This is a genomic window from Pseudomonas sp. V98_8 (assembly GCF_029967975.1).
GTDB classification, from domain to species: domain Bacteria; phylum Pseudomonadota; class Gammaproteobacteria; order Pseudomonadales; family Pseudomonadaceae; genus Aquipseudomonas; species Aquipseudomonas umsongensis.
In genome coordinates this window covers 1-57,671 of sequence record NZ_JASCAE010000028.1, presented here as the reverse complement: position 1 = coordinate 57,671, position 57,671 = coordinate 1, and the positions used below count along the sequence as shown (strand labels likewise).

At 59.9% G+C, this 57,671-nt stretch carries 47 protein-coding genes (1 of these 47 running past the window's edge); 10 read left to right on the top strand and 37 right to left on the bottom strand.

What is annotated here, in order from left to right:
- The 5 genes from dnaX to QLG10_RS08140 form a co-directional block, all read left to right on the top strand.
- Positions 1–717, top strand: partial view of a DNA polymerase III subunit gamma/tau gene (gene dnaX, locus QLG10_RS08160; protein WP_282486702.1) — the end only. It extends 1,344 nt beyond the left edge of the window; only the last 717 of its 2,061 coding nucleotides appear in the window; the start codon falls outside the window, past its left edge; its stop codon occupies positions 715–717.
- A 66-nt stretch (positions 718–783) separates the two neighbouring features.
- The gene (locus QLG10_RS08155) at positions 784–1,122 is read left to right on the top strand and encodes a YbaB/EbfC family nucleoid-associated protein (RefSeq protein WP_007933349.1); all 339 of its coding nucleotides are present in this window, start codon (positions 784–786) and stop codon (positions 1,120–1,122) included.
- A gap of 275 nt (positions 1,123–1,397) precedes the next feature.
- Positions 1,398–2,435, top strand: coding sequence for an NADP-dependent oxidoreductase (locus QLG10_RS08150; protein WP_110746450.1), 1,038 nt, complete (start codon positions 1,398–1,400; stop codon positions 2,433–2,435).
- Between the two features lie 75 nt (positions 2,436–2,510).
- Complete coding sequence (recR, locus tag QLG10_RS08145) at positions 2,511–3,113, top strand: recombination mediator RecR (protein WP_020800658.1); 603 nt, start codon at positions 2,511–2,513, stop codon at positions 3,111–3,113.
- Positions 3,114–3,295: 182 nt separating this feature from the next.
- Positions 3,296–4,444, top strand: a complete 1,149-nt coding sequence (locus QLG10_RS08140; RefSeq protein WP_282486700.1) for an acyl-CoA dehydrogenase family protein — start codon at positions 3,296–3,298, stop codon at positions 4,442–4,444.
- 120 nt (positions 4,445–4,564) lie between these two features.
- On the opposite strand, the gene QLG10_RS08135 is transcribed toward QLG10_RS08140, so the two are convergent.
- The 17 genes from QLG10_RS08135 to ccoN (QLG10_RS08055) form a co-directional block, all read right to left on the bottom strand.
- Positions 4,565–5,113 (bottom strand): adenine phosphoribosyltransferase, encoded by a 549-nt coding sequence (locus tag QLG10_RS08135; RefSeq protein WP_008057870.1) that lies wholly within the window; start codon positions 5,111–5,113, stop codon positions 4,565–4,567.
- A gap of 77 nt (positions 5,114–5,190) precedes the next feature.
- The gene (gene fnr, locus QLG10_RS08130; RefSeq protein ID WP_020800660.1) at positions 5,191–5,925 is read right to left on the bottom strand and encodes a fumarate/nitrate reduction transcriptional regulator Fnr; all 735 of its coding nucleotides are present in this window, start codon (positions 5,923–5,925) and stop codon (positions 5,191–5,193) included.
- A 92-nt stretch (positions 5,926–6,017) separates the two neighbouring features.
- Positions 6,018–7,400 (bottom strand): oxygen-independent coproporphyrinogen III oxidase, encoded by a 1,383-nt coding sequence (gene hemN, locus QLG10_RS08125; RefSeq protein WP_179054779.1) that lies wholly within the window; start codon positions 7,398–7,400, stop codon positions 6,018–6,020.
- A gap of 177 nt (positions 7,401–7,577) precedes the next feature.
- Positions 7,578–8,261, bottom strand: a complete 684-nt coding sequence (locus QLG10_RS08120) for a sulfite exporter TauE/SafE family protein (RefSeq protein ID WP_110746454.1) — start codon at positions 8,259–8,261, stop codon at positions 7,578–7,580.
- Positions 8,254–8,472: a cbb3-type cytochrome oxidase assembly protein CcoS gene (gene ccoS / locus QLG10_RS08115; RefSeq protein ID WP_188264402.1), complete on the bottom strand. Its 219-nt coding sequence runs from the start codon at positions 8,470–8,472 to the stop codon at positions 8,254–8,256. The genes QLG10_RS08120 and ccoS overlap by 8 nt, the downstream gene beginning before the upstream one ends.
- Positions 8,473–8,494: 22 nt before the next feature.
- Entirely contained in the window at positions 8,495–10,948 is a 2,454-nt protein-coding gene (locus tag QLG10_RS08110; RefSeq protein WP_282486695.1) for a heavy metal translocating P-type ATPase, read from the bottom strand.
- A gap of 134 nt (positions 10,949–11,082) precedes the next feature.
- The gene (locus QLG10_RS08105) at positions 11,083–11,622 is read right to left on the bottom strand and encodes a FixH family protein (protein ID WP_282486693.1); all 540 of its coding nucleotides are present in this window, start codon (positions 11,620–11,622) and stop codon (positions 11,083–11,085) included.
- Between the two features lie 11 nt (positions 11,623–11,633).
- Positions 11,634–13,049, bottom strand: a complete 1,416-nt coding sequence (ccoG, locus tag QLG10_RS08100; RefSeq protein WP_110746461.1) for a cytochrome c oxidase accessory protein CcoG — start codon at positions 13,047–13,049, stop codon at positions 11,634–11,636.
- Positions 13,050–13,322: 273 nt separating this feature from the next.
- Positions 13,323–13,544 carry a hypothetical protein gene (locus tag QLG10_RS08095; RefSeq protein ID WP_110746463.1) on the bottom strand — a complete coding sequence of 74 codons (222 nt, stop codon included), beginning with the start codon at positions 13,542–13,544 and terminating at the stop codon, positions 13,323–13,325.
- Positions 13,545–13,748: 204 nt separating this feature from the next.
- On the bottom strand, positions 13,749–14,732 hold the full coding sequence (gene ccoP, locus QLG10_RS08090; protein ID WP_110746465.1) for a cytochrome-c oxidase, cbb3-type subunit III: 984 nt from the start codon (positions 14,730–14,732) through the stop codon (positions 13,749–13,751).
- Entirely contained in the window at positions 14,729–14,914 is a 186-nt protein-coding gene (locus tag QLG10_RS08085; RefSeq protein ID WP_003175465.1) for a CcoQ/FixQ family Cbb3-type cytochrome c oxidase assembly chaperone, read from the bottom strand. The genes ccoP (QLG10_RS08090) and QLG10_RS08085 overlap by 4 nt, the downstream gene beginning before the upstream one ends.
- Positions 14,915–14,919: 5 nt before the next feature.
- Entirely contained in the window at positions 14,920–15,528 is a 609-nt protein-coding gene (ccoO, locus tag QLG10_RS08080; protein ID WP_008057891.1) for a cytochrome-c oxidase, cbb3-type subunit II, read from the bottom strand.
- The gene (gene ccoN, locus QLG10_RS08075; RefSeq protein ID WP_020800668.1) at positions 15,528–16,970 is read right to left on the bottom strand and encodes a cytochrome-c oxidase, cbb3-type subunit I; all 1,443 of its coding nucleotides are present in this window, start codon (positions 16,968–16,970) and stop codon (positions 15,528–15,530) included. The genes ccoO (QLG10_RS08080) and ccoN (QLG10_RS08075) overlap by 1 nt, the downstream gene beginning before the upstream one ends.
- 487 nt (positions 16,971–17,457) lie before the next feature.
- A complete protein-coding gene (gene ccoP / locus QLG10_RS08070) occupies positions 17,458–18,414 on the bottom strand; it encodes a cytochrome-c oxidase, cbb3-type subunit III (protein WP_188264397.1) in 957 nt (318 codons plus the stop codon).
- The gene (locus QLG10_RS08065; RefSeq protein WP_020800671.1) at positions 18,411–18,608 is read right to left on the bottom strand and encodes a CcoQ/FixQ family Cbb3-type cytochrome c oxidase assembly chaperone; all 198 of its coding nucleotides are present in this window, start codon (positions 18,606–18,608) and stop codon (positions 18,411–18,413) included. The genes ccoP (QLG10_RS08070) and QLG10_RS08065 overlap by 4 nt, the downstream gene beginning before the upstream one ends.
- Positions 18,609–18,611: 3 nt before the next feature.
- Complete coding sequence (gene ccoO, locus QLG10_RS08060) at positions 18,612–19,220, bottom strand: cytochrome-c oxidase, cbb3-type subunit II (RefSeq protein WP_033042279.1); 609 nt, start codon at positions 19,218–19,220, stop codon at positions 18,612–18,614.
- A 10-nt stretch (positions 19,221–19,230) separates the two neighbouring features.
- Positions 19,231–20,655 (bottom strand): cytochrome-c oxidase, cbb3-type subunit I, encoded by a 1,425-nt coding sequence (gene ccoN / locus QLG10_RS08055; protein WP_110746468.1) that lies wholly within the window; start codon positions 20,653–20,655, stop codon positions 19,231–19,233.
- Positions 20,656–20,741: 86 nt separating this feature from the next.
- Between ccoN (QLG10_RS08055) and QLG10_RS08050 the strand changes: the two genes are divergently transcribed.
- Positions 20,742–21,419 carry an alpha/beta fold hydrolase gene (locus QLG10_RS08050; protein WP_282486675.1) on the top strand — a complete coding sequence of 226 codons (678 nt, stop codon included), beginning with the start codon at positions 20,742–20,744 and terminating at the stop codon, positions 21,417–21,419.
- A gap of 24 nt (positions 21,420–21,443) precedes the next feature.
- On the opposite strand, the gene QLG10_RS08045 is transcribed toward QLG10_RS08050, so the two are convergent.
- The 3 genes from QLG10_RS08045 to QLG10_RS08035 all read right to left on the bottom strand — a co-directional run bounded on the left by QLG10_RS08045 (position 21,444) and on the right by QLG10_RS08035 (position 23,829).
- Entirely contained in the window at positions 21,444–21,869 is a 426-nt protein-coding gene (locus tag QLG10_RS08045) for a type II toxin-antitoxin system YafO family toxin (protein WP_248677893.1), read from the bottom strand.
- 6 nt (positions 21,870–21,875) lie between these two features.
- The gene (locus tag QLG10_RS08040; protein WP_177411524.1) at positions 21,876–22,019 is read right to left on the bottom strand and encodes a hypothetical protein; all 144 of its coding nucleotides are present in this window, start codon (positions 22,017–22,019) and stop codon (positions 21,876–21,878) included.
- 244 nt (positions 22,020–22,263) lie between these two features.
- Entirely contained in the window at positions 22,264–23,829 is a 1,566-nt protein-coding gene (locus QLG10_RS08035; RefSeq protein ID WP_179054730.1) for a PAS domain-containing methyl-accepting chemotaxis protein, read from the bottom strand.
- A 385-nt stretch (positions 23,830–24,214) separates the two neighbouring features.
- Between QLG10_RS08035 and QLG10_RS08030 the strand changes: the two genes are divergently transcribed.
- Positions 24,215–31,771, top strand: coding sequence for a type I polyketide synthase (locus QLG10_RS08030; RefSeq protein ID WP_282486671.1), 7,557 nt, complete (start codon positions 24,215–24,217; stop codon positions 31,769–31,771).
- 2 nt (positions 31,772–31,773) lie between these two features.
- Positions 31,774–33,123, top strand: coding sequence for an aminotransferase class I/II-fold pyridoxal phosphate-dependent enzyme (locus QLG10_RS08025; protein ID WP_188264391.1), 1,350 nt, complete (start codon positions 31,774–31,776; stop codon positions 33,121–33,123).
- 434 nt (positions 33,124–33,557) lie between these two features.
- Here the strand turns inward: QLG10_RS08025 and QLG10_RS08020 are convergent, their stop codons facing one another.
- From QLG10_RS08020 to QLG10_RS07995, 6 genes are read right to left on the bottom strand one after another with little or no spacing between them, the layout of a single operon-like run.
- Positions 33,558–35,051, bottom strand: coding sequence for a capsule biosynthesis protein (locus QLG10_RS08020; protein WP_282486668.1), 1,494 nt, complete (start codon positions 35,049–35,051; stop codon positions 33,558–33,560).
- Complete coding sequence (locus QLG10_RS08015; protein WP_282486666.1) at positions 35,048–35,659, bottom strand: GNAT family N-acetyltransferase; 612 nt, start codon at positions 35,657–35,659, stop codon at positions 35,048–35,050. The genes QLG10_RS08020 and QLG10_RS08015 overlap by 4 nt, the downstream gene beginning before the upstream one ends.
- Positions 35,649–37,157 carry an LTA synthase family protein gene (locus QLG10_RS08010; protein WP_282486664.1) on the bottom strand — a complete coding sequence of 503 codons (1,509 nt, stop codon included), beginning with the start codon at positions 37,155–37,157 and terminating at the stop codon, positions 35,649–35,651. The genes QLG10_RS08015 and QLG10_RS08010 overlap by 11 nt, the downstream gene beginning before the upstream one ends.
- 4 nt (positions 37,158–37,161) lie before the next feature.
- Complete coding sequence (locus tag QLG10_RS08005) at positions 37,162–37,938, bottom strand: SDR family NAD(P)-dependent oxidoreductase (RefSeq protein ID WP_282486662.1); 777 nt, start codon at positions 37,936–37,938, stop codon at positions 37,162–37,164.
- Entirely contained in the window at positions 37,935–39,161 is a 1,227-nt protein-coding gene (locus QLG10_RS08000; protein ID WP_349016952.1) for a capsular biosynthesis protein, read from the bottom strand. The genes QLG10_RS08005 and QLG10_RS08000 overlap by 4 nt, the downstream gene beginning before the upstream one ends.
- A gap of 32 nt (positions 39,162–39,193) precedes the next feature.
- On the bottom strand, positions 39,194–41,224 hold the full coding sequence (locus QLG10_RS07995; protein WP_282486659.1) for a capsular polysaccharide biosynthesis protein: 2,031 nt from the start codon (positions 41,222–41,224) through the stop codon (positions 39,194–39,196).
- A gap of 976 nt (positions 41,225–42,200) precedes the next feature.
- Here QLG10_RS07995 and QLG10_RS07990 point away from each other — a divergent pair.
- The gene (locus QLG10_RS07990; protein WP_282486658.1) at positions 42,201–42,449 is read left to right on the top strand and encodes a DUF6124 family protein; all 249 of its coding nucleotides are present in this window, start codon (positions 42,201–42,203) and stop codon (positions 42,447–42,449) included.
- Positions 42,450–42,567: 118 nt separating this feature from the next.
- Here QLG10_RS07990 and QLG10_RS07985 read toward each other — a convergent pair whose 3' ends face one another.
- Positions 42,568–43,725: a phosphotransferase gene (locus tag QLG10_RS07985; protein WP_282486656.1), complete on the bottom strand. Its 1,158-nt coding sequence runs from the start codon at positions 43,723–43,725 to the stop codon at positions 42,568–42,570.
- A 126-nt stretch (positions 43,726–43,851) separates the two neighbouring features.
- On the opposite strand from QLG10_RS07985, the gene QLG10_RS07980 reads away from it, so the two are divergent.
- The gene (locus tag QLG10_RS07980; RefSeq protein WP_282486654.1) at positions 43,852–44,784 is read left to right on the top strand and encodes a KpsF/GutQ family sugar-phosphate isomerase; all 933 of its coding nucleotides are present in this window, start codon (positions 43,852–43,854) and stop codon (positions 44,782–44,784) included.
- A 207-nt stretch (positions 44,785–44,991) separates the two neighbouring features.
- Here QLG10_RS07980 and kdsB read toward each other — a convergent pair whose 3' ends face one another.
- From kdsB to QLG10_RS07930, 10 genes are all read right to left on the bottom strand, one after another.
- Positions 44,992–46,278, bottom strand: coding sequence for a 3-deoxy-manno-octulosonate cytidylyltransferase (gene kdsB / locus QLG10_RS07975; RefSeq protein ID WP_282486652.1), 1,287 nt, complete (start codon positions 46,276–46,278; stop codon positions 44,992–44,994).
- Between the two features lie 31 nt (positions 46,279–46,309).
- Positions 46,310–47,152, bottom strand: a complete 843-nt coding sequence (gene kdsA / locus QLG10_RS07970; RefSeq protein WP_282486650.1) for a 3-deoxy-8-phosphooctulonate synthase — start codon at positions 47,150–47,152, stop codon at positions 46,310–46,312.
- 70 nt (positions 47,153–47,222) lie between these two features.
- On the bottom strand, positions 47,223–50,492 hold the full coding sequence (locus tag QLG10_RS07965) for a glycosyltransferase family 29 protein (protein WP_282486648.1): 3,270 nt from the start codon (positions 50,490–50,492) through the stop codon (positions 47,223–47,225).
- Positions 50,493–50,509: 17 nt separating this feature from the next.
- Complete coding sequence (locus QLG10_RS07960; protein WP_282486646.1) at positions 50,510–51,691, bottom strand: tetratricopeptide repeat protein; 1,182 nt, start codon at positions 51,689–51,691, stop codon at positions 50,510–50,512.
- A gap of 87 nt (positions 51,692–51,778) precedes the next feature.
- A complete protein-coding gene (locus tag QLG10_RS07955; protein WP_282486644.1) occupies positions 51,779–52,870 on the bottom strand; it encodes a polysaccharide biosynthesis/export family protein in 1,092 nt (363 codons plus the stop codon).
- A complete protein-coding gene (locus tag QLG10_RS07950; RefSeq protein WP_282486642.1) occupies positions 52,863–53,969 on the bottom strand; it encodes an ABC transporter permease in 1,107 nt (368 codons plus the stop codon). Before QLG10_RS07950 ends, QLG10_RS07955 begins: the two co-directional genes overlap by 8 nt.
- Positions 53,970–54,015: 46 nt before the next feature.
- A complete protein-coding gene (locus tag QLG10_RS07945; protein ID WP_282486640.1) occupies positions 54,016–54,669 on the bottom strand; it encodes an ABC transporter ATP-binding protein in 654 nt (217 codons plus the stop codon).
- Positions 54,670–54,682: 13 nt separating this feature from the next.
- Positions 54,683–55,477 (bottom strand): ABC transporter permease, encoded by a 795-nt coding sequence (locus tag QLG10_RS07940; protein ID WP_282486638.1) that lies wholly within the window; start codon positions 55,475–55,477, stop codon positions 54,683–54,685.
- A 240-nt stretch (positions 55,478–55,717) separates the two neighbouring features.
- The gene (locus tag QLG10_RS07935; protein WP_282486636.1) at positions 55,718–56,509 is read right to left on the bottom strand and encodes a CPBP family intramembrane glutamic endopeptidase; all 792 of its coding nucleotides are present in this window, start codon (positions 56,507–56,509) and stop codon (positions 55,718–55,720) included.
- A 609-nt stretch (positions 56,510–57,118) separates the two neighbouring features.
- Positions 57,119–57,382, bottom strand: a complete 264-nt coding sequence (locus QLG10_RS07930; RefSeq protein ID WP_282486634.1) for a hypothetical protein — start codon at positions 57,380–57,382, stop codon at positions 57,119–57,121.
- Positions 57,383–57,671 lie beyond the last annotated feature (289 nt).

Below are 57,671 nucleotides of genomic sequence, written 5' to 3'. Positions count from 1 at the left end.
CAACAGCCAGCCGTCGAGCCGGTGTTGGAAACCGCCAGCGAGCAGCCCGAGTTGCCGCCCATGCCGTTGCCGACCCCGGACAGCGTGGTGCCGGACGCGCCGGAGTGGGCCGCCGCGCCCATTCCGGAACCGACGGTGGCGCAAGTCGATGCCGCTACCCCTGGCATGGACCTGGATGACGAGCCGCCGCTGGACGAAGACTATATCGAGCCAGACATGGACTCGGCCTACAGCTACCTCGACGAACTGGCCAGCGAACACACCGCCGAGCCTGCCGCGGAGCCCGAGCCCGAGCCCGCCGCAGCGCCCGCCACGGGCCTGGCCCTGCAATGGCTGGAGCTGTTCCCGAACCTGCCGATTTCCGGCATGACTGGCAGCATCGCCGCCAACTGCACGCTGGTCGCGGTCGATGGCGACAACTGGTTGTTGCACCTGGACCCGGCCCACAGCGCCTTGTTCAACGCCACTCAACAACGTCGTCTCAACGAAGCGTTGAACCAGTACCACGGGCGGACCCTGACCCTGACCATGGAGCTGATCAAGCCCGAGCAGGAAACCCCGGCCCAGGCGGCGTCCCGTCGGCGTGCCGACCGCCAGCGCGAGGCCGAGGAGTCGATCCACGGTGATCCGTTCATCCAGCAAATGATGCAGCAGTTCGGTGCGGTGATCCGTAACGATACTATTGAACCTGTCGAGGCCCTGGCCAGTCAGGGCTAATAACTGAAGGCGCTCGCCCGCACGGGTTGGGCGTCGTTTAATCCAAGTACTTTTGAGGTGATTCCCATGATGAAAGGTGGCATGGCCGGCCTGATGAAGCAGGCGCAGCAGATGCAGGAAAAAATGGCCAAGATGCAGGAAGAGCTGGCCAACGCCGAAGTCACCGGTAAAGCCGGTGGCGACATGGTCACCGTGGTGATGACCGGTCGTCACGACGTCAAGCGCGTGACCATCGACCCAAGCCTGGTCGAAGGCCTGAGCGAAGATGACAAGGAAATGCTCGAAGCGGTGTTCGCCGCGGCCGTCAACGACGCCGTGCGCAAGATCGAAGCCAACAGCCAGGACAAAATGGGCAGCATGACCGCTGGCATGCAACTGCCACCGGGCATGAAACTGCCATTCTGATTCGCCTTCGGGCGCTGGATGAGCTACAAAAAATGCCAGGCATCGCGCCTGGCATTTTTGTTTCTGGTCACACTGATCGTTCCCACGCGCAGCAAAGGAATGCCTAAAGGGACGCTCCGCGTTCCAGCTTCAGAAAGGGACGCGGAGCGTCCCGGGCTGCATTCCTTTGCTGCGCGTGGGAACGATCATGTGCCAGGAATAAACATCGAACGCCATACCGCCACCAAGGTCTGCTCCCTATACCCCCGAATTCATCGATCACAGGAGACGCTGACATGTCCGACCCCATGACCCTCAACCAACGTATCGTCCTGGCCTCGCGCCCTGTCGGCGCACCGACGCCGGAGAACTTCCGGATGGAGCGGGTCGCGCTACCCGACCTGGCCGAGGGGCAGGTGCTGCTCAAGACCCTCTATCTGTCGCTGGACCCCTACATGCGCGGGCGCATGAGTGACGCGCCGTCTTATGCCGCGCCGGTGGAAATCGGCGAAGTGATGACCGGTGGTGCTGTCAGCCGGGTTGAGCGTTCTCTGCATCCCAAGTTCCACGAAGGCGACCTGGTGGTCGGCGCCACGGGATGGCAAAGCCACAGCATCAATGACGGTCGCAGCATCATTCCAGTGCCCTCGGGCCTGCCCAGCCCCTCCATGGCCCTGGGTGTGCTGGGCATGCCGGGCATGACCGCCTACATGGGCTTGATGGACATCGGCCAGCCCAAGGAAGGCGAGACCCTGGTGGTCGCGGCGGCCTCTGGCGCCGTCGGTTCGGTGGTGGGCCAGGTGGCGAAGATCAAGGGCCTGCGCGTGGTCGGCGTGGCGGGCGGGGCGGAAAAATGTCGTTATGTCATCGAGGAATTGGGCTTCGATGCCTGCATCGACCACAAGAGCCCGGATTTCGTCGACGAGCTTGCCCAGGCGTGCCCCAAGGGTATCGACATCTATTATGAGAATGTCGGTGGCAAGGTGTTCGACGCCGTGTTGCCGTTGCTCAACCCCAAGGCGCGGATTCCGCTCTGTGGCCTGATTGCTTCCTACAACGCGAGCGAAGCGCCGAGCGGCCCGGATCGCCTGCCGCTATTGCAGCGCACGCTGTTGACCAAGCGTGTGCGAATCCAGGGCTTTATCGTGTTCGACGACTACGGTGACCGTCAGCCGGAGTTCATCAGCGCGATGGCGCCGTGGGTACGTGATGGCAAGGTGAAGTTTCGCGAAGACGTGGTCGATGGCCTGGAGCAGGCGCCCGAGGCGTTCATCGGGCTGCTGGAGGGGCGCAACTTTGGCAAGCTGGTGGTGCGGGTCGCGCCCAACGAGTAAATGATGCTGTGAATTGACGCTCAACAGAGGCGCGGGTATAAACCGCGTCTCGTTGTTTTCGTCGGACTTTTCCCCATGAGCTTCAGCCCTTTGATTCGCCAACTGATCGACGCCCTGCGAGTTTTGCCAGGTGTGGGTCAGAAAACCGCCCAGCGCATGGCGCTGCAGTTGCTCGAGCGTGATCGCAGTGGCGGCTCGCGCCTGGCACTGGCCCTGAACCAGGCCATGGATGGGGTCGGTCACTGCCGTCAGTGCCGCACACTGACCGAAGACGACCTTTGCCCACAATGCGCCGATACCCGCCGTGACGACACCTTGCTGTGCGTTGTGGAAGGGCCGATGGATGTCTATGCCGTGGAGCAGACCGGTTACCGTGGCCGCTACTTCGTGCTCAAGGGGCATCTTTCGCCGCTGGACGGGCTGGGGCCGGAGGCCATCGGCATCCCGCAATTGATGGCGCGGATCGAAGAGGCGGGCACCTTTACCGAAGTCATCCTCGCCACCAACCCGACCGTGGAAGGCGAGGCGACTGCGCACTACATCGCCCAATTGCTCAGCAGCAAAGGCCTGATCGCTTCGCGCATCGCCCATGGCGTGCCGCTGGGCGGCGAGCTGGAGTTGGTGGATGGCGGGACGCTGGCGCATTCGTTTGCGGGGCGTAAGCCGATTTCCCTCTAAGTTGTGTGGTGGTTTTACTGACGCCTTCGCGAGCAGGCTCGCTCCCACAGGGGCTGCGCTGAGCCTGTAGGAGCCGGCTTGCTGGCGATCCAGGCGACTTGGTCGAACTGATTCACTCATTCCTGTTGAAAACCAAGCAAGCGCTCGGTTAACTTCGCTGAACCCTTCAGTGGAGCTCGCCCATGCCTGCCTTTGAGGAATACTTCGACCCCAGCCACCAAATGGTCCGCGACAGCGTCAGGCGTTTCGTCCAGCGCGAGATTCTTCCGGACATTGACCAATGGGAGGAAGCCGAAAGCTTTCCCCGCGAGCTCTACCTCAAGGCCGGTGCGGCGGGGATTCTCGGCATTGGCTACCCGCAAAGCCTGGGCGGCAGTCACGAAGGGGATGTATTCGCCAAGATCGCCGCCAGCGAAGAGCTGATGCGCTGTGGCTCGGGTGGCCTGGTGGCGGGGCTGGGCTCCCTGGACATCGGCCTGCCGCCGATCGTCAAGTGGGCCAGGCCTTGCGTGCGTGATCGGGTGGTTCCGCAGGTGTTGTCCGGCGAGAAAATCAGCGCCCTGGCCGTCACCGAGCCCGGCGGCGGTTCCGACGTCGCCAACCTGCAAACCCGCGCGGTGCATGAGGGCGACTTCTACCGGGTCAACGGCAGTAAAACCTTCATCACCAGCGGCGTACGGGCGGACTACTACACCGTCGCGGTGCGCACCGGTGAACCGGGTTTCGCCGGCATCAGCCTGTTGTTGATCGAGAAGGGCACCCCGGGTTTCACCGTGGGTCGGCAATTGAAGAAAATGGGCTGGTGGGCGTCGGACACGGCCGAATTGTTCTTCGACGATTGCCCCGTGCCTGTAGGCAATCTGATCGGCGGTGAAAACAGGGGTTTCGCCTGCATCATGGGCAATTTCCAGAACGAACGCCTCGCCCTGGCCTTGATGGCCAACATGACCGCGCAGCTTGCCCTGGAGGAGAGCCTTGAGTGGGCGCGTGAGCGTGAAGCCTTTGGCAAGCCGATCGGCAAGTTCCAGGTGATCAAGCATCGCCTGGCGGAGATGGCCACGGCCCTCGAAGTCTCACGGGAGTTCACCTACCGGCAGGCGGCGAAAATGGCGGCGGGCAAGAGCGTGATCAAGGAAATTTCCATGGCCAAGAACTTTGCCACGGACACGGCGGACCGAATTACCCACGATGCCGTGCAGATACTGGGTGGCCTGGGTTACATGCGCGAGAGTCTGGTGGAGCGGTTGTACCGGGATAACCGGATTCTGTCGATTGGCGGCGGGACGCGGGAAGTGATGAACGAGATCATCAGCAAGCAGATGGGGCTTTGAGTTTTGCTGTGCCGCATCCGACGCCTTCGCGAGCAAGCCCGCTCCCACATTGGTTTTGTGCACGCCGCAGATTCAATGTGGGAGCGGGCTTGCTCGCGAAGAGGTCCTGGCAGGCGATAATTATTTATCGGAAAGGGCAAACTGCGTCAGGCAAAACGTCGGAATCCCCATGTCTTCCAAACGCTGCGACCCACCCAACTCCGGCAAGTCGATAATCGCCGCCGCTTCATGCACCCGGGCGCCCATGCGGCGAATCAGGTTTGCCGCCGCAATCAGGGTACCGCCGGTAGCGATCAGGTCATCGAACATCACCACCGAATCGCCTTCGCACAGGCTGTCGGCGTGCACTTCAAGAAACGCTTCGCCGTACTCGGTCGCATAGCCTTCTGCCAGGACGTCGGCCGGTAACTTGCCTTGCTTGCGAAACAGCACCAGCGGCTTGTTCAACTGATAGGCCAGCACTGAGCCGATCAGGAAACCCCGGGCATCCATGGCGCCAATGTGGGTGAAGTCCGCCTCGACATAACGGTGGGCGAAGCTGTCCATCACCAGGCGCAGGGCCGTGGGCGACTGGAAGAGCGGGGTGATGTCGCGAAAGATCACACCGGGCTTCGGAAAGTCGATCACGGGGCGGATGAGGGATTTGATGTCGAAGGAGTCGAAGACCATCGAAGGAGTCCTGGCAGGCTGCAAACGACACAGTATAACGGCGGCTGAACCGTTTCGCTCAGCCGCGACCCACCGAATCAGCCTTCGAGGGAGCCACCGGCCAGGGCGCACAGCTGGATTGGGTCGAGGATGCGGATCTCCTTGCCCTCGGCGGCGATCAGTTCGTTCTGCTGGAAGCGCGTGAACACCCGCGACACGGTTTCCACCGCCAGGCCCAGGTAATTGCCGATTTCGTTGCGCGACATGCTCAAGCGGAACTGATTGGCCGAGAAGCCCCGGGCACGGAAGCGTGCCGACAGATTGACAAGGAAGGTGGCGATGCGCTCGTCGGCGGTCTTTTTCGACAGCAGTAACATCATTTGCTGGTCGTCACGGATCTCGCGGCTCATCACGCGCATCAGCTGGCGGCGCAACTGTGGCAGTTGCAGGGCCAGTTCGTCGAGACGTTCGAAAGGGATTTCACACACCGAGGTGGTTTCCAGCGCTTGCGCCGACACCGGGTGTTTTTCGGTGTCCATGCCCGACAGCCCGACCAGTTCGCTCGGCAAATGGAAGCCAGTGAGCTGTTCTTCGCCGGCATCGCTCAGGTTGAAGGTTTTCAGGGCGCCGGAGCGCACGGCGTAAACCGAGTCGAACTGGTCGCCCTGGCGGAACAGAAACTCACCCTTTTTCAGCGGGCGGCCTCGTTTGACGATTTCGTCCAGCGCATCCATATCTTCCAGATTCAGAGAAAGTGGCAAACACAGCGGGGCCAGGCTGCAATCCTTGCAGTGGGCCTGAGTGTGAGCGCGCAGTTTTACTGGCTCGGACATTTCTTCAATCCTTGTGGGAAAACACACATAAGACGTAAGGGTAACCCACTGCAGGACATTGAAGCCAGCGCACGGCGGATTTGTCGCAGGGTCTAGATCACTCGGGAGAACCGTTGGCGATTGTGTTGTTCCAGGTAGGCGTCAAATACCATGCACACCGAGCGAACCAGCAAGCGACCTGCCGGCAGTACAGTGATGCGTTCGCTGTCCAGCTCAATCAGGCCATCTTTGGCCATGCCCTGCAATTGCGGCCAAAGTTCGCCGAAATAGCCTTGAAAATCTATGTTGAAGGCGCGTTCGATCTGGACGAATTCAAGGCTCAAGTTGCAGATCAACTGCTGGATCACCGCCCGCCGCACGCGGTCATCGGCGTTGCACAGCAGGCCGCGGCTGGTGGCCAGCTGCGCCGACGCCAAGGCGTTCTGATACTGGTTGAGGTCGCTGTTGTTCTGGCAGTACAGGTCGCCGATCTGGCTGATTGCCGACACGCCGAGGCCAATCAAGTCGCAATGCCCGTGGGTGGTGTAGCCCTGGAAGTTGCGCTGCAGGGTCGATTCTTCCTGGGCGATCGCCAGCTCATCGTCGGGCAGCGCGAAGTGGTCCATGCCGATGTAGCGGTAGCCAGCGGTGGTCAGCTGTTCGATGGTGCGCTGCAGCATCTCCAGCTTTTGTGCTGGCGTCGGTAACTCGTTGCTGTTGATCCGCCGTTGCGGCATGAAGCGTTCCGGCAGGTGCGCATAGTTGAACACCGAGAGCCGGTCCGGTTGCAGGTTGATGACTTCGTCGACGGTGCGGGCGAAGTTTTCCGGGGTCTGCTTGGGCAGCCCGTAGATCAGGTCGATGTTGATCGAACGAAACTGCAGTGTCCGGGCGGCGTCGATGACTGCGCGGGTTTCCTCCAGGCTCTGCAGGCGATTGACCGCGCGCTGTACGGCCGGGTCAAGGTCTTGCAGGCCGATGCTGACCCGATTGAAACCCAGTTCGCGCAGCAAGCCCATGGTCGACCAGTCGGCTTCGCGAGGGTCGATTTCGATGCCGTAGTCACCGCTATCGTCATCGAGCAGATTGAAATGTTTGCGCAAGTGCGCCATCAGCTGGCGCAGTTCGTCGTGGCTGAGAAAGGTCGGCGTGCCGCCGCCAAAATGCAGTTGCTCGACTTTCTGTGCGGGGTCGAGGTGGCAGGCGATCAGCTGGATTTCCTGTTCCAGGCGCTGCAGGTAAGGCAGCGCCCGGCCGCGATCCTTGGTGATCACCTTGTTGCAGGCGCAGTAGTAGCAAATGTTCGCGCAAAACGGCACGTGCACATACAGCGACAACGGGCGCACGGCCTTGCGGCTGTCGCGCAGGGCATGCAGCAGGTCGAACGGGCTGATCTGGCTGTGGAATTGCACCGCGGTCGGGTAGGAGGTATAGCGCGGTCCCGCCAGGTCATAACGGCGGATCAGATCGGTGTCCCAACGAATGGCGTCGAGCATCATGCGGGCAATTCCCCGGATAGGCTGGCAGTGTTGGCGAGTCTAGGGGGTGGGGCGTTTGGGGATCTTGATTTGCGTCAAAGGGGATCAAGATCAAAAGATCGCAGCCTGCGGCAGCTCCTACAGGGGAATTGCGTAACACCTGTAGGAGCTGCCGCAGGCTGCGATCTTTTGCTTTTAATGCCCCATGAGCCAATGCTGATGCGGCCCCGGCAGGGTCCAGATGCCGAACAACATCACCAGCAACCCGCCTGCCATGCGCACGCTGCGTTTGCGCAACAACGCCGTCACCCGGTCGGCCGCCAGCCCCGTGGCGAGCAGCACCGGCCAGGTGCCCAGTCCGAACGCCAGCATCAGCAACGCACTGTCCAGCGCATTGCCCTGGCTAGCCGACCACAGCAGGGTGCTGTAGACCAGTCCGCAAGGCAGCCAGCCCCAAAGCCCGCCCAGCAGCAACGCCCGGGGCAGGCTCGACACAGGCAGCAATCGGTTGGCGACCGGCTGGATATGCCGCCACAGGCCGCGACCGAGGCTTTCGATGCGGGTCAGCCCGCTCCACCAGCCGGCCAGGTACAGGCCCATGGCGATCAGCAGCAAGCCCGCGAGCACGCGCATGAACATCGCCGCCGGGCTGTTGGCCACCGCCCAGCCGGCCAGGCCGATCAGCAGGCCGGCGGTGGCATAGCTGAGGATGCGCCCCAGGTTGTAGGCCAGCAGCAGGCGAAAGCGGCGACTGCGTTGTTCCTTCGGGATGGCCAGGGTCAATGCGCCCATCAAGCCGCCGCACATGCCCAGGCAATGACCGCCACCGAGCAGACCGAGGATGACCGCCGACACCAGCAGCGGCGCCAAATCAAGCATGGGGCGGCGCCTTGTCGTCGGGTTTGGGCGGGTGGCCGCTGGCCTCGTCGACCGCCGCGGTGTGGTTCGGGTCCTGGTCGTCGAACAGGATGCTGTGGGCCGGGCCGTCGAGGTCGTCGTACTGACCGCTGTCGACGGCCCAGAAGAAGATGAAGACAGCGATGGCCACGATCAACAGCGCGGCCGGAATCATCACGTAGAGAGCTGGCATCTGGACTCCATGCCCGTGCGGCTCAGGCCGGCAGCGGGCGGGTTTCTGGCGTGGTGCGGGCAACCGGCGCGCTCGGCAGGCGAGTCAGGCGCAGGGCGTTGAGCACCACGGTCAACGAACTGAGCGACATGCCGACGGCGGCCCACACCGGTGTGATCCAGCCAAGGGCGGCGAACGGCAACATGAGTCCATTGTACAGCGCGGCCCACAGCAAATTCTCGATGATCACCCGGCGGGTGCGGCGCGCCAGGTCGAACGCTTGCACCAGGGCATCGAGGCGGTTGGACAGGAGTACCGCGTCGGCGCTGGTTTTCGCCAGGTCAGTGGCCGAGCCCATGGCCACGCTGATGTCGGCGGCGGCCAGTACCGGCACATCGTTGACCCCGTCACCGAGCATCAACACCTTGCGACCTTCCTTGTGCAGTTGCTGCAGGACTTGCAGCTTGTCGTCCGGACGCAAGCCGCCACGGGCTTCATCGATGCCCAGTTCGGCCGCGACACTGGCGACCATCGGCGAGCTGTCGCCCGACAGCAACAGGGTGCGCCAGCCACGGGCCTTGCAGGCCGCCAGCAGATCGGGGGCATCGGCGCGCAAACGGTCGTCGAGAACCAGCCACGCCAGCGGGCCCTGGCTATCGCCTAGCAGCAGCCATTGCCCGGCTTCCTCCGGTATGGAGGGCACCGTGGCGCCGCTGAGTGCGCAGACAAAACCGGGGTGGCCGATGCGCAGGCGTTGCTCGCCCACCCGTCCTTCGAGGCCCAGCCCCGGCGTGCTGTGAACCTCTTCGGCGGCCACCGGCGCGCGACCAAAAGCACGGGCAATCGGGTGTTCTGAGCGGTTCTCCAGTGCGGCGGCGAGACTCAGGCATTGATCGCTGGCAAGCGCGCCGAGGGGGCGGATCGAACGCAGCGCCAGGCGGCCTTCGGTGAGGGTGCCGGTCTTGTCGAAAATCACCGTGTCGATCTGGTTCAGGCCTTCGAGCACGTGACCGCGGGTCAGCAACAAACCCAGCTTGTGCAAGGTGCCGGTGGCGGCGGTCAATGCGGTCGGCGTGGCCAGGGACAGGGCGCACGGGCAGGTCGCGACCAGCATCGCCAGCACGATCCAGAAGGCGCGAGACGGGTCCAGCTCCCACCACAACAACCCGATACAGGCGCAGGCGATCAGTGTCAGCAACAGGAACCATTGCGCGGCACGGTCGGCGATTTCCGCCAACCGCGGTTTTTCCGCCTGGGCACGGTCGAGCAGGCGCACGATGGCCGAGAGGCGGGTGTCATGACCGAGGGCCAGGACTTCGACGGTCAACGGGCCTTCCACATTCAGGGTGCCGGCGGTGACGGCATCGCCCGGGGTGCGTGGCTGCGGCAGGTATTCGCCGGTCAGCAGCGATTCGTCGATGCTCGACTGACCGTCTAGGATTTTGCCGTCGGCCGGGAGGATCGCCCCCGGATGCACCAGCACTTGATCGCCTACACGCAGTTCACTGAGCAGGATGCGCTCGCTCTGGCCGTCGGCGCTCAGGCGCAGGCAGGAGGCCGGGAGCAGATTGACCAGCTGCGCGGTCGCGGCGGCGGTGCGTTCCCGGGCTCGCCGTTCCAGGTAGCGCCCGGCCAGCAGAAACAGGGCGAACATGCCCACGGCGTCGAAATACAGCTCGCCGACCCCGGTGATCGAGGTCCAGATCCCGGCGATGTAGGCACTGCCAATGGCCAGCGACACCGATACGTCCATGGTCAGGTGCCGAGTGCGCAGGTCGCGCATGGCGCCCTTGAAGAACGGCGCACAGCTGTAGAACACGATCGGTGTGGTGAGGAACAGCGCGACCCAGCGCAGGATGGCGTGCAGCTCGGGGCTGAGGTCGATGTTGAATTCCGGCCATGTAGCCATGGTCGCCATCATCGCCTGGAACCACAACAGCCCGGCCACGCCAAGCTGGCGCAGGGCCAGGCGATTTTCGCTGGCCAGTTGTTCGCTGGCGCGATCGGCTTGATAAGGGTGGGCGGCGTAACCGATGTGGCGCAATTCGGCGAGCACTCGGCTCAGCGGCAATTGCCCGTCGGACCAGCGCACGTGCAAGCGATGGTTGGACAGGTTCAGGCGCGCTTCGGCAACGGCCGGCAAGGTGCGCAGGTGTTTTTCGATCAGCCAGCCGCAGGCGGCGCAACTGATGCCTTCCATCAGGAGCGTGGTTTCGGCCAAATCGCCTTCGTGGCGAACGAAGGGCTGCTGCACGTCGGCGCGGTCGTATAGCGCCAATTCATCGACCAGTTGCACCGGCAGCGCCTCGGGGTTGGCCGAGGCTTCGCTGCGATGCTGGTAATAGCTTTGCAAGCCACCTGCGACAATGGCCTCGGCCACCGCCTGGCATCCCGGGCAGCAGAATTCCCGCGTCTCCCCGAGCACGACGGCGGTGAAGCGGCTGCCGCTGGGGACGGGCAGGGCGCAGTGGTAGCAGGGGGTTGGGGTGGTGGTCATGAGGTGTTGTCCGATGATCGTTCCCACGCTCCGCGTGGGAATGCCTCCCCGGACGCTCCGCGTCCGCTTCGGCTGGAACGCGGAGCGTCCCTGGCTGCGTCCCCACACAGAGCGTGGGGACGATCAGGTAAGGATTATTTTTTCAGGTCTTCCGCGCCTTGCAACGGTTCATCACCGAGCAGCAATTCCTTGTCATGGTTGACCAATTCTTCCTCGAACATGCGCCAGATGTGGTCATCCTGGGTGCCGAGCAGTTCGATAAAGCGGCGGCCTTCGATCTTGTCGCTCAGTTGGCCGATATAGCGGCCCTGCTCGGTGTCGCTGCGGGTGAGGGGGATCTTGCGATCCTTCTCCGGTTGCGTCGGCGAGATCAGGTTCAGCTCAAGCGTCGCAGGCTGGCTCTTGCCGCTCAGGCGCAGGTCGACTTCACCGGTCACGTCATCCAGGTGAATGCTGGCGCGCATCTGCAGGGTTTGCGCCAGCAGTTCACGGTCCAGGGAGCGGTTGATGCCCTTGCCGGCCTCGTAGTAATTGTCGTTGACCAGGTTGTCCGGGTTCTTCACCGCGATGGTCACCATGGACAAGGTCAGGGTCACCGAGCAGGCCAGGATCCCGATGATGATCCACGGCCAAAGGTGCTTGTACCAGGGGCTTGCGGCAGTTGCTGCGGGCATGATCACTTCTCTCAACGATTTTGTGGGCCGATGAATCGGCTCTTGGCTTCAACGTGGATACTGGCGTCATCGGCGTCCTTGAGGATGAATTTCACCTCGTTGGTGCTCGATGGCAATTGTTCCGGGGCCACCGACAGTTCGACCGGCTGGCTGACGATGTCGCCGGCCGCAACCTTGATCTCGCGCCGGCCCTGCAGCTTGAGGTCCGGCAGGCCGGCGGCCTCGAGCAAGTAAGTGTGGTCGCGCTGGTCCTTGTTCATTACCTTCAGGCTGTAGACGTTCTCGATCCGGCCTTCGGCGTTCTCACGGTACAGCACACGGTCCTTGCTGACGTCGAAGCCGACCAGCGAGCGCATGAAGAACGCGGTCACCAGCACCCCGATCATCGCCATCAGCACCACGGCATAGCCGATCAGGCGCGGGCGCAGTTTATGGGTTTTCTGCCCGGACAGGTTGTGCTCGGTGGTGTAGCTGATCAGGCCGCGCGGGTATTCCATCTTGTCCATGATGGCGTCGCAGGCATCGATGCACGCCGCGCAGCCGATGCACTCGATCTGCAGGCCGTCGCGGATGTCGATGCCGGTCGGGCAGACCTGGACACACATGGTGCAATCGATGCAGTCACCCAGGCCCTGGGCCTTGTAGTCGATGCCTTTCTTGCGCGGGCCACGGCTTTCGCCCCGGCGCGGGTCGTAGGAGACGATCAGGGTGTCCTTGTCGAACATCACGCTCTGGAAGCGTGCGTACGGGCACATGTAGATGCACACCTGCTCACGCAGCCAGCCGGCGTTGCCGTAGGTGGCGAGCGTGAAGAAACCGACCCAGAAATACGACCAGCCGTCGGCTTCACCGGTGAAGAACTCGATCACCAGTTCGCGAATCGGCGTGAAGTAGCCGACGAAGGTCATGCCGGTGACGAAACCGATCAACAGCCACAGGCTGTGCTTGCTGAATTTGCGCAGGAACTTGTTGGCGCTCATCGGCGCCTTGTCGAGTTTGATGCGCTGGTTACGATCGCCTTCGGTGATCTTCTCGCACCACATGAAGATCCAGGTCCAGACGCTTTGCGGGCAGGTGTAGCCGCACCAGACCCGGCCGGCGTACACGGTGATGAAGAACAGGCCGAAGGCGGCAATGATCAGCATGCCGGACAGCAGGATGAAATCCTGAGGCCAGAAGGTGGCCCCGAAGATGAAGAACTTGCGCTCAGGCAAATTCCACCACACGGCCTGGTGCCCGCCCCAGTTGAGCCACACCGTGCCGAAATACAACAGGAACAGGAAAGCGCCGCCTGCCATGCGCAAATTGCGAAACAGGCCGGTGAAGGCACGGGTGTAGATTTTCTCCCTGGAGGCATAGAGGTCGACGCTGTTGCCCCCGTTCTTGGCGGGCGGGGTGACATCGTGTACCGGAATCTGATTGCTCATCGTTGCATCCCACGGCAGTGGAAAAATGCCTCGGTCAGTACATGCCGACCGCGGTCAAAAAGAGGTGTTGCAGTGGCGCAATGATACGCCTGTCGCTCTAGCTCAAGGGTGCGACCTTTGGTCGCGTTGGGGAAAAAACCCGAATGGTGTAGCGAATGTAACAAAACATGATGCAGGTCAATTGACTATAGCTCACGGAGGTTGCTGGCCCGCCCGTAGGGTGGGGCAACCCTGAGAGCGCAGCGGCTGTCCGCTGCGCTCGGGCTTCATGGCCTAGGGCAGGTTACCCTTGCCCAGGCTGTCGAGACCACCGCTGCCTTTTTTCCTGTCGGTAGCGGCAAAGCTGCGCCGACGCGGCGTGGTGGCCTCGGGTTGAGGTTTTTCGGTGGGTTCGTGCTCGGTGATGGCAGACTCGACGTGCGCGACGATTTCCTCTTTCACAGGCTCGGAGGGTACCGGGCTGTTACAGGGATTACGGTGTTCTTGATCAGACATGGGATCATTCCTTGTTCAATGATGAAATCTTCCTTGTCCTGGCAAACCGGCTTCCTGCCGGCGGCCAGGTCACTCGACGTTACCCCCGTGCGGTCTGCAAGCCTATCGAATATTGGTTTCAGTTCATGAACGGGGCGCCCATGACAAAACGGCCCCGCCAATTCTCATTGGCGGGGCCGTTCGTTACTGCATCAGGCGAATGCCTTACTGGGCGTCTGCCACCGGAGCCTTCTCGCCATGCGACAGGCTGTAGACGTAAGCGGCCAGCAGGTGAACCTTGTCGTTACCTTGCAGCTGTTCCTGGGCAGGCATCTGGCCCTGGCGGCCGTAACGGATGGTCTGCTGCAGTTGCGCAAAGCTCGAACCGTAGATGAACGCGGCTGGGTGAGTCAGGTTAGGTGCGCCCATCGCTGGGGTACCTTTACCTTCCGGACCGTGGCAAGCCACGCAGTTGGCCGCGAACAACTTGCCGCCGGCAACCGGGTCAGCCTTGGCGCCTTCCGGCAGCTTGCGGCCATCGAGGTTGGTCAGGACGAAAGCGGCAACGTCCGCAACGCCTTGCTCGCCGATCACTTCAGCCCACGCCGGCATCACCGCGTGGCGACCGCCCATGATGGTGGTCTTGATGGTTTCCGCTTCGCCGCCCCAGCGCCAGTCGGCGTCAGTGAGGTTAGGGAAGCCGTAGGCACCCTTGGCGTCGGAGCCATGGCAGACCGAGCAGTTGGAGGCAAACAGGCGGCCGCCCATTTTCAGCGCTTGTGGGTCCTTGGCAACTTCTTCGATCGGCATGGACGCGAATTTGGCGAAGATCGGACCGAACTTGGCGTCCGAACGAGCCATTTCCTTTTCCCACTCGTGAACGCCGGTCCAGCCGGTCTGGCCGTTGGCGAACGCGGTCTGCTTTTCGTTATCGAGGTAGTTGTAGCCTGGCAGCAGGCCTTTCCAGTTGCCCAGGCCCGGGTACAGCACCAGGTAACCCAAGGCGAAGATGATGGTGCCCACGAACAGCATGAACCACCATTTCGGCAGGGGGTTGTCGTACTCCTCGATCCCGTCGAAGGAGTGGCCAACCGTCTCTTCGGTCGCCTCGGTGCGCTGGCCCTTACGGGTCGACAGCAGCAGCCAGGTCAGGGAAAAGATCGTACCGAGACTGAGGACTGTGACATACAGACTCCAGAATGTAGTCATTCTTTGTTACTCCTAGAAGCTTGCTCGACGTGCTTGATGGCTTCGGGATCATCCGCAAAAGGCAGCAAGGTCGCGTCTTCGAACTCCGACTTGCGCTTGGGACTGAACACCCACAACGCCAGACCGATGAAGGCCACCATCACGACAACGGTGCCCAGGCCACGAATCATCCCGATATCCATTTAGATCACCGTTTGCTTTTGATGATGGTGCCCAGGCCTTGCAGATAGGCCACCAGCGCGTCCATTTCGGTTTTGCCCTTCACGGCATCCTTGGCACCGGCGATGTCTTCGTCGGTGTAAGGGACGCCGAGCGCGCGCAAGACTTCCATTTTCTTGGCGGTGTCCTTGCCGTCGAGCTTGTTTTCCACGAGGAACGGGTAGGCCGGCATTTTCGACTCAGGCACCACGTTGCGCGGGTTGTACAAGTGCGCACGCTGCCAGTCATCGGAGTAACGACCGCCGACACGGGCCAGGTCCGGACCGGTACGCTTGGAACCCCACAGGAACGGGTGGTCCCACACGCTCTCGCCGGCGACCGAGTAGTGGCCGTAACGTTCGGTTTCAGCACGGAACGGGCGGATCATCTGCGAGTGGCAGCTGACACAACCGTTGGCGATGTAGACATCCCGGCCTTCCAGTTCAAGGGCAGGGCGGGGCTTCATGCCCTCGACCGGCTTGTTGGTGACATCCTGGAAAAACAGCGGAACGATCTGGGTCAGGCCGCCGACACTGACGGCGATAACCATGAAGAAGGCCAGCAGGCCAATATTCTTCTCGACTGCTTCATGCTTCATCAGTGAGCTCCAACTACAACGATCTGTTCGGCAGCTTTAGCCTCTGCCGGGTGCGAGGCACGTACGGTACGCCATACGTTGTAGGCCATGAACAGCATGCCCGTGGCGAAGAACGCACCGCCCAGGGCGCGAACGATGAAGCCAGGGTGGCTGGCTTGCAGTGCTTCGACGAACGAGTAGGTGAGGGTGCCGTCGTCGTTGATTGCACGCCACATCAGGCCCTGGGTAATGCCGTTGACCCACATCGAGGCGATGTACAGCACGGTACCGATGGTCGCGAGCCAGAAGTGCGTGTTGATCAGGCCGATACTGTGCATCTGCGCGCGACCGAACAGTTTCGGGATCATGTGGTAGATCGCGCCGATCGAGATCATTGCTACCCAGCCGAGTGCGCCGGCGTGTACGTGGCCGATGGTCCAGTCGGTGTAGTGCGACAGCGAGTTGACGGTCTTGATGGCCATCATCGGGCCTTCGAAGGTCGACATGCCGTAGAACGCCAGGGACACCACCAAAAAGCGCAGGATCGGGTCGGTACGCAGCTTATGCCAGGCGCCCGACAGGGTCATCATGCCGTTGATCATGCCACCCCAGCTTGGCGCCAGCAGGATGATCGACATGGCCATGCCCAGCGATTGGGCCCAGTCCGGCAGTGCGGTGTAGTGCAGGTGGTGTGGACCGGCCCAGATGTACAGGGTGATCAGCGCCCAGAAGTGCACGATGGACAGGCGATAGGAGTAGATCGGACGCTCGGCCTGTTTCGGCACGAAGTAGTACATCATCCCCAGGAAACCGGTGGTCAGGAAGAAACCTACGGCGTTGTGGCCGTACCACCACTGGATCATCGCGTCGGTCGCGCCCGAGTAGGCCGAGTAGGACTTGAACAGGCTGACCGGCAGCGACATGTGGTTGACGATGTGCAGCATCGCGGTCACGACGATGAAAGCACCGTAGAACCAGTTGCCCACATAGATGTGCTTGGTCTTGCGCTTGGTGATGGTGCCGAAGAACACCAGGCCGTAGGTAACCCAGACAATGGCCAGCAGAATAGCCAGCGGCCATTCCAGCTCAGCGTATTCCTTGGTGGTGGTGTAACCCAGCGGCAAGGTAACGATGGCGCCGACGATCACCGCTTGCCAACCCCAGAAGGTGAAGGCCGCGAGGCTGTCGGAAATCAGTCGCGTTTGGCAGGTTCGCTGCACGACGTAATAGGAAGTGGCAAACAGTGCACAACCACCGAAGGCGAAAATCACCAGGTTGGTGTGCAACGGGCGCAGGCGTCCAAAGCTCGTCCACGGCAGGCCGAAGTTCAACTCCGGCCAGACCAGTTGCGAGGCGATGAAGACACCGAGCCCCATGCCAAGGATCCCCCAGACCACCGTCATGATGGCGAACTGGCGGACTACCTTATAGTTATAAGCAGTCGGACTGATTGCTGTGCTCATTCTAAGGTTCCACGGTTTGGGTGTTTTATTAGGATTAAAAATCGGCCGCAAGTATGGAGAAAGCAGGGGGTCATTGCAACGCGCCATGACCTGGGTCAATGCGTTCAAATGCTGATTCTGCGGCCTTTCCATGCGCCGCGTAAGGACAAAAATGGCCTCGGACAAAATGTCGCAGTGAACGGAAAAAGCGAGGGGGTTCAGGTCGCTTGTAACAAGGTGTGTTGAAAAGGCCTGGTCGGCGACCGACGGTATTTGGCTCGACAGCCGGTATCTACCAGCGTTTGCGGCCTGTCAGTCAGTCGACGGGGGCGAACACCTCGCGCAAGGATGACCTGGAACCGGCACGGGCCAGTCCGCATCGATCAAGCGTAGACCCGAATGCGGGGATTCGAAAGGAGGACTCGGGAAGGGTGTGACAAAAGGAAGCAGCCTGGAGCTTGAAGCTGCAAGCTTCAAGAGTGATCTCGTCGCTTGCAGCTTCTTGTTTTTACTTTTCGCTTGTTGCTTGGAGCTTGCCGCTCAATGGCTCATTCCCTTTCGAAAGGCTGTACACATAAGCCGCGAGCAGTTGCACTTTATCGTTGCCCAGCAACTCATTCTGCGCCGGCATGTGCCCCTGGCGACCGTGGCGGATGGTCTGTTCGAGCTGGGTCAGGCTGGTGCCATAAATGAACCCGGCCGGGTGCGTCAGGTTCGGCGCGCCCATGGCTGCGGTGCCCTGGCCATTTGCCCCGTGACAGGCGGTACAGGTGGTGCTGAAGGCTTGCTGTCCGGCTTGCAGGTCGGCCTTGTCGTCCGCTGGCAATGGCAGCCCGGCCAGTTCGTGGCGTACATAGGCCGCAACGTTTTTCACCCCTGCTTCGCCGAGGATTTCACCCCAGGCGGGCATCGCCGCCATGCGCCCACCGAGGATGGTGGCCTTGATGGTGTCGGCGTCGCCGCCCCAGCGCCAGTCACTGTCCGCCAGGTTGGGGAAGCCGAACGCGCCCTTGGCATCCGAGCCGTGGCACACCGAGCAATTGGAGGCGAACAGGCGCCCACCCATTTTCAGCGCTTGCGGGTCCTTGGCCACTTCTTCCACGGGCATGGCGGCGAATTTGGCGAAGATCGGGCCGAACCGGGCGTCGGCCCTGTCCATTTCCTTTTCCCACTCGTGCACGCCGGTCCAGCCGTTGGCGTAGCCGGGCAGGATGCCTTTCCAGTTACCCAGGCCGGGATAGAGGATCAGGTAGCCGACGGCAAACACCAGGGTGCCGGCGAACAGCATGAACCACCATTGCGGCAACGGGTTGTCGTACTCCTCGATGCCGTCGAAGCTGTGGCCCATGGTCTGGTCGACGCTGCCCTTGGTTTCGCCCTTGCGGGTGCCGATCAGCAGCCAGGTCAGGCCGATCAGGCTGCCGATGGTCAGTACGCAGATCCACGTACTCCAGAAAGTGGTCATGGCCGGGTGCTCCTTGTGGCGGATTCTTCGGGGGTCTGGGCTTGCGGCTCGTCGGCGAACGGCAGCAGGCGCGCTTCGGCGAATTGCGCGCTGCGCTTGGCGTTGAACACCCACAGCGTCAGGCCGACGAAGGCCACGAACACCACGACGGTGCCCAGGCCGCGGATCATTCCAGTACTCATTTCAACGACCATGACTCACCTCTTGCTCTTGATCGCAGTGCCGAGCACTTGCAGGTAGGCGACCAGCGCGTCCATCTCTGACTTGCCCTTGAGCGACTCGACGCTGCCCGCGATGTCCTCGTCGGTGTAGGGCACGCCGAGGGTGCGCATGGCGCGCAGCTTGGTTTCGGTGTGGCCGCTGTCGACCGCGTTGGCCACCAGCCACGGGTATGCCGGCATCTTCGATTCCGGTACCACGTTGCGCGGGTTGTACAAGTGCGCGCGGTGCCAGTCATCGGAGTAGCGCGCGCCGACCCGCGCCAGGTCCGGGCCCGTGCGTTTCGAGCCCCAGAGGAACGGGTGATCCCAAACGCTTTCACCGGCCACCGAGTAGTGCCCGTAGCGTTCGGTCTCGGCGCGAAACGGGCGGATCATCTGCGAATGGCAACCCACGCAGCCTTCGCGGATATAGATGTCGCGGCCTTCCAGTTGCAGTGCGGTGTAGGGTTTCATGCCTTCCACCGGTTTGTTGGTCACGTCCTGGAAGAACAACGGGACGATCTGGGTCAGGCCGCCAATGCTCACGGCCAACACCATCAGCAGCATCAGCAGGCCGACGTTTTTCTCGATTGTTTCGTGTTTCATCGCGGACTCCTCAGGCCATCTGCGCGGCAGCGACGGCGTCGGCAGGCTGCGAGGCCCGCACGGTGCGCCAGGTGTTGTAGGCCATCAGCAACATGCCACTCAGGAAGATCGCCCCGCCTGCCAGCCGCACGACGAAGCCCGGATGGCTGGCCACCAGGGTTTCGACGAAGGAGTAGGTCAGCGTGCCGTCTTCGTTCACTGCGCGCCACATCAGGCCCTGGGCGATGCCGTTGACCCACATCGAGGCGATGTACAGCACGGTGCCGATGGTGGCGAGCCAGAAGTGCGCGTTGATCAGGCCGATGCTGTGCATCTGCTCGCGGCCGAAGACTTTGGGGATCATGTGGTACAGCGCGCCGATGGAAATCATCGCTACCCAGCCGAGCGCGCCGGCGTGTACGTGGCCGATGGTCCAGTCGGTGTAGTGGGAGAGGGCGTTGACCGTCTTGATCGCCATCATCGGCCCTTCAAAGGTCGACATGCCGTAGAACGCCAGCGATACCACGAGGAAGCGCAGGATCGGATCGCTGCGCAACTTATGCCAGGCCCCGGAGAGCGTCATCATGCCGTTGATCATGCCGCCCCAGCTGGGCGCCAGCAGGATCAGCGACATCACCATGCCCAGCGACTGCGCCCAGTCAGGCAAGGCGGTGTAGTGCAAGTGGTGGGGGCCGGCCCAGATGTACAGGGTGATCAGAGCCCAGAAGTGCACGATCGACAGGCGATAGGAATACACCGGGCGCTCGGCCTGTTTCGGCACGAAGTAATACATCATCCCGAGGAAGCCGGCGGTGAGGAAAAAGCCTACGGCGTTGTGGCCGTACCACCATTGCACCATCGCATCGGTGGCGCCGGAATACAGCGAGTAGGACTTGGTGAAGCTGACGGGCAGTTCCATATTGTTGACGATGTGCAGGATCGCCACGGTGATGATGAACCCGCCGAAGAACCAGTTACCGACATAGATGTGCTTGGTCTTGCGCTGCATCACCGTGCCGAAGAACACCACGGCGTAGGCGACCCAGACGATGGTGATCAGGATGTCGATCGGCCATTCCAGCTCGGCGTATTCCTTGGAGCTGGTGTAGCCCAACGGCAGGCTGATGGCCGCCAGGACAATCACCAACTGCCAGCCCCAGAAGCAGAACGCGGCTATTTTCGGCGCGAATAATTGCGTCTGGCAGGTGCGTTGTACCGAATAGAACGAACTGGCGAACAAAGCGCAGCCACCGAACGCGAAGATCACCGCGTTGGTGTGCAGCGGGCGCAGGCGGCCGAAGCTGGTCCAGGGCAAATTGAAGTTGAGTTCGGGCCAAACCAACTGGGCAGCGAGAAAAACCCCGAGCCCCATGCCGACGATGCCCCACACCACCGTCATAATGGCGAATTGGCGGACCACCTTGTAGTTGTAGGCGGTACTGATAGAAGTGTTCATGGTTCCCCATCCACGGTTCAGCCGCCGGCTGCACAAACGGTGCACCCTGCGCCTGGAGTTATAGGCAGACTAAAAGCGAGGCAAGCATGGACAAACAGCACACGGCCGGTATTGACGGGGATCAATGGGCGCAGTGCGTGCGCGAACAGGGATGGTTGTGGGATGCGGCTTCGGGCAAGGCCTCGGCCACCCTGGTCCTGGCCCACGGCGCTGGAGCGCCAATGGACAGCGACTGGATGAACGACATCACTGCACGCCTTGTGGCACAAGGCGTCAACGTATTGCGCTTTGAGTTTCCGTACATGGCGCAGCGGCGTGTCGACGGTAGCAAGCGCCCGCCCAATCCGATGCCAAGGCTGCTGGAGTGCTGGCGTGAGGTGTATGCCCAGGTGCGACGCCATGTCACTGGGCCGCTGGCCATTGGCGGCAAGTCCATGGGCGGGCGGGTCGCCAGCATGCTCGCCGATGAGTTGGGTGCCGATGCGTTGGTGTGCCTGGGTTATCCGTTTTATGCCGTGGGTAAACCGGAAAAACCGCGGGTGGAGCACCTGGCGGCGTTGAAGACACGCACGTTGATCGTGCAGGGCGAGCGGGATGCATTGGGCAGTCGCGAGGCGGTCGAGGGCTACACGCTGTCACCGAGTATCGAGGTATTCTGGCTGGTGGCGGGGGATCATGATTTGAAGCCGTTGAAGGCTTCGGGGTTTACTCATGAGCAGCATTTGGCGGCTGCGGCGAGTAGGGTGGCTGCGTTTCTGCAGTGATCTATTGCTGCAGTGACGACCTCTTCAAATCAAAAGGTCGTCCAGATCGGGAAAAATGACTTTTCCCATCACCCAAGGCTCAACAATCTCGTAATGCACCGAGCGCAGAAATGAACCCCACTCACTGCGGTTATGGGCGTCCGGGCCAGTGACTGTAAGCAAAAGGTACTCGTCCCGAAAGGCGTCATAGGCATAGATAAGCCAAAAGTCATTGTCAGGGTCATTGACCAATGCTGTGCGGTAATACTGGCGGGCGATTTTCGCCCATCGCGTTTGAATCGCTTGAGTGCTCGCCAAGTGGATGTGATGCATATCGTTCAGGTCGAGTCGTTCGTCCCGTCCGAAAATTGCAGGCAGTTCGCCGCACACTTTGTAGTTGTAAAAGTGTGCGGCGAAGTTCTGCCAGTTGCGTATTTGTTCGAAAAGCGCAGAGATTTTGACGGCTGGCATCCAGGCCTACTTTGTAATAGGTAGCCTGCCAGTGATCACAAATTGATCGAACGCTTTCTGACCATCACGCGCGGCTTGCCGAACATCAAGGAATGTCAGTTCATCGCGGACAGCCTTTTTGTTGGGTTTGTCCTTTTTGGTGGTGGCCATCGGAGCCTCCGAAGGGTGTGTGTTCATACTGACCAGCTTATGTGATTAAATTTTTACCGGCAAACGATAGAGTTCGGCTCCAAGGCGGACAAGTCGGCGGCTTCTGGCAAATTTGTAGGCAGGTGCCTATAGGTGTGTAGTCTGGATATCGTCGCCAGCAGCCCTGACTGGCGACATCAATTTCAGATGGGCAATAAAAAACCCGGAAGCCTTCGCTGTCCGGGTTTCGTTTTGCCTGCATCAATCAGCGGTTAAACCGCTCCACCAGCGAATACTGGGTATTCGCCGTCTTGGTCAGCTCTTCGCTCAGCAATGCCGAGTTCTGCGCCTGTTCCGAGGTCTGGTCCGCCAGTGCCGAAATGTTGCTGATATTGCGGCTGATTTCTTCGGCCACGGCGCTTTGCTCTTCGGTCGCGGCGGCGATCTGGGTGGTCATGTCGGTGATGTTGGCCACCGCTTCGCTGATCCCCACCAGCGCCTGGTCCGCTTCCAGCACTCGGGCCACACCTTCTTCCGCCTGGCGATGCCCGGCTTCCATGGTCTGCACCGCGGTGCCCGCGGTTTGCTGGAGCTTGGCGATCAGGGCGTGGATCTGCCCGGTGGATTCGCTGGTGCGTTGGGCCAGTTGGCGAACTTCGTCGGCCACTACCGCAAAGCCACGCCCCATCTCGCCGGCGCGCGCCGCTTCGATGGCTGCGTTCAGTGCCAACAGGTTGGTCTGGTCGGCGATGCCTTTGATCACATCGACCACGCCGCCGATTTCGTTGCTGTCCTTGGCCAGCTGGGTCACGGTCAGGCCGGTCTCGCCCACCACCACCGACAGGCGCTGAATGGCTTCGCGGGTTTCCCCGGCGATGTCGCGGCCTCGACCGGTCAGGCGGTTGGCCTCCTGGGTGGCGTCGGCGGTGCGCTGTACGTGGCTGGCGACTTCCTGGGTGGTGGCAGCCATCTGGTTGACGGCGGTGGCCACCTGTTCGGTCTCGACGCGCTGGCGTTCCAGGCCGGTGGAGCTGTTGTGCGCCAGAGCGTCGGATTGCTTCGCCTGGTCGGTCAGGTGCTCGGCGGTATCCTGCAGTCGGGTCAGGCAGGTTTTCAGGCGGGCTTCCTGGCTGAGGATCGACATTTCCAGGCGTGCCTGGGCACCGCGGCTGTCGGTGTACATCTGCGCAATCAGCGGGTCGGAGGTGGTCTGCTCAGCCAGGCGCAGCAAGCGCTTGATGCCGCGTTGCTGCCAGCCCAGGCCCAAAAGCCCCAGTGGCACCGAAAGAGCGGCCGCCAGGGCAAAGCCCCACTGCGAGTTCAAGGTCGCACCGATCATGAAGCTTAACTGGCTGACCAGAATGAACGGCAACCAGTCCTGCAGGACCGGCATCCATTTATCCGTAGAAGGAACGGCCGACTTGCCCTGGTTGATGCGTTGGTAGAGCGCTTCGGCGCGGCGAATCTGTTCGGCGGTGGGCTTGACCCGCACCGACTCGTAACCGATCACCTGATTGCCTTCGAAGATCGGCGTCACATAGGCGTTGACCCAATAGTGGTCACCGCTCTTGCAGCGATTCTTGACAATGCCCATCCATGGCAAGCCTTGTTTAAGTGTGCCCCACATGTGCGCGAAGACCGCAGCGGGAACGTCGGGGTGACGCACCAGGTTGTGCGGCGCACGGATCAATTCCTCACGCGAAAACCCGCTGATCTCGACGAAATCGTCGTTGCAGTAGGTGATCATGCCCTTGGCATCCGTGGTGGAAATCAACCGTTGCTGAGCCGGGAATGTCCGTTCGCGTTGTGTAATGGGCTGGTTATTACGCATGGCTTATATAATCCGCAAGGCTTTGACAGGGTGTCGGCCATGCAGCGTCTTTATTGAATTTATTTTTTTGCCGGGCGAAAGGCGTGGATCAAGGCGGGGAATACGACGACGGGTCGCAACGTAACGGTTTGTAAGGGTTTCCCTCGGGGGGCGCTCAGCGTATGATTTTGCGCCCCCGGCGCTGGCGCTTTAGTGGTTCACCCTTGAAGGGGCACTGGAGTCGATGCCGGGCAGAAAAAGTACTCCTAATAATAAATACAGAGTCACTACCCAACGGAATTTAGCAAGTTTCTCAACGTTATGTTGAACCCATGAGGGCGTTCGACACACCCATCACACGAAGTGATGGCGGGACCGTTGAGAATATAAAAAGGTGGATTAAGTCATGCGTAAAAAAGTTGCAATTATTGGGGCTTCGTTCCGTTTTCCCGGCTCCACTTCCGCAACTTTTTGGCAGAACCTGCTGGAAGGGCACGACTTCATCACGCAGGTCGATCCGTCCCGCTGGTCCCGCGATGCGTTCTACCACCCCGACAAGGCCAACCCTGGCACCGCCTACACCCTGGCGGCCGGTACGCTGGGCGACATCTCTACCTTCGATGCCGGCTTCTTCAGCATTTCTCCGCGCGAAGCGGCGATCATGGACCCCCAACAGCGCCTGTTGCTGGAGCTGGGCTGGGAAGTGTTCGAGAACGCCGGGGTAAAACCCTCGAGCGTGCGCGGCAGCAATTGCGGTGTGTACCTGGGCATTGCCAGTACCGACTATGCGTATCGCCTGTCCCATGACCTGTCGCTGGTGGATGCGTCGACGGCCACGGGCAACACCTTCAGCATCGCGGCCAATCGCCTGTCGTACTTTTATGACCTGCACGGCCCGAGCATGGCGGTCGATACCGCGTGTTCCTCGTCGCTGGTGGCGTTCCACCAGGCTTGCCAGGCCATCCAAAGCGGCGATATCGACCAGGCACTGGCCGGCGGTATCAGCCTGCACCTGCACCCGTTCGGCTTCCTGATCTTCTCCAAGGCCTCGATGCTGTCGCGCAAAGGGCGCTGCAACGTCTTCGACGAAGCGGGCGACGGATATGTGCGTTCCGAAGGGGCAGGGCTGTTTTACCTCAAGGATTACGACAAGGCAGTGGCCGATGGCAACCAGATCCTCGCTGTCGTCGCCGGCAGTGCGGTCAATACCGACGGGCGCAAGTCCGGGTTGACCGTGCCCAGCGCCGATGCGCAGGCGGCCTTGATGACCCAGGCCTACGCCAGCGCCGGGATCTCGCCGGCCGACATCGATTACCTGGAAGCCCACGGCACCGGTACACCGGTGGGCGACCCCATCGAAAGCCGGGCCATCGGCCTGGCGCTGGGCCAGGTACGCGGCGCGGACAAGCCGTTGTTGATCGGCTCGGTCAAGAGCAACATCGGTCACCTGGAAGCCGCGTCCGGCGTGGCCGGCTTGATGAAGGCGCTGTACTGCGTCACCGAACGCCAGGTGCCGGCCACCATCGGCATCAAGAACCTCAATCCGCGTATTCCGTTCGCCGACCTCAACCTCAACGTCGCCACCCGCAACCACGCCCTCAAACCGAGCGGCACGCTGGTGGTGGGGGTGAACTCCTTCGGTTTCGGTGGCGCCAACGCCCACGTCATCCTGCAAAGCCACACGCCGGACGTAACACCGCCGGTTGTCCAGGCAGGCCCGGTGCCGCTGATGGTCACGGCCAAGGACAGCGCCGGCTTGGCGGCCATGGCCGAAAGCATCGCCCAGCACCTGGGTGATCACCCGGCAGACGGTCTGTACGACGTCGCTTACCAGGCCATGCTGCGTCGCGACCTGCATCCGCAGCGCGTGGTGGTGTTCGAGGCCGATCAACAGCAAAGCGCCCAGGCGCTGCTGGATTTCGCCCTTGACCCGGCTGTGTCGGCGTTGAGCTCGGTGGTCGAAAGCGGTCGCGCGCTGGATCAGGCCAAGGGCCCGGTGTTCGTGTACTCCGGCAATGGCTCGCAGTGGCAGGGCATGGGCAAGGCGTTGCTCGCCGATGCGGTGTTCCATGCCGCGGTGACGGAAGTCGATTCGCTGTTCCAGCCACTGTCGGGTTACTCGCTGATCAAAGAACTGGCGGGCGAGTACGGCCAGGAGCGTTATCACCTGACCGAACTGGCCCAGCCGGCGCTGTTCGCGCTGCAAGTGGGCGTGACCCGCATGCTGGAAAGCAAAGGCGTGGTACCGCAGGTGGTGATGGGCCACAGCGTTGGCGAAGTGGCGGCCGCCTGGGCATGTGGCGCCCTGAGCCTTAACGACGCGACCCGCGTGATCTACCACCGCAGTCGCTTGCAGGGGCTGACCGCCGGATCCGGGCAGATGTCCGCCGTGGGCCTGTCAGGCAGTGACACCGCCAACCTGCTGCTGGAGCTGGGCCTGGATGACGTGGTCGTCGCCGGCGAAAACAGCTTCAAGGGCGCCACCGTTGCCGGTTCCCTGGCGGGGCTTGAGCGTCTGGAGCAGGCATTGACCGAGCGTCAGGTGTTCGTGCGCCGTCTTGGCCTGGACTACGCCTTCCACTCGCCGGCCATGAACGTCATCGCCGAACAGGTGGTCGAGGCCTTGCGCGATATCGCGCCGCGCGCCAGCCGCATTCCGATGTATTCCACCGTCACCGGTGGCTTGCTCGATGGCGAACGCCTGGACGCCGAGTACTGGTGGCAGAACATCCGTTTCCCGGTGCTGTTCCAGTCCGCCAGCGAGACCCTGTGCGAGCAGGGCTACAACGTCTTCGTCGAAGTCGGTCCGCACCCGATCCTGCGCAGCTATGTCAGCGATGCCCTGGCGGCACGCGAGCAACAGGGTGTGGTGATCGCCACGCTCAAGCGCCACGACGATGCGCCGCCAATGGTCACCCGCGCGGTGGCCAAGGTGCTGATCAGTGGCGTCGATACCGACCTTGCGTGCCTGTTCCCGAGCACCGGCCGCTTCGTGCGCCTGCCCAACTATGCCTGGCAGCGCGAGCGCCACTGGCACGGCGACACCCCGGAGTCGGCGCGCACGCTGTACCACGATCGGGTGCATCCGCTGCTGGGCCATGCGGTGCCCGGCCACGAGCTGACCTGGGACAATCGCCTGGACACGCAACTGTTCCCGTCCCTGGAAGACCACAAGGTCGGCGACGCCGTGCTGTTCCCCGGTGCCGGTTTCACCGAGCTGGTGCTGGCTGCCGCGCAGTGCCACCAGCCGGGTGAATTCGTCGACATCGAAGAGCTGGAAATCCACAGCCCGCTGGTGCTGCACGCCGAGTCGAGCAAGCGCGTGCGGGTGCAGATCGACAGCAGCGATGGCACCGTGTCGATCGTGTCGCGCAGCACCTCCCAGGAAGAACCCTGGGCCCGCCACGTGGTCGCCCGCCTGCCGGGTGAGGCCCGTGGTGTGCTGCTCAACGAGCCGGCGCCCGTGCTGCCGACCCGTGCCGCGGATTTCACCCGCGCTGAACATTTGCAACTGACCACGGCGGTCGGCCTGAATTACGGCCCGGCCTACCAGGCCATCGAAGCCGGCTGGATCGACGGTGACCAGGTGCTGGCGCAACTCAGCCCACCGAGCGTGATTGAGTCGGAGCTGGCGGCCCTGCACCTGCATCCGGCGTTGCTGGACAGCGCGTTCCAGCTGATCACCCAATTGCTCAGCCGCGATCCGAAGGCGCGTAACGGCCTGGCATTCATTCCGGTGAAACTGGGGCGCATCAACTTTGCCGCGGGCAGCCTGACACCGAGCCTGGCCAAGGTGCGCCTGGTGCGTCGCTCGGAGCATTCGCTGCTGGCGGATTTCACCCTGTTCGACGCCCAGGGCCGCGCCGTGGTGTGCATCAAGGACGCGCGTTTCCGTGCGGTCAAGCTGCACAAGGATCGCAGCGGCGACCTGAAGCTGGTGGATTTCGCCGGTATCGCCAAACCCTATCCATTGGCCGCCCGCGCGCAATCGCAACCGGGTGCGCCCTTGCACAGCGCCCTGGCGCAAAGCCTGGCGTCGGTGAGCGATGAACCGACCCTGGTGCGTTACAGCCAGGAAGTCGATCCACTGCTCGACAGCCTGTGCGGCAGTTTCGTGCTGGAGGCCATCGCGTCCCTCGGCGGCCAGCTCAGCGCGGCGCAACGGGCGACCTGGCAGGCTGACGCGCAAGGCTTCTCGGGCTATCTGGATCATCTGCTGCAGCAGGCGCTGGACGACGGCAGCCTGGTTGCCAACGGCGATAACTGGCAGCTGGTCGATCAGGGCGAGCAGCCCAGCGCCCAGGACATCTGGCAGGAACTGTTCCGCAGTTATCCCGAGCATTTCCAGATCATTCACTCGGTGGGCCGCATCGGTATCCACCTGCTGGACCTGGTCAGCGGCGCGCTGCAGATCGAAACACTGCTGCCCCGTGAAACCTCGCCCGCGCAACTGGCCCGTCAGGTGCTGGGCGCCAGCGGCTATCACGCCGTGCTGGACGCGATCAAACACCACATCGAACAACGCCTGGCCGTGCTCCCGGCGGGCCAGCGCCTGCGCATCCTCGAGCTCGGCTTCGGCGGTTCGCCTTTCGCCGCGCAACTCTGTGCGCAACTGGACTTCGACCGAGTCGACTACCAGTACAGCGCCGATGACCTGGACCCGGCCAGCCTGCTGCAAGCCGACTTCCCGGACCTGCGCTTGCTCAGCCTGGACGATGCCGCGCAACAGCCGACCGTACCGGCCGCGGGCTTCGACCTGGTGCTGGTGGCCTCCGACCTGGCGCCGCTGCAGGCCATCAGCGCAGGACTGACCCATGGCGCGGCGCGCTTGTCGGCCGGTGGCCAGCTGATGTTGTTGGCGCAGCACCCGGCCCGTTGGGCAGATTTCGTCTTCGGCGCGCAACCTTCGTGGTGGCTGTCCGGGCAGGGGCAGGGCAGCTTGTCGGTGCAACAGCGCCCGGGCTTCTGGCAACAGGAACTGCGTCGTCACGGCCTGAGCGTCGGCGAGACGCTGGAATTGTGCCCGGGCATGTCCAGCGGCAGCTACCTGTTGGTGGGCGCGGCCGCAGCGGCGGCAGCATTCGAGCCGCAACCACTGCCGGCCCAGCGCTGGTTGCTGGTGGCCGATGAGCAGGGCGCGGAACACGCCTTCGCCCAGCAATTGGCCACCGCCCTGCGCGAGCAAGGGCAAAGTATTGACTGGCTGGCGCCGGCGTCGGCCCAGGACCTGGCCGAGCAATTGCGCGCCATGGCGGCGCCCCAGCACGTGCTGTTGCTCAGCGGCCTGTTCAGCAGCCAGGGCCTGGATGACCAGGCGCGGCGCTGCATGTTGGCCGCGGCACTGACCCAGGCCTGCGAGCAGGCGGGCATCAGCCCCGATTGCTGGCTGCTGACCCGAGGTGCGGCGGTGCATTTGCTGCCAGCCGCTGCACAGGTCGCAGGGAGCCTGGCATCCGTTGCCGATGCGGCGTTGTGGGGCTTTGGTCGCACCCTGGCCAACGAAGCCGTGGGGTGCCGCGTGCGTCTGCTGGACCTGGCCGAAGGCGCCGGGGTCGACGCGTTGCTGCTGGCCTTGCTGAATGCCGATGACGAAACCGAACTGGCCATCAGTGCCGAAGGTGATCGTTACGTGGCTCGCCTGCGGGTGCGCCCTGATCAGCTGGATGCCAGCACCCTGCAACAAGCCGCGACCCAGGTCAGCCTCGGTTTCGAACTGCCGGGCCAGTTGCGCAACCTGCGCTGGGAAGCCCACGAGCCGTTGCTGCCGGCGGGTGACGAACTGGACATCGAGGTCCAGGCCACCGGCCTCAACTTCCGCGACGTCATGTATGCCCTCGGCCTGTTGTCCGACGAAGCCATCGAGAACGGCTTCTCTGGCCCGACCCTGGGTTTTGAATTCGCCGGTGTCGTGCGGGCCAAGGGTGCGCAGGTCGAAGGTGACTTCCAGCCGGGCGACCGGGTGGTCGGCTTTGGTCCATCGAGCTTCGCCAACCGCCTGGTCACCAATGCCAATGCGGTGGCGCGCATCCCCGAGGGCATGTCCTTCGAGGCGGCCGCGACCATCCCGAGCACCTTCTTCACCGTGTACTACGCGCTGCACCACCTGGCGCGCCTGGAACCGGGCGAGAAAATCCTCATCCACGGTGCCGCCGGTGGTGTCGGCATCGCCGCGATCCAGATCGCCAAATGGTGCGGGGCCGAGATCTACGCCACCGCCGGCAGCGACGAAAAACGCGACTTCCTGCGCTTGCTCGGGGTCGAGCACGTGTTCGATTCGCGCTCGCTGGCGTTTGCCGACGAGATCCTGGCGATCACCGCCGGCCGTGGCGTTGATGTAGTGCTCAATTCCCTGGCGGGCGAGGCGATCAACCGCAACCTGCAAGTGCTCAAGCCATTCGGGCGCTTCCTCGAACTGGGCAAGCGCGACTTCTACCAGAACACCAAGATCGGCCTGCGGCCGTTCCGCAACAACATCAGCTACTTCGGCATCGACGCCGACCAACTGATGAGCGAGCGCCCGGACCTGACCCGCCGCCTGTTCGGCGACATGATGCAGCTGTTCCGCGACGGCATCCTCAGTCCGTTGCCGTACCGTGAATTCGACGCCAACGATGTGGTCGAGTCGTTCCGCTACATGCAGCAGGCGCGGCAGATCGGCAAGATCGTCGTCACCTACCGCACGCCGATCCAACAGGTGTTCCGTGCGCCGCAGGCACAGGCACCGGCCTTGAAACTCGCCGCCGACGGCACCTACCTGGTGACCGGCGGGCTCAGCGGTTTTGGCCTGCGTACCGCGCAATGGCTGGTCGACAAGGGCGCGCGGCACCTGGCATTGCTCGGCCGTCGCGGCGCGGCCACCGAAGAAGCACAACCGGCGCTGGCGGCTTGGCGTGAGCAGGGCATCGACGTCCAGGCGCTGGCTTGCGACATCACCGACAGTGCCCAGTTGCGCAGCGTGTTGGCCAGCATTCAATCCGGCGGAGCACCACTGCGTGGCGTGGTGCATGCGGCCACCGTGTTCGAAGACGGGCTGATCCGCAACCTGACCCAGGCGCAATTGCAACGGGTGCTCGAACCCAAGGCCAAGGGCGCGCAATACCTGCACGAACTGACCGCGCACCTGGCGCTGGACTTCTTCGTGCTGTTCTCCTCGGCGACCACGTTGTTCGGCAACCCGGGGCAGGCCAACTACGTGGCGGCCAACCACTGGCTCGAAGCCCTGGCCCGTCATCGCCTGCTGCAAGGCTTGCCGGCCACGGCGGTGCTGTGGGGGGCGATTGACGATGCCGGGTTCCTGGCGCGCAACCAGGACATCAAGGACGCCCTGCAAAGTCGCATGGGCGGCGCGGCCCTGCAGTCGCAAGCGGCCCTCGACACCCTCGAACGCTTGCTGCTGCAAAAGCGCTCCGGATTGGGTGTGCTGGAGCTCGACTGGAAAGCCCTGTCGCGCTTCCTGCCGGCGGCGGGTTCGCCGAAGTTCAGTGAACTGGCGCGGCTGCACAGTGGCGAGCAAGAGGAAGAGAGCAATGTCGATGACATCCAGCGCCTGTTGCTGGAGATGAACGACCAGGAACTCACCGAACTGTTCGCCGAAATGCTCAAGCAGGAAATCAGCGAGATCCTGCGCATGCCCACCAGCAAGCTCGACAGCAGCCGACCGCTGCAGGAACTGGGGCTCGACTCGTTGATGAGTGTGGAGCTGGTGGTGGCGGTGGAGGAGCGCTTCGGCATTCGCTTGCCAGTGATGGAGCTGAGCGAAACCTCCAGCATCGCCAAATTGACCGTGCGCATTCTTGAACTGCTGCGCGGCAGCCAGGATGCCGAGGCCGCGCCCGTTGCCGAAGACAACCTGCAGGCGCTGACCCTGGCTCGCCACGGCGCCGAATTGTCCGAAGCCGAGCTGGCCCAGGTCCGCCAGGGCGCGCGCGACCCTGAATCTCAACTATCCCGTTTGATCAATTGACTATGACCTCAAAAAGTTCACCAGGGCTTGGCGCTTCGATGAAAGACAAGCTGATCCAGCAAGCCCTGGAACGGCGCCTGCGGCAAACCGGCGACGGCGCGCCGCCGGCCTCGCTGGCGGACGTGAGTCGCCATGCGCGGGCGGTGCCGGAGCAGTTCTACCGCTTCGATCAGCATCCCGGTTATCAACAACTGCGGATCATGCATGACGGCGCGGCGCGCTTTGGCCTGGCCAATCCGTTCTTCAAGTTGCATGAAAGCCTGGCGGGCGCCGAAACGACGATCCAGGGACAGCGCTTCGTCAACTTCGCCAGCTACAACTACCTGGGTTACTCCGGCCATCCGGTGGTCGCCGAGGCGGCCAAGGCGGCCATCGATCACTACGGCACCTCGGTGTCGGCCAGCCGCCTGGTGTCCGGCGACCGGCCGATCCATCGCGAGCTGGAAGCCGAACTGGCCCGTTTGTACGAGGTGGATGACGCCGTGACCTTCGTCAGTGGGCATGCCACCAACGTCACCACCATCGGCTACCTGTTCGGCCCGCGGGACCTGGTGATCCACGACGAACTTATCCACAACAGTGTGCTGCAAGGCATCCAGTTGTCCGGAGCGCGACGCTTGAGCTTCGCTCACAACGACGTCGAAGCCCTCGATCGTCTGCTGGGCGATCAGCGCCAGCATTTCGAGCGGGTGCTGGTGGTGCTCGAAGGCATCTACAGCATGGATGGCGACTACCCGGACCTGCCGCGTTTCGTCGAGCTGAAGAACAGGCACAAGGTGTTCCTGATGGTCGATGAGGCCCACTCGCTGGGGGTCATGGGGGCCAATGGCAAGGGCATTCGCGAGCACTTCGGCCTGGCGGGCAAAGACGTCGACATCTGGATGGGCACCCTGAGCAAGACCCTGGCCAGCTGCGGCGGCTACATTGCCGGCGAGTCGGCCCTGGTCGAGCACCTGAAGTTCATGGCGCCGGGTTTTCTCTACAGCGTTGGCATGCCGGCCTCGGTCGCGGCGGCGGCACTCGCAGCCTTGCGTTGCATGGCCCATGACGCCGAGCGCGTGGCAACCTTGCAGGCCCGCGGCCAACAGTTCCTCGCCCTGGCCCGCGAAGCGGGGCTGGACACCGGCACCAGTACCGGGCTAGCAGTCATTCCGGTGATCACCGGCAGCTCGGTCAAGGCCACCCAATTGTCCAGTGCCCTGGCCAAACGCGGGATCAACGCCCAACCAATCCTCCACCCGGCCGTCCCGGAGAAAGCTGCGCGCGTACGGTTCTTTGTGTCGTGCCTGCACACCCCCGAACAAATCGCCGAAACCGTGGCCATCGTTGCGCAGGAACTGCAGAAGCTATAGCGCTGCACCCTGCGCTCGCGGCTGTACCCGATCTACTGTGGGAGCGAGCCGGCTCGCGAAGGCGTCCTGGCAGCCGACCTGATTGCAGACTTGTCCGCGATCCCTGTAGGAGCGAGCATGCTCGCGATGAACCAGAGAACACCGCGGGCTACCAGGTACCCCGCGTCATCGTTGACGACCATCGTCGGAACGCCGCCCGGAGCATGCTCGCTCCTACAGGTCCCGCCGCACTCCGATCGAGGGGGCAAGAAGATCAAAAGGCAAAGCGAGGCGGCCCGATCGGGAGCCGTACGCACTTCCCTCTGTAGGAGCCGGCTTGCTGGCGAAGGCGGCCTTATAGCCGACCAGCCAGTCACGGCTATGCCCAATCCAATGTAGGAGCGAGCATGCTCGCGATGAACCAGAGAACACCGCGGGCTACCAGGCACCCCGCGTCATCGTTGACGACCATCGCGACGGTGCGACGATTCGACATGCTCGCTCCTACAGTGCTCGCCGCGTACGAACATCCCCTTGAGGTACCGCCGAATCTGTCGATAACGTGCGCAGCTCTCGAGCAATCCGGCTTTGGGGCGGGCGTTGTGTGCCTGGGCCTGTTGCGGGCTGCAAGGCAGACCACGTATCTGCGCCAGCGGTTGTTCACCCCCGCACGGCAAATGCAACACACCCGGGCGGATCCGCCACATTGTCACACCATGGGCCTCGGCACGGGCTTGCAGCTCACCCGATTCACAGGCATGCCACACCAACAGCTTCCCCGTTTCGCGAGCCACGGTCGGGATCAATCCGGCGTTGTCGCGGGCGAAGGTCAAGCGACCCCAGCGGCTATTCAATAATCTACGCAACGCCGACCGCTCGCGCCGAGGCACGCCAACCACCGTCACGCTACCGGCAAACAGACTGTCCTGCTGCTTCTGCCGCGCCAGTTGCCGGGCCACGGTCATCACGTCGCAGCGCTGGTCGGTCAGGGGGTCGACGTAACGGCAATAGCGGATATACGCCGCCGCCACCAACTGCTCCAGGGTCGGGCGTGCCTGGCGACGGGGGATGGCCAGGCGGTCATCGGTCAAGCCCCAGCCGGCATAGAACGGCAGTCCGAAACAGGTCACCGGGATGCCCTGGATCAACGCCTCAAGCCCGGCCTGGCTAGTGCCCACATACACCCGTTGGGCCCGGCGCGCCAGGGAAGCCCAGGACACATGACGACTCTCCAGTACCAAGCCGCGTTCGCGCGCGGCATCGAGCAGGCAGCTTTTCTTGTGACCGTTGACGCAGTCCGGGTGAATCCGCACCCGCACATCCGCCTCGGGATTTTCCGCCAGCGCCGCGTCGAGCATGCGAATAAAGTCCGCTTCACACAGCCCGCCACCGGGAATCGAAAAGTCGCCATAGGTCTGGTCCACCACCAGTACCAACGGCCGCTCACGCCCTAGCGGATCGTCATCGCTCAAGTCCGGCGCATTGTTGTATTTGCCGATGCCGCTGCTGCGCATCAGCGCAATCAACTCCCGCGCGGTGGCCAAATCTGCCTCGCTCAAGGTGTGCGGCACCTGCAGGATGTTTTCCAGCAGCGACGGCCGATCGGCCAGGTAGTGAATGCCGATCGGATCGACCACCATCGACATCGGCGTATCGCCTTCCACCCCCAGCGACGAAGAACGCAAGAAGCCGTCCTCCAGCGCCACATAGGGAATCCCCCAACGCTTGCACAGCACCCGGGCGTGGTCCGACGAGCTTTTGTAGCCGATCCCGGAAATCGCCTTCAACCCCGCCGGCCGCTGTCGACCGCGTCGCCACAGCCATTGCGGCGTTCCTTCAGGGTCGAGAAACTCGCCCAGGTGAAAGACTTTCCACATCACCCATTGCGACATGATCCCCACCCAGCCGGGACCTTCAACCAGGGACTCAAGGGCGACGGGTCGATTCATTTCGGGGGCACTCGTGAAAGGGGCGACAACGTGCGACGCAGATTGATGACAGTGGGAATCGGCACCAGGCGGCTGAGCCAGCTCATGGTGCGTATCGACACAAAGCCGTGGTGGGCATAGAACGCCCGGGCGGCGAGGTTTTTCGCTTGCACTTCCAGCTCGACTTTTGCCTGTCCGCAGCCCAAGGCCTGCTCGCACACAGCCTGCAGCAAGGCACTGGCGACGCCCTGGCGGCGGGCGACTTTACGCACGCGCAAGCCATACAGGTAAAACCCGTAGTACCACTCGCGACACTCGCTGATCATGAACAACCCGTAGCGCAGCGAGCCCCCCAGCCAGCCGAACTCACGCACGAACGGCGCGGGGCCAGGTGAAAAAGGACCGCGTCGATGGTGTTTGAACGCCGCGTAACCGATAGCGCCTTCACTGCGATAGGCAATCAACACCCGATCCCAATTGATCCCGTCCGCCAACAGGCGATGACGACATTCTTCATCGCCAAGGATGAACGCCAGCGAGCCGCGCCCCGAGGTGATCCAGCGTGCAATCGCAGGCTCGCGCTGCGAAAGGCTGGAAGCCAGGACGATCTGCACGGGTTCACGCTGCATCGCCTACCGACGCCAGGTGATCGATAAACGTCTTGGCCAAATGCTCGACCCCCATTTCCATGGGAGCAATGGCGCTACGCTCGCGATTGGACCAGATGAAATACTCGGTATCGCCATCCGGCTCACCCAGGGCGCCATACACGTCGGGCAGGATCGGCACATGGTCACCGAAGAAACACAGCCCGGCCGGCGTATCGCGGGCCAGCAAGTGCTCGCGCAACTGGCCAAGCATGCGGTCGGCATTAGCCAGGTGGCGCACATACGGCGCCAGGTCGCGCAGGCCTTCAGCCAGGGGACGGTCGAACCACTGCGCAAGATCGGTCGCCTCGACGTTTTCCAGGTGCAACGGCCCATGGTTCTCCATGGTGATGGCATGGATGTACAACGGCTGCGTGCGACCCGGCGCATCGAGCAATTCGCGGATCTTGTCGGCCACCGCGCAGTCACCGATAAACGGACCGGCCTTCTGCTGCTCGGTGAAACTGCGCACGTCGATGAACTCGTCGAAGCCCAGCGCCGGCAGCACCTTGTCGCGACCATAGAAACTGCCCACATAAGGGTGCACGCACACCGTGCGATACCCTCGGCGCTTGAGTTCCAGGGCGACACTGGCAACCCCCTGGCGCGCCAGGTGGCGATAGGGATTGAAGCGATGGACGCCGAGCTGGTCGACCTTGATCCCGGTCAGGAAGGCGAACTCGGTCCGCACCGTATTCGCACCCCAGGCCGCCACTTGCAAACGGCCCTGGGCCAGCGCTTCACCCCGCAAGGTATCGAACTGTTCGAGGACCTGCCCACGCACGCCGGGCCAAAGCCTGCGCGCATCGAAAAACGATTCGCTCTGCACCGACACCAGGTCCGCCAGGGTGGCATCGGCCATCGGCAGTGCCTCCTCGCCAAGGAACGGCGAGTTCAAAGATGCCAGTGCCACCGGACGCCGAGCGGCAAAAAAGTACGTCCACAAACTGGCCGCCAAGCCCCAACGACCCAGGTCCAGGCCAGCGTCGAAGGTGGGCTTCAGGGGCTTGAAGCCACCCAGCCAGAGCAGCGCCAAACCCCCGAGCAAGGTGCCCGTTGCCTCGGCGTGGGCATTGGCGCCGACCGGCTCGAAATACAGCCCACAGCCCAGGTAGACCACAAACAGCAACGCCAGGCCAATCGCCTTGCCGATGCCGAAAAACGGCAGGTACAGGCGCGGAAAACGCACCGCATCGCTGAAGTATTCGAAGTCGGCGCACACGAAGGGCTCGCGCAGCGAATGATATTTGGCGTTGCTTACCAACACGATCAACAGCCACAGGGCCAACACGTTCACCGCGCTGAACCAGGCGCGGCCGGTGATCAGGTACAGCAAGCCGACGGCGAACGCCCAGGCACCGGCGTGCAACGCCCAGGCGCGCAGCGGGCGACGCCAGCCGGGGCAGGGCACCAACAGTCTTTCGAACCCGCACGACAACAGAAAACCGAGCACAACCACCCAGCCAAACGCACTACTCAACACATCAGGCACCGTAATCCAGCCACCGCAAAATGATCGACGACAGCCGTGGCGGAATGACTCCCAAAGCCCAGCATCCAAGGTTCAGCGGGAACGGAAAACTGATCCGCGCCTGGTTCGCCGCCAGGCCGCTGCGAATCCTGCGCGCGGCTTTGTCCGGTGCCCAGAGCAAGGGCTTGGGGCCGGGCATCTCAAAGCACATCTTCGATTCGACGTAGCCAGGCATGATCACGTTGATCTTCACCCCGTCCACCGCCACCAGGTCGCGCATGGCTTCGCCGTAGGCCTTGATCGCCGCCTTGCTCGCGCTGTAGCTCGGCGTGGCGGGCAACCCACGCCAGCCGGCCAGCGAACTGAACAGGGCGATCTGCCCGGACTTGCGCGCGCGCATGAACGGCAATGCGGCCTGCACCGTGGCCAGGGCCGCCAGCACATTGATCTCGATCAGCGCCTGGGACAGCGCCCAGACTTCGCCCTCGCCATTGTCGCCTGCAGAGGTGTTGACCCCGGCGCCGACGATGATCAGGTCCGGCGCCTCGCTCTCGCTGATCTCACTGATCCAGCGGCGCAAGGCTTCCAGGTCCTGGACGTCGAGCGGCTGCAGCAACACCCGCGCACCGAGGGCGCGGCATTGCGCGGCCATTTCTTCCAGGCGATCCAGGCGCCGGCCTTGCAGGATCAGGGTCACCCCAGGCGCCGCATACGCAGGCGCCAGGGCACCACCGATGCCGCCAGTGGCGCCGGTGATGAGAATGCAGCGTGGAGACTTGTGCAGCGTCATAGGTACTGTTCGATCTTCGAGGTTTTCGCCATCAAAACTTCCAGGGAATTGTTCACCGCCATGTCGATGCCACAGCGGGTATAGAAGCCGCCGTTGACCTGCGTGGTGTGAATGACCGTGCTGCGAAAGCGTTGAAACAGCGTGGAGTCAGGGGGTTCCGGATGGTCCCAGAACGCATCGAGGCCGCCCTGGTGGGTCAGCCCCTTGAGGTTGTAGATCGGGTCACTGAGGGCGATGGTCGGCACGTTGTGCATCAGCGACGAACCGCCCACGGTACTGTTGACCGTGACCACGCCGGCCACGTGCGACAACAGCGTCGGCATGTGCCCGCTCTCGAGGAAGTCCACGCGATCTTCGATGCCCAGCTTGTGGGCAATGCGCCGGGTGATGCGCTGATAGTTGACGATACCGGGCGTCAGCGGATGGTTCTTCACCACCAGCCGCGCATCGCTGCCGGCATGGCGGGCGAACGAGCCCATCACGTGCTTGAGCACATCCTTCATGTGGCGGAACGGCGAGTGATCGCGGATCTGCGCATCGCTGTCTAACTGCAAGGGCAGCAGGAAAGTGCGGTAGCGATTGCGCGCCACCTCGCTGATCACCTCGGAATCGCGACCCTTGGCACTCAACAGCCGAATGCCCTGGCGAATGTAGCCCGCATACTCCACCGCCGCGTTGAACGGCGCGTGGGTCTTGTAATGGGGAAACACCACTTTGTTCAGCGCGCCACCGACGTGATACATCACATCGTGCAGGGCTCTGGAAGCAAACGACAGGCGAAACTCGTTGCCGTTGTGATAACGCGGAATGTACTTGCCCACCTCGCGATACCACTCCGGATCCCGGGGCAGCAGCGAGTGATTGTTCACACCGTTGCGCTCAAGGGTGATCCAGTACGGCCGGAAGTAACCTTCCTCGAATACGTGCACACGAATCCCCAGCGACTTGGCCAGCGTCACCGCCGGTTGATGCACCGGCCGGCAATCGCCGAACAGCACCACGTCGGTGATGTGCTCCGTCTTGAAGCAGTGGCTGTAGAAATCCGCCAACTGCTCGGGTCGCGCCGAGTAATACACCCGCGCACCGCTGCCATACAGGGTATCGCCCATGTTGAAACTGACGGACTTGACCTGCTGTCCCTCGTTTCGAAGGGCTTGCGCCAGGCGCGCGAAAAACGGCGAACTGACGCCCTGCAAGAACAGGAACGAGTTGCGCGGCTTCACCGGCACCGGTCGCAGGGAGCGCTGCTTGGGAATCAGGATTGCCTGAGGCGTGGTTTCAAAACCGTAAGGAGCAAACGCCGAATCATCTCTCGCCATGTTGGAGTTCTTCCTTGCGTTGGTACTTCATCCCAGTTCTGGATCTCGATAAGCGTGCGTTCAGGAGTGGTAAATTTTCGGGTGATGCGGCTGACATAAGTCGGGTAGCGGATCAGCGTCGCCGCTACTAGCTCGTCCAGGCTCAGGCGCCGGGTGCGCCGCGCCTGGACGTCCGGGCTCAGGTCGCGATCCTCGGTCAATCCCCAGCCGGCATAGAACGGCTGGCCATACGTGGTCACCGGCACGCCGCGCAACAAAGCTTCGAAGCCCGATTGCGAAGTCAGCACATGGACCTCGTCGACCTCGGACAACAGCGAGTGGAAAGGCACATCGCCCACCACCTGGTTGCACCAGTCGCTGGTGCGTTCTTCGTCTACGCCGGCCTCGCGTGTGCCGGCCAGTACTTCGGGGTGCGGCTTGTACAACAGCCACGCCATCGGATGACGCTCGCGCACCGCCTTGAGCAAATCCAGGTTGCGGCGGATCCGGTGCGCGCCATAACGAATCGACGCATCGGACTCCACCTGGCCCGGCACCAGAATGACCCGCTCGACACCGGCCGGGCGTTTCCACGGCGTACCAGGCAGGTTGTACTTGGTCACGCCGGCCGCGCAAATCGCTTCCCGCAAGGCCGACGCCCGCTGCAACAAGCCCGGTGCACAAGGCTCGTTTTGCAATATGTGTTCCAGACGCGAAGGGCGGGTGGCGTCGTAGTAGATGCCCAGGTCGTCGAACACCCAGGACAGGGGGCGGGTTTTCTTAGCGCCCAGGCCGACGGAGCGCAGGAAGCCGTCTTCGACGCGGCCGAGGTGGAGACCCGATTTTCCGGACAGAGGCGTATCGTGCTGGCAACCCCAGGTGATCACCGGAGCAGCCGCGCGACGACGGGAGAAGCGCCCGAGAAACCGGATGGACGAACCGTTGAAAAAGTCCTGCACCAACGGCTGCTTCCACTTGCTGAAGCCAACCATGTGCAAACTGTGGGGCAATCGACTGCGCATCCGTCGCTGCAAACCCAACCACGCCAGCACCGTCTCGGCCTGGCACGGCGCGCCCGTTTCCGGGTCGACATAGCGCGGGTATTCCACCAGCGCGGCATGCAGCAACTGCTCAAGACTGACCGGCTGACGTCGCTCAGGCGCCGGCAGCGCATCAACGGTCAAACCCCAGCCGGCATAGAACGGCATGCCAAAAGTGTGCACCGGCACGTTCCACAACAGGGCATCGAAGCCCAGTTGCGAAGTCATGACGTACACCGCCTGAACGGCCGACAGCAGCTCCGCCGGGTGCACGTTGTTGCTGATCAGATGCACCCGAGGATGCTTGCGCAGCGTCGCCAGATCAAAGTGCCCCTGCTTGCGCCCGGCCACCACATCCGGGTGAACCTTGACCACCACCGTACACTGCGGGTGACGGGCCAGCGCGACCTCGAGCATGTGCTCGAAATCAGTCGCGCTGGCACCTTGCAGCGAAGCATCGCCCCGCGTCTGATCAGCGACCAGCACGCAAGGCTGCGGCAACACACAGGTTTCGATCCGCGCGCCGTTGTACTTCGAAACGCGTTCCTCGCACCAGCTCGCTTGCAATGCGCGGGCACGATCGGACTGCGCCAGCGTCAGCGGCAGCGCAATCAATTGTTCCAGGCGAGAAGGGGCGGTAGCGTCGTAATAGATGCCCAACGGGTCGACGATCAGCGACAACGGCGGGTCCTCAGCACCCAGGCCCACCGAGCGCAAAAAACCGTCTTCGACCGTGATCAGCGGCAACCCGGCAGCATCGGCTGCTTCCTTGGCACGTAACGCACTGGGCTTGCGCCCCCACGCCAACACATCATCGGCCCGGGCAATGTCGCCCACCGTTCCACACAGCAGCCGATACTCAGGCAACAGTGCGGGGAGGGTAGGGATTTGTTGCGCACCTTTAGACAGAATCAGCAAAGAGCGACGCGGTGGAGCAGCATTGTCCATAAAAAACAGCGGATATCCATATCGGGCGCAATCATCACTCAGGCGCGCATCAGTGCGCGTGCCTGGAGGAAATGCTCAATGAAATTTGGCGCGAATGATAATACAAACGTATGGTAGCCATTCATAAAAGTAGGAAAAATCTGACGTTTTTTTCACATAATTCGACATTTCCCACCCTACCTTCAGCCCCCCGCTATTCAACGGCCCGATGAGCGGCATCCGGATCCTTCACGGGGCGATTGACAACCAAAAAAACCAACCGCCGACCCTGTAGGAGCTGGCTTGCCAGCGAAGACGCCGTCATGTCCGATACCGGAGCTCTCGTGTCCGCGCCAAATGACGCGATGACGCGGTTCAAGACAGAAGGCCGGTTCAAGGTAACCACTCGGTGCATCAAGGGCGGGTCCAATGGGCGGACGGGTCGGCTGAAGCGGAGGGCGACGGCTTCGGCGTGCTAGCGTGATCACGCTGTCGAGGCCTTGCCGCTGGCTGTATGCAAGGCGTACGTGCGTGGTTTGAATCGACTGGATTTTCGGCCGAGTAATACAGGTCGTCTTCGTCATCTCGTAGGTGGCAGTACCACCCATACAGCGATGCCACGAGGGTGACAACGATCACGGCTATGAGGATGAAGATTAGATAACGCATCGTACTCGGCTGCCTTTAGTGGTGCGAGTGTATGGTTGAGATGCGTCCTTGCTTGTAAGGGAATTTAAGCCACTTGGAGAAACGGCTGTCTGTAGGGTAAAGCCCTAGATGACGGTTTTTTTCCCCTAGGACGTAGGAGCTGGCTTGCCAGCGAAGACGTCCATCCCAGCCAATCCAAACCGCCAGGATTCACTCACCCTGCGAAGAAACATCCCACAAGCCTTTCAGGTTGTCCCTCGGAAGCAGCATCTCTAGCCTTCATCCGCCGCTGCCAAATCAGCGGCCAGGCTTGGAACCCTGGTGTGTAAACGGCTAAACAAATGTCAACATGAGATGGAGCGCCACCATGCCCAAACACTCCCCAAGCACGATGTTTCTCATCGCCCCAGGCATCGACACCGAAACCCTGCTGGTCCATGCCTGTGAATCGCTTAAATCTGCCAGTGTCATGGCCAGTGATTTCGCAACCTTCGTCGACGGCCCGCAGCGCAGCATGCTGCTAGGCATCCAGCAAGTAATCATGCTGGCCGACATGGCGGTGAATCGCGCCCTGGATAATCTCGATCCGCAAGAGTAATCACCCACGCAAAGTCACAGGCACGATGACGCCCTCTAAGCAAACAAGCCCCCCTGTAGGAGCTGGCTTGCCAGCGAGGCGTCCTCACCTCAAACAAAGATCGTGTGTATCGACTCGCCTAACGATCCGAATTCAAAGGCAGCGCCAACAAGTACTCATACTTCTCCTGCAGCAGATCCAGCTTGCCCCGTCGCTGATAGTCAGTAATGGTCTTGGGCCTCAAGAAATGCCACAGCGCGTTCTGCAAGAAAAAGTAATCCACATTGCGTAACGCGCTCTGCTGATCGAATCGCTCATCCAGCGCCTCGACATAAGCGTTCAAGAATTCGCTGCGAACTTTGGCAAATCGTGCCATGTCACCTTGACGGAAGACCGCACTCAAGTAAGCGCCACCATCGAAACCGATCCGGCCGATCTTGACCTCGCTCCAGTCGATCATCTGCAAGCCCTCAGGCGAGACAAAGAAGTTCTTGGCCAGGTAATCCATATGGCAAAAACAACGCTGGGTGTTACGGGCGCGGGACTGGGCACGACGAAGCGCCGGCTGCAAGCGCCGCAAGCGCTCCGCCAAGCCTTGAAAGCGAACATCGTCGGTAGGCAATTCCTTGAGAGAGGGCAGGTAGCGGACAAAATTGAAACGCCAGCGCAGCAGATACCAAGGCCGAAAATAATCCATTTCCCAGAACCGATACTGTCGCCGCCAGTTGGCAAGTTGCAGGTACTGATGGGACAGCTTTTCGATTTCCGCAATGCCCTGGGCAATCTGCGGTGCGATCTTGACCATCCATGGAGAGCGGCCCTTGACGAATCGCGTGAAGATCAGGCTTTCCCGGGGCGTTTCAATCACACCCAGGCAGCCCGGATGTTTGAAATGCATGCTGCCCGCCAACGCTCCACGCTCACGATAGAAGCGCGACTCCAGGCTGGAAATGAACAGTAACTTGCGAATCGACTTTTCCACCACTTCCAGCGTCGCGCCGCTAGGTTGGTGAGTCAGGTGATGATGGCGTACGTAGTCAACGAATGAAGCATTAGACTCAAGGTTCCGGGTCGTGATGCTGTATTCATCCAGTGGGTGGCCGAGCACATGGCTCAAGCGTTTCTCAAGGCTGCCACGGCCCCACCAGAACGCATTGTCGCGGTCAAACATTCCATGTCGCTTTGATTCGATATCCATGATTTCCAACTGTCTACGACCACTCGAAAGCACACCTGAACCCTTATGACCCGGTTCAGACGAGGCGCGATAGTACGGATTCCATCCATTGATTGCCAATTATCTGGCGCGCAATGGCCTGTTATTGGGAAATTTCCTACAGACGGAACTTCATTGACGTTCCATGACCGGTGTTGAGCCGTTACCATACGCGCCTTCAAAATCAAGGAACGATGAGGTCCCCCCATGAATCACCTTCCAATTGCCAAAGAAGCCCTTTGTGCCCAATCGCAAGCCATCAGTCAGCTGGCTGAACGCCTGGATGGCGAATTCCAGCGCGCAGTCGAACTGATCCTCGGTTGTAAAGGTCGCACCGTCGTGTGCGGCATGGGCAAATCCGGCCTGATCGGGCAAAAGATGGTCGCGACCTTCGCCTCCACCGGCACCCCGAGTTTCTTCCTGCATCCGGCTGAAGCCTTCCACGGCGACCTCGGCATGCTCAAGCCGATCGACGTGCTGATCCTGATCAGCTACAGCGGCGAGACTGAAGAGCTGATCAAGCTGATTCCGAGCCTGAAATCCTTCGGCAACAAAATCATCGCCATGACCGGCAACGGAAAGTCGACCCTGGCCAAGCACGCGGATATCTGGCTGGACATCTCCGTCGAGCGAGAAGTGTGCCCAAACAACCTGGCACCGACGACCTCCACCCTGGCTACCATGGCCATGGGCGATGCCCTGGCGGTGGCCCTGATCGAAGCGATTCAATTCAAGCCGATGGACTTCGCCCGTTACCACCCCGGTGGCAGCCTGGGTCGCAAACTGCTGACCCGTGTCAGCGATGTCATGCATTCCCCAGCACCGATCGTCACCCCAGCCACAAGCTTCCACGACTGCCTGCTGGTGATGACCCAGAGCCGCATGGGCCTGACCGTGGTGATGGAAGAGGGCGCTCTGGTAGGTATCGTCACCGACGGCGACCTGCGTCGTGCGCTGCTGGAAAATGAAGGCGTGATTCACACCACCGTCGCCCACTTCATGACCGCCAACCCGCACACCATCAAAGATGATGCGCAGCTGTCCGAAGCGGAAGCCTACATGCTCGATAACAAGATCCGTGCCCTGGCTGTAACCAACAGCGAAAACGCTGTCGTAGGCGTCGTTGAAATCTTCGACTGATACGGCCCACCACCTGGCACTACCAATTCCTATAATCCAGTGCGATCACTGTAGGAGCTGGCTTGCCAGCGAAAGCGCCCGAAAGGGCGCCTTCATTATCAGGCGTGCAAACGCTGCGTCCTGCGTAGATCCAAATGTCGATCTGCACAAACGAAAACGGGGCCGAACATTGGCCCCGTTTCTCTCTGCTATGAACGATTAGACGGCTTACTGCGCCATCTTCGCCATCACCTGCGCATATCCCGCCGCAGTGCCCAGCACCGCATCCTTGCCCTGAGCAAACAGAATACTGTCCGCCACTTCACGGAACGCACCAGTACCTCCCGCTGCATTCAGAACATGGGTAGCAGCTGCTTTCACGTACACCGGCGCATCCGCCACGGCAAACGACAAGGCGCACGCCGCGAAGGCTGGCAAGTCAATGCAGTCATCACCGATGCACGCCGTTTGCGCGGCACTGACACCGGCTTCCGCCATCAACTGGTTACAGGCCGCCTGCTTGTCCTTCACGCCGAATTGGCAAAGGGTAATGCCCAAGTCAGCTACGCGTTTGCGCAGTGTTGCCGAATCACGCCCGGACAACACAGCCACCCGCACACCGTTTTCTTCCAGCAACCGCATGCCCATGCCATCACGCACATGGAAGCGTTTCAGGCATTCGCCAGTGGCGTCGTAATAGATGCCGCCGTCGGTGAGCACGCCATCTACATCGGTGATCACAAGGCGAACGTCGTTGAGGGTGGGCCGTGGGGCAGGGTCCTGACCACTCATCAGCGCCCGCACTTGCTCCAGGCACTCAGGTGTATCTACACCCGGGCCGGTTGGTTCGACCTGGTACGCCCGAATGCAGTAACCCGCGGCCATCAGTCTCAGTTGCTCCAGCTTCTCCGCATGCTCCAGCATCGGCTGTGGCAGGCTGCTGTAGTCGGCCAGGACATCGCGACGGTAGCCGTAGACACCCACATGCTTGAGGTAATGAGCGACTTCGCCGTCCCGTGGGTAAGGGATCGGCGAACGGCTGAAGTACAACGCATTACCGTTATTGGCCAGCACCACTTTCACGGTGTTGGGGTTGCCGGCTTCGTGCGCTTCGATCGGGTGGCACAAAGTGCCGACCTTCACGCTCGCATCAGCGAGCATGCCCGCAGCCAGGGCCTCGATGTCTGCTGGACGCACCAGCGGTTCATCACCTTGCAGGTTGATGTAGATGTCCGCATCGATCTGCACCATGACTTCTGCCAGACGGTCGGTGCCTGATGGGTGATCCGGCGAGGTCATGACGCATTCCCCACCGAACGCCCGCACCGCTTTTGCAACGCGTTCGTCGTCAGTGGCGATCACCACCACATGAGCATTGGCTACTCGCAGGGCGCGTTCGTAAACGTGCTGCACCATTGGCTTGCCGGCAATATCAGCCAGCGGCTTGCCCGGCAGGCGGGTCGAGCCGTAGCGAGCCGGAATGACAATCGCGACCCGTTGTTCTGTACTTGCCATGTTCACAATCCTTGTTTCAACAGATTTGGCTTCAGGCAATGTTCAGTGGCGGGAACGACTTGACCAGATCATCCAGTGCCTTGATCTGCGCCAGGAACGGCTCCAGTTGATCTAGCGGCAGGGCGCTTGGGCCGTCGCACTTGGCTTGATCCGGGTTCGGATGGGCTTCCAGGAACAGACCGGCCAGGCCAACGCCCATGCCGGCACGGGCCAATTCAACGACCTGCTCGCGGCGACCACCCGATGCAGCGCCCGATGGATCACGTTGTTGCAGGGCATGAGTCACGTCGAAAATGATCGGCAGGTTCGCGCATGTGCGCTTCATAACTCCGAAGCCCAACATGTCCACGACCAGGTTGTCATAACCCAGGCAGGTACCGCGGTCGCACAGGATCAGTCGGTCGTTACCGGCTTCGTTGAACTTGTGCACGATGTTCTGCACTTGCGACGGGCTCAGGAACTGGGGCTTCTTGATGTTCACCGGCTTGCCAGTCTTGGCCAGGGCCATTACCAGGTCAGTCTGGCGGGCCAGGAATGCAGGCAACTGCAGTACGTCGACAACTTCGGCGACAGGTGCGCACTGATAAATTTCGTGGACATCGGTAATCACCGGTACGCCGAATTCAGCTTTTACCGCTTCGAAAATGCGCAGGCCTTCTTCCATGCCTGGGCCACGATAGGAGTGGATGGAGGAACGGTTGGCTTTGTCGAAGCTGGCTTTGAAGACGTAAGGAATGCCCAGTTTCTCGGTTACGCGGACGTACTCGGCGCATGCGGTGAGGGCCAGGTCCAGAGACTCGAGGACATTGATGCCGCCAAAAAGCGTGAATGGAAGCTCATTGGAAACCTGGATTTTGCTATTTACATTAATCATTTGATTGCTCGTTAAAAATATAAGTTTCGCCCACCTTTTTTCGGTGAGCGCGACTGGTAAGCATATTTAGTTAGGCAGTAAGCTTTTGATCAATAAACTCGACTTCTTTGACCCAGTTGTGAGCATATTTTTGCTTCTGGTTTGCCTCACCATTGGCTCCCTTCAACGCGTCCGGCAGCGTGAGGCTAAAGCCAGGTATGTCGCGTTTGTTAATACGGCCGCCAGTCTCTTTCACCATGGAAAGGAACTGAATGCCCCCGCTCGGTGGGGCTCCCAACTCATTGGACAGCTTGCGATAAGTATCGCTAGGAGTAATAGCGATGATCAAATCTGGACGATCCAAGAAGTCTTTAAAGAAATCAAAGGCGGATGGGGATCGATCAAGATGGTTGGTTCCTGTAATGAGAACCGCATCAATCTCATTGATAAGTTTACGATCAACCTCTTCAAATGTCGGACTTTTGATCCAGACAGTTGTTTTTTGGCCTACATCATTCCGACGTTCCAGTGCCGTGTCAAAAGAGTTGAATCGTGCAACCATACCTTTGGTGTTGATCTCTTTGCCTTGCTTAATTCCGCGACTATTAGGTGAGTTGCCTATGACAACATAGTTCGTTTTGTGTTTTTTCAGATAGGCCATGAACTTAGGCTGATCGTTGTTTACTCTATTGAAACAGTCGTTAAGACGACAGATGTACTTTGCTTCATCATTAGGTAGGGTGGCTAGATAGTCTGTTTCAAAGGAAACCAAGTGCGCGAGTCGTAGATATTGTTTCTTCCGAAATGCACTCGGATTACTTTTTAGGCATTCCTTTACTAAATCTAGGGCGTTAGCATAGGCTCCAGCTTCGCAAAGCATCGCCGCTACATCCATTTTTTGAGGGTTTGGAAGTTTTTTTACCAAAATGGACTTGGCGTATGTCACGATGGCTTTCGATACGCCGAAATATACCCATTTAGTTCTGTAATAAAGAAATACCTTCTCGGGGAAGAGCTTTTGGATATTCCAAATTTTCCTAAACTCTTTGTCTAGCTCAGCCCCAAAGCGCTTGTTTTTAAGCGCGCTAACGAACAAATTTTTGGTCGCGTTTCGGCGAACAAGCGGGATCTTGAAAAAAAGTTGCGTAGCGAGGCTGTTCGCAAGTTTTTTATCGTTGGCAAATTTCAATGCTTTTTCGAATATATTCGCTGTCACGCTCTTGGCATTGACTGGTTTGACGTTATTTGGTTTGGCTACGACTTTTTTTGCAGCTTCCAATGCGGGTTTCGTCACCGGTATGACGATACTTGATTCATGCTCCATTTTGCTCTCAATCAACGGGTAAAGTGCTTCAGAAAATTCTTCGCTCAGTCCATTGTCGTATATGTTGGATACGTTCAACTGGCGTCTTGATAGGTAGTCGAGGTAAATAGCTCGCCGAGACTCACTGTAAGTAATATTGTTCATCCACTTACTCGAGAAATCGCCGGCGGAACAATCGATCGCAACACCTTTGTTGGATATCACTCCGTGGCCAAAATGATACACGGCCACGTCATGTTTCAATGCTTCCAAGAGGAAGGTAGAGTTGACTGCGATGACTGCATCAACCTCACTTAAAGTCAGGTCTCCGGAGTCATTGATGTCCAGAGATGTGTTCGGAAGGTCGTTGATGTTATATTCGTTCTTGTCTCTCGGGTGTTTTCTTACAATTAGGTGAATGTTGTTAGGCACTACGTTGCGCACTATTTCAATAAATTCTCGGTGAGAATACTGAAGGGGGAAGGACTCTGCGGCAAGAGTGGTGTCGCCAGGGAGTTGAAGTGCGAGTAGGACTTTATTCTTTTGAAGGGGTTTGCAGATCTCCTCTTCTTGGGGAAGGTCACCGATTAGTGTTTCAAGGGTAACGCGGCAAAGTCTGCTGTTGTTGTTGGCGCCATCGGCGTCGAAATAAATGTGGCCGAATTGTGGGAGCCATCCTAGCTCGCTATATACAAATGGCTTGTTGGTGACGGCGCTAATTGATTGTTTGGCCTTTTGGAAGTGCTCATTGTTCCCGTTAAATACAAATACCATGTCCGGGTCATGTTGCTTAATATCGGCAGCCAGTCGTTGGGGTTCGAAACGCCAATCATATGTATGGTACTTTTCCTGGTCGACTGGGAAGTTTCTATCAAATTTATTGTTGTAGCCTAAAGGCTTGCGGCTTACGTATTGGTAATCTGCAAGTAAATTATGAATGCTGCCCCACATTTGCTCGGAGTGTTCGTTCATTACCGAATAGCCAAACACTTTTAGTGTTGGGGTCTGAAAAAAACGCACAGTTGCATCTGTTTTTATTTGCTGGATGATTTGCGGCAGGCCATGGGTGGGGCGCCGGGTTTGAATACTATTTTCGATCGTGCTGCCATTTAAGAATGCGCGCACACCAGAAACAAACTTATTGTTGTTTTCCGTTATGAAAGACTCAGCCGCTTGTTCGCAGTATTGGCTTTCCGAAATATGTTGAAGGCAGGTGGCTGCAAAACCAATAACGTTTCCAAGTTCAACTGTTGACACGAAATGGCTTGGAAAGCACTCAGGAATTCCACCCACATGCCACGCGACAACATGCGTCCGATGTATGATGGACTCAAAGCACACTAGGCTGAAGCTCTCAAAACGACTGAGTACCGCACATACCTTTGCGCGGCTCAGTAGACGGTCTTTCTCTGTGTTATCAATCCAGCCGTGGAAAGTGATTTGTAGATGGGCGCAAGCCTTTTGGTATTTATTTACTTCAGTGGGGTCGATGCCCACGATAGCTACACGAAGGTCTCTCGGCAGGAGAAACAAAAGATTGTAGAGGTAATCAGCCCCCTTAACTTTATCGAAGCGTCCGATAAATATAATGTCAATGTCTTTCTCGGTGCGAGTGACATCTCCGTTAAAGATTACCGGGTTGGGGAACGTGGCAACATGAAGGCGTTCAGGTAGCCCATATTTTTCTGTGTTGGCGGTGCTGGGTGATGATACAAAGTCCGCGTTTTTAACGGCTGCGACTTCTCGTTGGTATCGCGCTTTATTCAGGGGCGAACCATTAAGCTCCTGCAAATATAGGGAGGGAGCGTGGAGGCGCGCGTGTACCTTGTTAAGTGGTTTTTTCTTACTGAATAGACCCCAGGCATCTGGTATTTCAATTGTGTCATTCGCAGATACAGTTGAAAGAATTTTCTCTTCCAGGGACGAAACATTCAGCCCTTCATTGTTGTCGAGGATCCGAGCCTCAATGCCCTTGGCCGCGAGTAAATCCTTGGCATTGAGGCAGTAGTTTGATATTCCATTATTTTTCGACGAAAAAGGGCTGACGATCCAGTACATTTCAGTAGTCCATTTAATCAAGCTTGTGAAGAAAGAGTGGTGAGCTCTTGAATGCGATGCGTAATTTCAGTAACTTGCTTCTCAAGGACGCTCACAAGATTAGCTGCGTATTGCGGTTCTGCTTTGATTGCCATCGCGCTTTCAAAGTGAAACACTGCCTTGTCAAGGTTTTTGTAGCGCTCCTCGATCATTCCAAGATGATGGTGTGCAGCGGCATATCCCGGGTCCTGCTCCAAAACCAATGTGTATAACTTTGCCGCTTCATCAAATTTGCCAAGTGCTCTTTTGCAGATGGCTAATTGGAATACGGTTTCTCTATTGGCAGAGTTTATCTCCATTGCTTGTCCCAGCAAATTCTCTGCTTCTGCGTATTTTTTTATCCTTGAATAATACATTCCAGTGTAAAGTTTTGCGGTTTCTAAGGTGCTGTCAGTTGGGATTTGGCTGACGAGTTCAGCGCACCGATCATGATTGCGGCGACGGACAGCAACATAAAGCTCGTATACTTTGTCGATATGTAAAAAGTCTTTCTGAAACTGCTCGGATTCTTCGAGCCAACTCTCATGAGGGAAGCCTCTGCCTGTCTCAAAGTCCTGAATGATAGTTTCTAGTGAGAATTCAGTATGAAGGTCTTGAGTTAAAAAGTGATTTTTGTTTTTAAGGAAGTATATTTCGAATCCGCAATCACTTACTAAGCTAATGTTATAAAGATCTATAATGTCGCTGGTGCCAACGACAAAAATGAATTTTGTCTTGGTGTTGTGACGGATAATTTTGTCAATGCTGTAGCGTGCGTCTTCTTGGTTAACAGTTGAGTGTAAAGCGCTGCGGCTAAATGGAAGTCCGAGTTGGAGTTCGCATGAGATGCAAATAACCAAGTCCGCCTCAAGCAACTCCCCGTACAGAGCTGCGCCATACCCGCCCATCGAAGCTCCGATGCAAACTATGCGCTCTATTCCCTCGGATTCGAAAGTTGCTTTTAACTTGCTTACTGTCTCAGCTGTACTTTCGCCAATTCCGGGTATGCCGTGTTGGTACCAGTTGTTATCTTGATCATTCAAGAAAAGTATTAGGCCAGAAAATTTAGCTAAAGCTTTGGTCATCTGGAAGCTGCCTTGGGGCACGCTCATCGCAGAGAATACTAAGTAAGCGGTTTTAGCGCTGTAGTTTTTAGCGATTTTTACGAAGTCGCCCTGCATGTCAGTTGATCCTTGCCTTTTAAACCTGCGATTGCATCCTGATGCCTCCTTCGCGTTTAAGCGAATAAGGCTCAGGTATTATTCAAATTATTGGTAAACGCCAGTGGCTCGACCAAGTAACATGGTCTGAACAATCGGTGAAATGACTTTTTGCCATTCGTATATTGCCGCGTTAGTCACATAAATAGTGTCATCTGGTTTGATCATGATCTGGCGGGCATAAAAAATCGCTGCCGGGTCACGCATGTCCAAACGCAGAACCGTTGGTTTCGAGCTGTCACGATCACTCATTCGGAACACGAACACACCTTCCGGGTTGGCGTTCGCTTCGCGCAGGCCTCCGACGCTACCCAAAGCATCGAGCAGGCTGGTATTTTGGGACGGTAGGTCTTTCAGGCCAGGTTCGCCAACAGCGCCCATGGCAACGAAGCGCTGACGTGCACGGTCCAGCACTATTTCTGAGTTAGGGCGCAGAACTATGTTGTTTCCGGCCAACACATCTTCATAGTTGAACTGTTGAACTTGGCTGCCGGTGCGCACAGTGACGTTGACCAGATGGGGCTCCATTAGTGGGCCGCCAGCCTGGTTGACAGCATCAAGTAGAGTTAGCGGGCCTTGCAGGGTGCTGAAGCGGCCAGGAGATTTGACCGCGCCTGCGACCAGAACCGAGCCTGACAGATCGCCAACCAATTCGACATGGGTCTGCACGTCGGTGGTCACGCCTTTCAGCTGCTTGCGGATCATGTTCTCAACCTGGTTGAGCGTCATGCCTGCAACGAACTGACGGCCAACGTAGGGCAGGGAGATCATTCCCTGGTCGTCGATGCGGGTCTTGAGCTGGGTGCCGCCAGTGGACAGTGGGGCGAACAGCGCTGAGCCTTCCGGTGCGTTGTCGGTGATCAGCACGTTGAGAATGTCACCGGCCATCAGCCGTGCCGAGGGGGCGATCGGCTTGGCAATGCTTGATTGCACTGGACGCTGCGCGCCGCGCATGTAGGGAGCGATGGTGCTGGCGTTGATTTCGACCAGGTTGTACGGCTGGTTTTTGCTTTCGATATCGCCCTTGTACGGGCCTGCGCCCGACAAGGTGCCGCCGCATCCGGCCAGGCCCAGAGTTGCCAGGGTCAATGCTGCCAATGTCAGGTTGAACTTGTGGGAGACTACAAGGGATTTAATCACGGTGATCCTCGATCGAAGCCAGGATGAAGCGGGTTATGCCGTACAGCATGAGCAGGGCAAGCAAGATGGTTGCCAAGTTGTAAAGGCGCTCTGGGTACAGGGCTAGTTGTGGGCTGTTCGGGCTCACCACGGTGACCAGCGTGCGGATTTTCTTGCTTGCCTCGATACGAGCATTGTCGAGGGCGGCGACTGCAGTCTTGTAGCTTTCTTCAGCGATCCCGGCGTCCAGGGTCAGCTGCTGGAAGCGCGAGGCGACAACGTTCAACTGAGAGCCGTCGGGCGACGAGACCAGCAGGCGTTTTTCCTTGGCCAGTTGCTGGGTGATGGCGTTAACTTTCTGCTTCTGCTGTTTGACCTGCGGCGAGTCAGGTAGCAGCTTGTAAAGCATTTCGGTGAGTACAGCCTGCTCTTTTGTGTACTGGCTTTCGAGGTCAGCAATGATGGTAGCGCGGCTTTGGGCGGTGTTGCCGCCATCCAGGACCTTGTTGTCATTCTGGAAGTCGATCAGTTCGGTTTTGCGCTCGGCGTAGTTAGTACGCGCCGTTTGCAACTCGCCTTTGGCAAAGTTCATCTGCTCACGGGCAATGCTGTGGCTGACTTCGTTAACGAAGTGTTCGCTGGCTTCGAGGATGGTGCGCAGCATCTGCTCCGACAGTTCAGGGGTAAAGGCTTGCACCTCGACCCGTAGCAAACCGGTTGTTTCGTCGTAGTGGGCGGAGACCATGCGCTGGTAGTACTCGAGCAGGTCCTCGCGCTCGGCGTCTTTGTCCAGCCAGAAGAAAACATCGTTGCGCTGGGCGGCGTATTGCTCGATCCAGTGCAGGCGCTCTTCCAGCAGCAACATCATGTCCATCGACACGATGTATTCGCGCAGGTAGAGGGTTTCCTCCCTGGAGGCCGGGTTGGTGCCGGTCAGCAGGGTGGCCAGTCCGGGCATTGCGGCTCCCTGGTTGCCGCCATCCTGGCGGACCACCACCTGGGCGGAGCTGACATAACGGTCGATGGCGAACATGCCGTAATAGATTGCCGCCAAGGCTAGTGGCAGAACCACTAGGCCGATTGCGAGGCGCCAGCCCTTGAGTTTACCCGTACTGCTCATATGTGATGCATCCTTGAATTGGAACGGTGCTGCGATATAAGGGGGGTCAGCTGTGGTAGGCCTTGATGCCTTCGGCGACGTCATCGTAAATCTGGATACCGCCATCGCGTACCAGTAGCACGACGTCACATAGTTTTTGGATTTCGGGCATGTTGTGGGAAACCAGTACCACCTTGGATTTCTGCAGGCGTGCCTCGAAAACCTCAGCGCATTTACGCTTGAACTGGGCATCACCCACCGACATCACTTCATCGATCAGGTAATAGTCGAAGTCGAAGGCCATGCTCAGGCCGAAGGCAAGGCGCGAACGCATGCCGGAGGAGTAGGTTTTGACCGGTTCGTCGATCCAGCTTCCAATTTCGGCGAAGTCTTGAACGTAAGCGACCTTCTGGCGCATGGCGTCACCTTCCGCGCCATAGACCCGGCTGACGAACTTGATGTTTTCGCGACCTGTCATGCTGCCCTGAAAACCGCCGGAAAGACCGACGGGCCAAGAAATGCTCTTGTCGGTGACGATGGTGCCGGAGTCTGGCACGTCGGCACCGCCCAACAGGCGCATCAAGGTCGACTTGCCGGCGCCGTTACGGCCGATCAGTCCAATGTTTTTGCCTGCGGGGATTTTCAGCGACAGGTCGCGAAACACATGGCGACGGCCTTTAGGGGTCAGGTACGACTTGGTGATATTTCTGAGCTCGAACACGGGAAGCCTGCGGTTAGCCGTTCTTGGTGGAGATCAAATGCAGTCGACGTACCCTGTAGGTGCCTAGGGAGATGAACAGCAAAACCAGGGTAAACGCGATCACGTAGTTCACCGAAACACCATCGACCGGTACGTAGTGCGGGAAAATTTCGGCGCGAATCAGTTCCAGCAAGTGCAGGAACGGATTGAGCAACAGCAGCGGCAGCATGGGGTGAGGCAAATAGGCGGCCGGAATGAGTACTCCGGAGATGAAATACAGTGGGAAAAACATCATCCGTAGAAACAGTGTGCTGCTAGGCAGCGCATGAGCAATCAGTGATAGCAACATGCCTAGGCCGAAGGAAAACAGTACGCCCAGCAAAATGGTCAGAATCCATTCGATGGGGGATTCAATGGACATGTCAAAGCCATACCAAGCGAAGCAAAACACCAAAATGGCATAGACAGTCGCTGAGATGCTGAACTCCACAAGAGTTCGCGCTATAAAAGTGTCCAGAGGTTTGATCTGTTTATAGGCAAAGAGAGAGCGGTTTTCCTTTGGGCTGTTCATTAGGCGTAGGGCCGTGTTGCGGAACAGCAAGAAGGGCGCGAGGCCAACTAGTACAAATACTTGAAAATCTACGCCGGCCATTGTGCGGCCGCGAAGTACGGTAAATAGCACGCTGAGGATCAGCAAATGGCAAATCGGTTCAATCAGCGTCCAGATTGCACCCATACGTCGTTGGCCAAAACGCGAACGCGCTTCACGCAGTACCAAGGCGAAAATGACGGATTTTTTGATTTGCAGGGGGGAGCGGGGCTTGAGCATGATTTACCGCACAGCACAACGGCGCGATAAACGCGTTGCTTGAATTCATTTTCAGAGGTCTATCCGCCAATGTAGGGCAGATTGCTTCCATTCGTGGGGCGGGAGGTTAAACGTTGGGCCGGACAGGAGTCAAGCTGCATAGTTCCCTACTGATAATCGGCCGTTTTTGCCATCGGGAAGGGCATTTTGACAAAATTTGTCCATTCGATCAGGACTTTGGGTTGTGCGAGGGATGATGGCTCATGTGGCCATCATTGGATAAGAGAATAAGCCGAAGTGCAGCAGATTTAAACCAAAATGTGTGGAGATTGCGGCGGCCAGTCCGCCGAATCGATAGGCCAGGCCGTAACCGACGCCCGCCAGGGTCGCCAGCAAAACCCACTCCCAACCGGCCCCCCAGTGCGCCAACCCGAATAATAGAGAGGCGATTAACAAGGCAAGGTGTTCGCCGTAGTGCAGGTGTTGGAGACGCCGGCTCAGGCCACCTTGTATGTAGCCGCGAAATAGTGCTTCTTCTACTGGCGTCACCAGTAGCAGGTTGTTGTTTATCCACAGCCATGCCTGCGGGGGCCATTTCGGCGACCATTCTACGATTCCCAACAGCGATGCTCCCCCGAGCGTGACGAGTGCCGTTAGGCTGAGGGTTAGGGCGCCTGTTTTTAGCGCTTGCATGAATGAGTGGCGGCCGATGATCCATGGGCACACGAGTAACAGCCAGAAGCCTATCAGTGGTTTATCCAGGTTGAGGTTCATCGAGAAGGGGACTGCGTTCTCGGTGAAGCGCTCCTGATCGATCATCCTGGCGTTTTGAAACCCCGGCCACCAATGCAGAGCGAGGGTGAGGGCCAGGAGGATGAATACGGCATGACCAAGATAGCGGACGTAGCGGGCGTGTTGTTGCTGGGCGGCGAAACCGGCGAGCAGCAGCAGGAGGATGGCGATGCTCGCCTGGGCGGTGATTTGCCCGTAGGTGAGGGCCAGGACATAGCCGGCAGAGAGGAGTGTCAGGTATGGCCAAGGCATGACGAGCATGAACGTTTCCTTGTTTCAGGTGAGCTCGCTTTAATGTGGGGCATTTAGGCAGATATGGCCGTGCTTCTGCAATTGTGATGCTGTCTTTTAGTGCGTAAAACAGAGTGCGTGACTATGTTTAAAGGTGCCTGAAGTTCGAAGGGCGCGTTGCCGAATCCTGCTGGAAAAAGGGGAAGCATATGACAAGTTGGCCCGTGATCGCTGTGACGTTGTTGATGTTGATGCCGCTGATGGCCCTGGTTACTTCGATAAGGGGATGGCTCATGCATTTCAAGATAGAAGGTGATTCCGAGTACTAGTTGCGGTTTGACCAGATTCCGATCCTTTTAATAGCGCTAACGCTGAGCACAGGGATGTGGTCCCCTCGCAAATACGAATTTGTGCGTAGCGCTGTCCTTTCAAGACTGTGTGTCTGTTGACAGATCTGTCGACTGGGCGGCCGTCTTCGCTGGCAAGCCAGCTCCTACAGGGGGGCTGAGTGTATTCGAAATCAGGTTGGCCGTTAGGCGCTTCGGTTTTTCTTGTTCGCCAGGCATGGCGCGTTGCGAGCGCGCGTAACCCGCTCGACTAGGTTGCGCTGCTGAGGGGGTATCAGCACAGGGACGAGGTTCAATGAACGGCCGAGGTCCTTGGCACAGGAACGCGATCAAACTTGGAAACCTCTTTGATCCAGAATCGACGGTACTCCGTTTGATCTGGCGCTAACGGTTTGTGATTTGACCAGGCGTGTCCTGTTTTCATGGCTTCGCGATACGCCTCCCACTCTTTTTCCTCGGCGACTTCCTTCGCCCTTTTCTCATCATCGAACCAACCAAGAACGTACACTTCGCCTTGATCGATGCCGTGCTCGATCAATAGATAAATCTCTTTCATACGTTAAACCCATAACGACACATTTCTAAAATACCCTACCACAGCGTATTGCCCTGATTATCGGCAGGGGTTTGCATTTCTTGAGCTTATGGGTTGGGGCAGGGCCACGAGTAGTTGTTTTGGGTTTGGTTATCAGGCTGAACAGGGCGCCTGGCAGGTGCGCTTTTTCGTGTGTCACCTGAAAGAAAGTCATTGGTTGTGAGTACGCATTCGCCGGCAAGCCTGGCTCCTACGGGGGTATGCGTATGGCTTCCGATCAGGCCGGCCGGTCGGCCGCCTCGCTTTTGAT

What these genes read in the sequence shown, in the direction of transcription:
- hemN (WP_179054779.1), bottom strand. Translation starts at nt 7,400, where the DNA reads ATGCTCGACGCCATTCGTTGGGACACCGATCTGATCCGCCGTTATGAC.
- QLG10_RS07960 (WP_282486646.1), bottom strand. Translation starts at nt 51,691, where the DNA reads ATGCAGGGCGACTTCGTAAAAATCGCTAAAAACTACAGCGCTAAAACC.
- ccoN (WP_020800668.1), bottom strand. Translation starts at nt 16,970, where the DNA reads ATGAGCACAGCAATCAGTCCGACTGCTTATAACTATAAGGTAGTCCGC.
- QLG10_RS08135 (WP_008057870.1), bottom strand. Translation starts at nt 5,113, where the DNA reads ATGGTCTTCGACTCCTTCGACATCAAATCCCTCATCCGCCCCGTGATC.
- ccoG (WP_110746461.1), bottom strand. Translation starts at nt 13,049, where the DNA reads ATGAGCAATCAGATTCCGGTACACGATGTCACCCCGCCCGCCAAGAAC.
- ccoS (WP_188264402.1), bottom strand. Translation starts at nt 8,472, where the DNA reads ATGCCAGCTCTCTACGTGATGATTCCGGCCGCGCTGTTGATCGTGGCC.
- QLG10_RS08065 (WP_020800671.1), bottom strand. Translation starts at nt 18,608, where the DNA reads ATGGTCGTTGAAATGAGTACTGGAATGATCCGCGGCCTGGGCACCGTC.
- QLG10_RS08110 (WP_282486695.1), bottom strand. Translation starts at nt 10,948, where the DNA reads ATGACCACCACCCCAACCCCCTGCTACCACTGCGCCCTGCCCGTCCCC.
- ccoP (WP_110746465.1), bottom strand. Translation starts at nt 14,732, where the DNA reads ATGACTACATTCTGGAGTCTGTATGTCACAGTCCTCAGTCTCGGTACG.
- QLG10_RS08120 (WP_110746454.1), bottom strand. Translation starts at nt 8,261, where the DNA reads ATGCTTGATTTGGCGCCGCTGCTGGTGTCGGCGGTCATCCTCGGTCTG.
- ccoP (WP_188264397.1), bottom strand. Translation starts at nt 18,414, where the DNA reads ATGACCACTTTCTGGAGTACGTGGATCTGCGTACTGACCATCGGCAGC.
- QLG10_RS08105 (WP_282486693.1), bottom strand. Translation starts at nt 11,622, where the DNA reads ATGCCCGCAGCAACTGCCGCAAGCCCCTGGTACAAGCACCTTTGGCCG.
- QLG10_RS08050 (WP_282486675.1), top strand. Translation starts at nt 20,742, where the DNA reads ATGGACAAACAGCACACGGCCGGTATTGACGGGGATCAATGGGCGCAG.
- ccoN (WP_110746468.1), bottom strand. Translation starts at nt 20,655, where the DNA reads ATGAACACTTCTATCAGTACCGCCTACAACTACAAGGTGGTCCGCCAA.
- QLG10_RS07935 (WP_282486636.1), bottom strand. Translation starts at nt 56,509, where the DNA reads ATGCTCGTCATGCCTTGGCCATACCTGACACTCCTCTCTGCCGGCTAT.
- QLG10_RS08155 (WP_007933349.1), top strand. Translation starts at nt 784, where the DNA reads ATGATGAAAGGTGGCATGGCCGGCCTGATGAAGCAGGCGCAGCAGATG.
- QLG10_RS07950 (WP_282486642.1), bottom strand. Translation starts at nt 53,969, where the DNA reads ATGAGCAGTACGGGTAAACTCAAGGGCTGGCGCCTCGCAATCGGCCTA.
- QLG10_RS07965 (WP_282486648.1), bottom strand. Translation starts at nt 50,492, where the DNA reads ATGTACTGGATCGTCAGCCCTTTTTCGTCGAAAAATAATGGAATATCA.
- QLG10_RS08085 (WP_003175465.1), bottom strand. Translation starts at nt 14,914, where the DNA reads ATGGATATCGGGATGATTCGTGGCCTGGGCACCGTTGTCGTGATGGTG.
- QLG10_RS07990 (WP_282486658.1), top strand. Translation starts at nt 42,201, where the DNA reads ATGAGATGGAGCGCCACCATGCCCAAACACTCCCCAAGCACGATGTTT.
- QLG10_RS07940 (WP_282486638.1), bottom strand. Translation starts at nt 55,477, where the DNA reads ATGCTCAAGCCCCGCTCCCCCCTGCAAATCAAAAAATCCGTCATTTTC.
- ccoO (WP_008057891.1), bottom strand. Translation starts at nt 15,528, where the DNA reads ATGAAGCATGAAGCAGTCGAGAAGAATATTGGCCTGCTGGCCTTCTTC.
- QLG10_RS08150 (WP_110746450.1), top strand. Translation starts at nt 1,398, where the DNA reads ATGTCCGACCCCATGACCCTCAACCAACGTATCGTCCTGGCCTCGCGC.
- QLG10_RS08005 (WP_282486662.1), bottom strand. Translation starts at nt 37,938, where the DNA reads ATGACGCTGCACAAGTCTCCACGCTGCATTCTCATCACCGGCGCCACT.
- ccoO (WP_033042279.1), bottom strand. Translation starts at nt 19,220, where the DNA reads ATGAAACACGAAACAATCGAGAAAAACGTCGGCCTGCTGATGCTGCTG.
- QLG10_RS08140 (WP_282486700.1), top strand. Translation starts at nt 3,296, where the DNA reads ATGCCTGCCTTTGAGGAATACTTCGACCCCAGCCACCAAATGGTCCGC.
- QLG10_RS07995 (WP_282486659.1), bottom strand. Translation starts at nt 41,224, where the DNA reads ATGGACAATGCTGCTCCACCGCGTCGCTCTTTGCTGATTCTGTCTAAA.
- QLG10_RS08040 (WP_177411524.1), bottom strand. Translation starts at nt 22,019, where the DNA reads ATGGCCACCACCAAAAAGGACAAACCCAACAAAAAGGCTGTCCGCGAT.
- QLG10_RS08025 (WP_188264391.1), top strand. Translation starts at nt 31,774, where the DNA reads ATGACCTCAAAAAGTTCACCAGGGCTTGGCGCTTCGATGAAAGACAAG.
- QLG10_RS07930 (WP_282486634.1), bottom strand. Translation starts at nt 57,382, where the DNA reads ATGAAAGAGATTTATCTATTGATCGAGCACGGCATCGATCAAGGCGAA.
- QLG10_RS08045 (WP_248677893.1), bottom strand. Translation starts at nt 21,869, where the DNA reads ATGCCAGCCGTCAAAATCTCTGCGCTTTTCGAACAAATACGCAACTGG.
- QLG10_RS08030 (WP_282486671.1), top strand. Translation starts at nt 24,215, where the DNA reads ATGCGTAAAAAAGTTGCAATTATTGGGGCTTCGTTCCGTTTTCCCGGC.
- fnr (WP_020800660.1), bottom strand. Translation starts at nt 5,925, where the DNA reads ATGTCCGAGCCAGTAAAACTGCGCGCTCACACTCAGGCCCACTGCAAG.
- QLG10_RS08015 (WP_282486666.1), bottom strand. Translation starts at nt 35,659, where the DNA reads ATGCAGCGTGAACCCGTGCAGATCGTCCTGGCTTCCAGCCTTTCGCAG.
- QLG10_RS08035 (WP_179054730.1), bottom strand. Translation starts at nt 23,829, where the DNA reads ATGCGTAATAACCAGCCCATTACACAACGCGAACGGACATTCCCGGCT.
- QLG10_RS08020 (WP_282486668.1), bottom strand. Translation starts at nt 35,051, where the DNA reads ATGAATCGACCCGTCGCCCTTGAGTCCCTGGTTGAAGGTCCCGGCTGG.
- QLG10_RS08095 (WP_110746463.1), bottom strand. Translation starts at nt 13,544, where the DNA reads ATGTCTGATCAAGAACACCGTAATCCCTGTAACAGCCCGGTACCCTCC.
- kdsB (WP_282486652.1), bottom strand. Translation starts at nt 46,278, where the DNA reads ATGGCAAGTACAGAACAACGGGTCGCGATTGTCATTCCGGCTCGCTAC.
- kdsA (WP_282486650.1), bottom strand. Translation starts at nt 47,152, where the DNA reads ATGATTAATGTAAATAGCAAAATCCAGGTTTCCAATGAGCTTCCATTC.
- QLG10_RS07980 (WP_282486654.1), top strand. Translation starts at nt 43,852, where the DNA reads ATGAATCACCTTCCAATTGCCAAAGAAGCCCTTTGTGCCCAATCGCAA.
- recR (WP_020800658.1), top strand. Translation starts at nt 2,511, where the DNA reads ATGAGCTTCAGCCCTTTGATTCGCCAACTGATCGACGCCCTGCGAGTT.